This window comes from Sinomicrobium endophyticum, assembly GCF_052983315.1.
In genome coordinates, this window is sequence record NZ_JBRKIS010000027.1 from 1 (window position 1) to 41,341 (window position 41,341).

At 45.7% G+C, this 41,341-nt stretch carries 29 protein-coding genes; 21 read left to right on the top strand and 8 right to left on the bottom strand.

Annotated features, from left to right (window positions below; translation table 11 throughout):
• Positions 1 to 156: 156 nt before the first annotated feature.
• Complete coding sequence (locus ACVBDU_RS11250; protein ID WP_447178497.1) at positions 157 to 1,167, bottom strand: IS110 family RNA-guided transposase; 1,011 nt, start codon at positions 1,165 to 1,167, stop codon at positions 157 to 159.
• 644 nt (positions 1,168 to 1,811) lie between these two features.
• Between ACVBDU_RS11250 and ACVBDU_RS11255 the strand changes: the two genes are divergently transcribed.
• The 17 genes from ACVBDU_RS11255 (at position 1,812) to ACVBDU_RS11335 (ending at position 23,732) form a co-directional block, all read left to right on the top strand.
• Positions 1,812 to 2,525, top strand: coding sequence for a FadR/GntR family transcriptional regulator (locus ACVBDU_RS11255; protein ID WP_447179852.1), 714 nt, complete (start codon positions 1,812 to 1,814; stop codon positions 2,523 to 2,525).
• A 229-nt stretch (positions 2,526 to 2,754) separates the two neighbouring features.
• The gene (locus ACVBDU_RS11260; protein ID WP_447179853.1) at positions 2,755 to 5,889 is read left to right on the top strand and encodes a SusC/RagA family TonB-linked outer membrane protein; all 3,135 of its coding nucleotides are present in this window, start codon (positions 2,755 to 2,757) and stop codon (positions 5,887 to 5,889) included.
• A gap of 11 nt (positions 5,890 to 5,900) precedes the next feature.
• The gene (locus tag ACVBDU_RS11265) at positions 5,901 to 7,397 is read left to right on the top strand and encodes a RagB/SusD family nutrient uptake outer membrane protein (protein WP_447179854.1); all 1,497 of its coding nucleotides are present in this window, start codon (positions 5,901 to 5,903) and stop codon (positions 7,395 to 7,397) included.
• Position 7,398: 1 nt separating this feature from the next.
• On the top strand, positions 7,399 to 9,795 hold the full coding sequence (locus ACVBDU_RS11270; RefSeq protein ID WP_447179855.1) for a chondroitinase-B domain-containing protein: 2,397 nt from the start codon (positions 7,399 to 7,401) through the stop codon (positions 9,793 to 9,795).
• A gap of 226 nt (positions 9,796 to 10,021) precedes the next feature.
• Entirely contained in the window at positions 10,022 to 11,470 is a 1,449-nt protein-coding gene (locus ACVBDU_RS11275) for an IPT/TIG domain-containing protein (RefSeq protein WP_447179856.1), read from the top strand.
• Between the two features lie 28 nt (positions 11,471 to 11,498).
• Complete coding sequence (locus ACVBDU_RS11280) at positions 11,499 to 13,706, top strand: heparinase II/III domain-containing protein (protein ID WP_447179857.1); 2,208 nt, start codon at positions 11,499 to 11,501, stop codon at positions 13,704 to 13,706.
• 11 nt (positions 13,707 to 13,717) lie between these two features.
• Positions 13,718 to 14,086 carry a cupin domain-containing protein gene (locus tag ACVBDU_RS11285; protein ID WP_447179858.1) on the top strand — a complete coding sequence of 123 codons (369 nt, stop codon included), beginning with the start codon at positions 13,718 to 13,720 and terminating at the stop codon, positions 14,084 to 14,086.
• A gap of 3 nt (positions 14,087 to 14,089) precedes the next feature.
• A complete protein-coding gene (locus tag ACVBDU_RS11290; protein WP_447179859.1) occupies positions 14,090 to 15,361 on the top strand; it encodes an MFS transporter in 1,272 nt (423 codons plus the stop codon).
• Between the two features lie 21 nt (positions 15,362 to 15,382).
• Entirely contained in the window at positions 15,383 to 16,135 is a 753-nt protein-coding gene (locus ACVBDU_RS11295; RefSeq protein ID WP_447179860.1) for an SDR family NAD(P)-dependent oxidoreductase, read from the top strand.
• A complete protein-coding gene (locus tag ACVBDU_RS11300; protein WP_447179861.1) occupies positions 16,122 to 17,156 on the top strand; it encodes a PfkB family carbohydrate kinase in 1,035 nt (344 codons plus the stop codon). The genes ACVBDU_RS11295 and ACVBDU_RS11300 overlap by 14 nt, the downstream gene beginning before the upstream one ends.
• The gene (locus ACVBDU_RS11305) at positions 17,153 to 17,818 is read left to right on the top strand and encodes a beta/alpha barrel domain-containing protein (protein WP_447179862.1); all 666 of its coding nucleotides are present in this window, start codon (positions 17,153 to 17,155) and stop codon (positions 17,816 to 17,818) included. Before ACVBDU_RS11300 ends, ACVBDU_RS11305 begins: the two co-directional genes overlap by 4 nt.
• Before the next feature lie 68 nt (positions 17,819 to 17,886).
• A complete protein-coding gene (locus ACVBDU_RS11310; RefSeq protein ID WP_447179863.1) occupies positions 17,887 to 18,822 on the top strand; it encodes a polysaccharide lyase family 7 protein in 936 nt (311 codons plus the stop codon).
• A 22-nt stretch (positions 18,823 to 18,844) separates the two neighbouring features.
• Entirely contained in the window at positions 18,845 to 19,717 is an 873-nt protein-coding gene (locus ACVBDU_RS11315) for a prolyl oligopeptidase family serine peptidase (RefSeq protein ID WP_447179864.1), read from the top strand.
• Positions 19,718 to 19,993: 276 nt separating this feature from the next.
• Entirely contained in the window at positions 19,994 to 20,884 is an 891-nt protein-coding gene (locus ACVBDU_RS11320) for an endonuclease/exonuclease/phosphatase family protein (RefSeq protein ID WP_447179865.1), read from the top strand.
• A gap of 511 nt (positions 20,885 to 21,395) precedes the next feature.
• Entirely contained in the window at positions 21,396 to 22,088 is a 693-nt protein-coding gene (gene prfH / locus ACVBDU_RS11325) for a peptide chain release factor H (protein WP_447179866.1), read from the top strand.
• Entirely contained in the window at positions 22,072 to 22,605 is a 534-nt protein-coding gene (locus ACVBDU_RS11330; protein ID WP_447179867.1) for a hypothetical protein, read from the top strand. Before prfH ends, ACVBDU_RS11330 begins: the two co-directional genes overlap by 17 nt.
• Entirely contained in the window at positions 22,602 to 23,732 is a 1,131-nt protein-coding gene (locus ACVBDU_RS11335) for an MBL fold metallo-hydrolase (RefSeq protein WP_447179868.1), read from the top strand. The genes ACVBDU_RS11330 and ACVBDU_RS11335 overlap by 4 nt, the downstream gene beginning before the upstream one ends.
• A gap of 3 nt (positions 23,733 to 23,735) precedes the next feature.
• Here ACVBDU_RS11335 and ACVBDU_RS11340 read toward each other — a convergent pair whose 3' ends face one another.
• The 3 genes from ACVBDU_RS11340 to ACVBDU_RS11350 all read right to left on the bottom strand — a co-directional run bounded on the left by ACVBDU_RS11340 (position 23,736) and on the right by ACVBDU_RS11350 (position 29,819).
• Positions 23,736 to 26,864: a glycoside hydrolase family 92 protein gene (locus ACVBDU_RS11340; protein ID WP_447179869.1), complete on the bottom strand. Its 3,129-nt coding sequence runs from the start codon at positions 26,862 to 26,864 to the stop codon at positions 23,736 to 23,738.
• Between the two features lie 265 nt (positions 26,865 to 27,129).
• Entirely contained in the window at positions 27,130 to 28,824 is a 1,695-nt protein-coding gene (locus ACVBDU_RS11345) for a ribonucleoside-diphosphate reductase subunit alpha (protein ID WP_447179870.1), read from the bottom strand.
• A 20-nt stretch (positions 28,825 to 28,844) separates the two neighbouring features.
• The gene (locus ACVBDU_RS11350; RefSeq protein ID WP_447179871.1) at positions 28,845 to 29,819 is read right to left on the bottom strand and encodes a ribonucleotide-diphosphate reductase subunit beta; all 975 of its coding nucleotides are present in this window, start codon (positions 29,817 to 29,819) and stop codon (positions 28,845 to 28,847) included.
• A 398-nt stretch (positions 29,820 to 30,217) separates the two neighbouring features.
• On the opposite strand from ACVBDU_RS11350, the gene ACVBDU_RS11355 reads away from it, so the two are divergent.
• On the top strand, positions 30,218 to 31,129 hold the full coding sequence (locus ACVBDU_RS11355; RefSeq protein WP_447179872.1) for an NAD(P)/FAD-dependent oxidoreductase: 912 nt from the start codon (positions 30,218 to 30,220) through the stop codon (positions 31,127 to 31,129).
• A gap of 271 nt (positions 31,130 to 31,400) precedes the next feature.
• Here the strand turns inward: ACVBDU_RS11355 and ACVBDU_RS11360 are convergent, their stop codons facing one another.
• From ACVBDU_RS11360 to ACVBDU_RS11375, 4 genes are all read right to left on the bottom strand, one after another.
• Positions 31,401 to 31,874 (bottom strand): hypothetical protein, encoded by a 474-nt coding sequence (locus ACVBDU_RS11360; RefSeq protein WP_447179873.1) that lies wholly within the window; start codon positions 31,872 to 31,874, stop codon positions 31,401 to 31,403.
• 8 nt (positions 31,875 to 31,882) lie between these two features.
• Positions 31,883 to 32,854 (bottom strand): cytochrome P460 family protein, encoded by a 972-nt coding sequence (locus ACVBDU_RS11365; protein WP_447179874.1) that lies wholly within the window; start codon positions 32,852 to 32,854, stop codon positions 31,883 to 31,885.
• Between the two features lie 218 nt (positions 32,855 to 33,072).
• Positions 33,073 to 34,122, bottom strand: coding sequence for an alpha/beta hydrolase (locus tag ACVBDU_RS11370; RefSeq protein ID WP_447179875.1), 1,050 nt, complete (start codon positions 34,120 to 34,122; stop codon positions 33,073 to 33,075).
• Between the two features lie 18 nt (positions 34,123 to 34,140).
• Positions 34,141 to 34,554, bottom strand: coding sequence for an OsmC family protein (locus ACVBDU_RS11375; RefSeq protein ID WP_447179876.1), 414 nt, complete (start codon positions 34,552 to 34,554; stop codon positions 34,141 to 34,143).
• Between the two features lie 288 nt (positions 34,555 to 34,842).
• Here ACVBDU_RS11375 and ACVBDU_RS11380 point away from each other — a divergent pair, with 288 nt between their 5' ends.
• From ACVBDU_RS11380 to ACVBDU_RS11390, 3 genes are all read left to right on the top strand, one after another.
• The gene (locus ACVBDU_RS11380; RefSeq protein WP_447179877.1) at positions 34,843 to 35,952 is read left to right on the top strand and encodes a LytR/AlgR family response regulator transcription factor; all 1,110 of its coding nucleotides are present in this window, start codon (positions 34,843 to 34,845) and stop codon (positions 35,950 to 35,952) included.
• A gap of 612 nt (positions 35,953 to 36,564) precedes the next feature.
• Positions 36,565 to 37,086 (top strand): phage tail protein, encoded by a 522-nt coding sequence (locus tag ACVBDU_RS11385; RefSeq protein ID WP_447179878.1) that lies wholly within the window; start codon positions 36,565 to 36,567, stop codon positions 37,084 to 37,086.
• A gap of 32 nt (positions 37,087 to 37,118) precedes the next feature.
• The coding region (locus ACVBDU_RS11390) for an MBG domain-containing protein (protein WP_447179879.1) at positions 37,119 to 41,341 on the top strand (4,223 nt) is incomplete at its 3' end.

Genomic DNA, 41,341 nt, shown 5'->3' on the forward strand with positions numbered 1-41,341 from the left:
CCCTTTAGATACTATGGTAAAAACCTAATGAATTTGTCGTTATCTTGATTTTATTTTACTTTTACCATCCTACAAAGAAGACTTTTTTCCAATTGTGGATTTGAAGTCTATCTAGCGCGGAGTGTAATGCTCCGCTTTTTTTATTTTATGGACTAATTACCTCCATTGATAATCTTTATCGTATTCTTGCTCTTTTTTCCAAAGGGTATAAGCAAGAATCAATAATTTACGCATTCCTGCCACAATCCCTTTACGTTTTATTGCTGGATTTCTTTCGCAAACTCTTTCATATAAATTTCTAATCGATTCATTAACTCTTGTCGCTGTCATAGAAGGCATATATAAAGTCTGTCGTATTCTCGAATTGCCGTGTTTTGATATTCGGGATTTCCCTTTGTATTTTCCGGATTCATGTAATGTAACATCAAGTCCTGCATAGCTTATTAACTGGCGAATGTTTTGGATTAATGCAAACCCATTAGTTTCAGCGATTAAAATTACAATGGTTTCAAAACCCAAACCAGGAGCTGTCTCTACTTTCTCAATTTTTTTCTTTAATTCCTTATCCTGGTCCACCGTGTTTTTGATTTCTTTTTTGATGGTTTGAATAGCTTTTTCATAAAATTCCATTTGTTCGATCTTTAACCCTATAATGCTTTCGAGCTTCTCATGCGACTTATACATGGCGTGTAATTGGCACTTCGATCGTTGAAGCTCTTTTTTAAAGGAGAGTAACTCCCTGCAAAGGTCTCTTAACTTTTTATACATGGGAGACATGGGGTGCCAACGATCTAATACTCTTTCTATTCCATATCCGGCTATATGTTTGGAATCCATGGAGTCTGTTTTTGTCTTTATATGAAGACTTTTTATATAGTTCTTTATTTTATTGGCCAATACAACAGATACTTCCTGATCCTTTTTATAAAGGAAATAGGCTAAGTCTTCATAATAAACACCGGTTGCTTCCATGACAAACCTTATGGGGCAACTATGGCCAGGTCCCTTTGTTTTTAAAACCCATTCCAAGAACTCTTCATGTCCTTTCCTGTTATTTTTAAAAGATCGCGTCCCTTTAATTTTCACAGAACCATCTTCTAATCGGATTTTTATACATCCATGAAAATCATCCATGGAGATATCGATTCCAGCACATATTTTTCTCATAGTTATTTAAATCAATAAAGGACTTCTTCTCTTTGTCTTTCCTCGTTTTTATACGGAATACAGGCAATATGGCCAATTTCCTAGATACTATTCAGACTATAAGAAGAAAAGAAACAGGTGCAAGATCTAAAGGGCGATATACTTATAAAAGTTATCTGGGCAGGGATGCTATTACCTGTTTCTTCCTTGTATTTAAGTTTTCAAATAACCATAAATCTCATATTTTTTAAAACCTATTCTATAAAAATATTTAAGAACAAACATACGAGGCTGGGGGTAAACTGATTTTCCGAGAAACCTGGTAAAAACAATTTTTGTCATAATACTCTAATTAATTGAACCTATTTTATATTTATGGAAAGCTAAGAGAGGTTAAATTATAAACCTGCCGTTTTCCCTGTTTTATCACTTCCACGCTGTTTTTCTGCAAAAAACTCCGCTGCAAAAGCTAACCATATATCCGTTTTTGTTCAATAGGTAATAATGATGAGCTCTTATAAATGCTTATTCCGTAGTTATGTAACATGATAATTATGAAATATGTAAAATTTTAAATTTTTATTCTTGCACATTTAAAAAATATGATTACATTTGGTCAACCAATCTGGTTAACCAATCTGGTCAACCACATTACTTAATCGAAGATGCTGGATTTAAAAAAGGAAAATTTAATAGAAGCGCAGGAGGAGTTTCAAACGGATGAAGAACTTATTATCAATAAGATAAAAGATCTCATTACCTCCCGGCAACTGGAGTCCGGGGAGCGTTTGCCTTCGGAGCGTAAATTGTCGGAAAAGTTTAACGTGAGCCGTGGCCAGGTAAGGTCGGCCATACAGAAACTGGAATTTTACGGGTTGTTGAAAACCCTGCCCAAAAGCGGAACCGTGGTATCCAACCTGGGAGTTACGGCATTAAACGGAATGATGCGGGATATTCTTAAACTGCAAAGACCCGATTTTAAGTCGTTGGTGGAAACGAGGATAATGCTCGAAAAAAATGCGATATGGCTGGCAGCACAACGCAGAAGCGAAGAAGATCTGCAACATATGGAAGAGGCTTTAAAAGCATTTGAGAACAAACTTCTCACCGGGGAAAGCGCCGTGGAAGAAGATATGATGTTTCATCTGAAACTAGTGGAAGCCAGTAACAATACTGTGATGCACTCCCTGGTACTGATCATCGTCCCGGAGATAATCACCTATTTTATGAGTAACAAAATATGTAGTCATGTAGAAGCGAAAAAACTGATAAAAGAACACCAGGATATTTTTAACGCCATCAAAGAAAAGGATCCTGAAAAAGCGGAGAAAGCCATTGATATGCACTTCGCCGATCTGAAAAACTATTGCTATAGCTAAGTAATATGAAGTGCGAAATTAAAAAGGATGAGCCGCCTACTCACCCTTTTTAGATAAAACTTCTTGTGTAAGAAGAATAATAATAGTGCTGATATTAAGTACTACTACTATTTGCAAAATTAAGGAAAAGATTATTTTAACAAAAATATCTGTTTCATAATTATATGTTTTGCGGTAGTGGGGGTGTTCGATATGCGGCAAACCGAAACTATTCAAAACTAACCAAATTATGAAAACCAGATTTTATGTACTCTTCTTTTTTCTGAGTATCGTCTCCGTGCATGCCCAGGATTCCTTTACGCTTACCGGGAAAGTTATCTCCGCGGCAGACCAGTTGCCTGTTATCGGGGCCAATATTATTGTGGTCAATGTGTCAAGAGGGACTACTTCCGACTTTGACGGTAATTTTTCTATCCCGGTTTCCGAAAACGATGTAGTTAGCGTTTCCTATATAGGATATGTTACCGAAAGTATAATAATTACTAACCAGAACAACATTACCGTAAGTCTCAAAGAGGACACGGAGCAATTGGATGAGGTGGTGGTGATCGCCTACGGAACGCAAAAGAAATCGAGTTTGACCGGGTCCGTAGCCAGCCTGGAAAACAAAAACCTCGACGAACTGCCTTACAGCAGGGTAGACCAGGCATTGCAGGGAAAAATTGCAGGGGTGCAGATCCAGAACGTGTCGTCCGAAGTAGGTACCGCGCCACAGATCAATATCCGGGGTCTCAGTTCCATCAGTGCCAATACCTCTCCGCTGATTGTCGTGGACGGTTTTCCCATTGCGGATGCCCTGGAGTTTATAAACCCGAGCAGCATTAAATCCATAGAAGTATTAAAAGATGCCAGTTCTACGGCTTTGTACGGTTCCAGGGGAGCAAACGGAGTCATTCTTATCACCACCAAAAACGGGAGTTTACAGCCAAAATATGTTTTCAAAACCTTTACCGGCTTTAAAAAAGCCTATGAGCAGATAGACGTTCTCGATGCTTATGAATATACGGATATGTTGCTCAGGGAACGGCAGATGATCGAAGATTACACGGCCATGCAAAATGGTACAACACCGACGGTACTAAGGCATTCCGACCGGGAAATGGCACAACGGATCATTGCAGACAGGACCGGGGGGACGGACTGGGCGGACGAATCGCAGCGGGGAGTGGCCCATATAAAGAACTATCAGTTTGATGTATCCGGAGGAAACAGTAACACCCGTTATTATATCTCTTCCCAGTGGATCGAAGACGAAGGACTTTTAAAGGATAATTTTAACAATAGGCTGAACCTGCAGGGGAGATTGAGTACCAAACTCTCGGAAGACCTGGAGATAGGCTTTAATTTCCGTCCTTCGTATTCCAGGACGAGACGATCTACCGTTCCTTTTTCGGATTTTTCCCGGGCTTTGCAGTGGGGCCCCGTAAAACACAATGAATATACGGCCGGACTCACCGGGCAGCGACTTGGGGCCTATGCACATCCCCGTCACTTTAACAATACCTCCTATACCTATACCGATGAGAATGGGGACGAAAGGACATTTACCGTTCCGTCGCTCTGGGGTTCCAGCAATAATAATCCCATGGCCCGTATGGAAAACGAAGAACGGATGCAGTACGATTATCGTATGGTCGCCGATGGTTTTACAAATTGGAATATTACCGACGATCTCAGGTACCGCGGCTCCGTAGGGATGTATTTTCAGTACCGTGATTACGAACGGTTTCGCAAATCCATAGCGAACAGGACAGGACAGTCCCTCGGAATCAACACCACCTATATGCGCAACCGGGTAATCACCGAGCATACCCTGAACTATAAGAAAAAACTAGGGAATCACAGATTAGACGGCCTTGTGGGAACGACCTATGAATACACCGGAATTAAAAGAAGCGGAATAAGCGGCACACAATTTCCTACAGACCTTATAGAAACCATCAACGCGGCCACCGTAATTGATGCCAACGATACGTATACGAGTAAGGAAGAGATCTCCCTGGTTTCCTTCCTGGCGCGTATCAACTACGAGTATAAAGGAAAATACCTGGCTTCCGTTGCTGCACGTTATGACGGTTCGTCCCTTTTCGGACCGGAAAATAAATACGGATTTTTCCCATCTGCTTCCGTGGGATGGAATATACACAAGGAAAATTTCTGGAAAGAGAAGATCGGTTTTATCAACGAATTCAAGATAAGGTCCAGTTTTGGTATGACCGGGAATAACAACATAGAGAATTACGCTTTCGCCAACCTTCTGTATCCCGCCAATTACTCTTTCGGAGAAGGTAGCGGATCGGTAACCTCCGGCCTGGGAGAGACTTATCCTACCCTGGGTAACCGTGCAATAAGCTGGGAGCAGACCTATCAGTACGATACGGGATGGGATATCAGTTTGTTTAACAATAAACTGTCCCTCACCGGGGATTATTATTATTCCATAACAGACAAACTGTTATTACAACAAAATGTATCCTTTACCACAGGGCGTGACAATTACTGGAACAATGTCGGTAAAATACAAAACCAGGGACTGGAACTGGCCTTGTCTGCCAACCTTGCTTCCGATAGTTTTTCCTGGAACGGGAATATCAATTTTTCTACCAATAAAAACAAACTGATCTCTCTCGGAGGAGAAGAACAGTTCATCAACCAGGGAGAACGGAACGAACAGTACATTTCCCGTGTGGGAGAAGAGGCCATACAGTTCTACGGGTACAAGATGGTAGGCATATGGCAGAATGCAGAAGAACTGAATTCACTGCCCAGTTCGTCCGAAGATGCCGTGGGAGGTATCCGGGTGGCGGATATGAACGGAGACGGAGTGATCACGGCAGATGACAGGACAACACTCGGAAGCCCCTTTCCGGATTTCACCTGGGGTTTTAGTAATACGTTTACATTCAAAGGATTTGACCTGTATTTTCTTTTACAGGGGTCTCACGGCGCCAAAGTCTTCTACGGTGACGGGTATTATACCGAGCCCAGGTATCTGCACAAAAATTTTGTGGAAGGGCGATGGTTTAACGAAAATTTCGCGGCAACCAAACCCAGGGAAAAACTCGGAAGGGATTGGATACTCACCGATTATCTCATCCAGGATGCCTCATACATATCGCTTCGGGAGGTGATACTGGGATACTCTTTACCACAATCGGTAGTCAACAAGATCCGGCTGGATAAAGTAAGATTTTTTGTCTCCGGACAAAACTTACTGTACCTCATGGCCGATGATTTCTTCGGGATTAACCCGGAAGCCATTTCCACCGGCGGGGTCTACAATTCTCCGCTTATTTCAGGGTATCAGCGCGGAGCATATCCCATACAGAGACAAATAACCCTGGGACTGGATATTAATTTTTAAAATAGAGGGACATGAAAAGATACAGCATATATACAAAAGCATTAAGCCTGATAAGCCTGACCCTGATTTTCTGGTTTGTTTCCTGTGATAAAGAACTGAACCTGCAACCGATCTCCGAAATAAGCGCCGACGAATTTTATAATAATGCGGAAGATATCAACCTGGCTATCGTGGGAATATACAGTGGAATGCACGATGTTCTGGACAAAGAATGGATAATGACGGAGCTCCGTTCGGACAATACCTATATGAGCCCGCGCAACAGTGAGACTGCCAATGTACCCTTTCGCCAGGTGGATCGTTTTGTACTGACCTCCCAGAATATTCACGTGGAAGATTACTGGAGAGCCTGTTACCGGGTTATTTCCCTGGCAAACAATGTGATCAACCAGATCGATGTGGTAGAAGATCCCGAACTCGCCGGCCGATATGAAGGAGAAGCCCGCTTTTTCCGGGCGCACATGTATTTTAACCTGGTTCGTCTCTGGGGAGGGGTTTTTCTTGTAGACCGCCCTATTTCCGGGGCGGAAGCCAAAACTATGGATAGGAGTACCACGGAGGAAGTATATGATTTCCTTTTGGAAGACCTGGAATTTGCCGCCGAAAACCTGCCCGGTACCGCCGATGGTTCCGAATTGGGAAGGCTGACCAGGTGGGCAGCGAAAACCGAACTCGGTAAAGCCCTGCTCACCCGCGGAGGTACGGAAAATATAAACAGGGCAGCGACAGCACTGTCCGATGTGGTATATAACAGCCCCTTTGCTTATCTCGACGATTACGCCGGTGTTTTTGATATATCCAACGAATACAACAGTGAAATCCTCTATGCCGTAAGGTACCAGACCGGAAGTGTTGGCCTGGGGGCGCCCTTTGCCAATTATTTTGCTCCCATGCAAAGCGATGATTTCGTGGTGAGAGGAAACGGTGATGAACTCAATGTACCTTCCACCAGCCTGTCACAGACCTATGAAGCCGGCGACGAGCGAAAAACGGTTTCTATGGTCGATACGTGGATAGGTTATAACGGCATAGTAAACGAGAGCAAACACATCATCAAATACAATTCCGATTTCGCTACGGTAGACGATGCCGGGAACGACTGGCCGGTAATTCGCTTTACGGATGCCATGCTCCTGCTCGCCGAAGCCATAAACGAGGTAAGCGGGCCTACATCCGAAGCCATCGACCTGCTTAACAAGGTACATGAACGTGCCGGACTGGTAGCTTACGATAATTCGGAAGTGGGAAGCTATTTTGATTTCAAACTCGCCCTCGAAAAAGAAAGGAAACTGGAATTCGCCTTCGAAAACCAAAGATGGTTTGACCTGGTACGTACGGGAAGAGCCATTACCGTAATGAACACCCATTTTGCCACGGAAGACCAGTATAACGATCCGGACAGGCCGCAGTTCAACACCAATCCCATAGAAGAATACCAGTTGCTGCTTCCCATACCGCAATACGAAATAGACCTGAACCCGGGCATAGCCCAAAATATCGGATACTGAGATGAAGAATATATATACATGTTTGTTCTGTATACTGATTTTTCAGGGTCTGCACGCGACCAGCATCAAAGTTAGCACGGAAGAAGAACTGAATAAGGCGATAAAACAATCCGTTCCCGGAGATACCATTGTCATGGCGAACAAAACGTGGACCAATACCGAGATCCGTTTTTTCGCCGAGGGGGAACCCGGAAAACAGATCGTACTGAAAGCGGAAACCCCGGGGGAAGTCATTCTGAACGGAAAATCGAGGCTTATGATAGTCGGAAAATACCTCGTGGTAAACGGATTGTGGTTCCGGGACGGAAATACGATGGGAAAACCGGTCATATCGTTCCGGAAGAGCAAAGAAGAACCCTCTTTTTATTCCAGGGTAACCAATTGTGCCGTGACCGGTTATAACCCGGACGATCGTTCGTTGCAATACCAGTGGGTGGAGCTTTGGGGGCAGCATAACCGGGTGGATCACTGTACGTTTCAGGGAAAAACAAACCAGGGCCCCGTACTTATCGTGGGACTGAAGGATAACAAGATCAACCTGGAAAACCATCACCGGATAGATAACAATCTCTTCGGCCATCGCCCGCCCCTGGGATCTAATGGCGGGGAAACCATCCGGATAGGGACCAGCCATACCTCGTTGGAATCTTCCGGGACCGTAGTGGAAGAAAACCTCTTCGAACGTTGCAACGGGGAAGTGGAGATCATTTCCAGCAAGTCCTGTGATAATATTTACCGGAATAATCTTTTTATAGAAAGTGAAGGTGGACTGGTCCTGCGGCATGGCAACCGTTGTCTTGTGGAAGGAAATATCTTTTTCGGGAACAATAAACCCCATACCGGTGGTGTCCGTGTTATCAACGAAGGACATATCGTACAGAACAACCTGATGATGGGACTGACGGGAGATGGTTTTCGCTCGCCCCTGGTCATTATGAACGGGGTACCCGATGGCCCGCTGAACCGGTATAACCAGGTAAAGGATGCCGTAATACAGAATAACACTTTTGTCAACTGTGCACCGCTTGAACTATGTGCAGGGAGTGATGAAGAACGTACACTGACCCCGGTAAATACCGTTTTTGCCAATAACCTGTTCTACACGGAAAAGCAAGGTGATATATTTCGGGTTTTGGATGACATATCCGGGATCACATTTTCCGGAAACAAAGTTCAGGGACCGGTGAGCACTAAGGTGAAAGGGGTAGACCGCGTAGAATTGCAATGGAAAAACCTGGAGATATATCCCATTCCGGTAAGTGATTCCCTTCTGACAACAACACCTTCCGTAAGACCCGTACGAACCGACCTTACCGGAACCGTACGAACCGGGGTAAGGGCAGGAGCCGTAATTCCGGGGAACGAGAGAGTTCCGGTGGCATTGCGCATAAAACCGGGAGTGGACTGGCATGTGGAAAAGACTGCTGTACAAACAGCTTCCGAAATCCCCGGGGAATATAAAGTTATTGAAGTTGCTCCCGGAAGGAATACCCTGGAGAAAGCGGTAAAAAAGGCTACAGATCACACGGTATTGCAATTATCCGAAGGCCTCTACGAAATAGATAAAGGTATGTCCGTTACGAGTAGGCTTGTAATCAAGGGAAAAGGAAGTTCCAAAACCTCGATCCGGATCAGCAAAGATGGGAATGTCCCCAATTACTTCTTCCGGGTACAGCAAGGAAAATCCCTGACCCTGGATGGTGTGGAGATAGATGCCGGCAGGGAGAACCCCGTGAAATACGGGATCATTTCACCCGTGGAGCCGAGTTCCGAAGCATACCGGCTGAAACTTAACGATGTTTACCTTCACGGTTTTACACAGGAAACCGGGGCGGTATTCAAGGCATACAAAGGCACTTTTGCCGATACCATACGTATCACGAACAGCCGGATAGAGGACAGCCACAGGGGCCTGAACCTGAGTTATGAAAAAGAGGATAAAGGAAAGTACAATGCCGAAGTCATCGATATACAAAACACTTTGTTTAAAGACCTGGGACAGTTTGCACTCTATTATTACCGGGGCGGAAATGACGAATCTACCGTAGGAGGTCAGTTGCGTATAGATCATTCCGTGTTCTATAATGTGGATAACAATGAAAAGGGAAGGATACTGCGAACCAGGGGCATCGTGTATGTAACCATATCCAATTCTGTTTTTTCCGGAAGCCCGAAAGCGAAGCAGGCCGTGGTTTTACAGGGAAGTAAAAACAGTATAATCAATACGGTTATTTACAATTCCGGGGAGCTTAAGCTTTCGGGTGGAGCAGGTTCCACAGGTATTCTCCGGACCGATCCCAAGTGGACCGACACCAAGGTTTTTAAGCCGGGGGAAAAGTCTCCGCTGAAAAATGCGGCGACGGATAAAAGAGATATTGGATTACTTCAAACTAACTAAAACTTTTCAATACATGACAAAAATTTAATTTCGATAACCTTTCGATTTGTTACCCCAGCCCTCTAAAGGGAGCATCCCGATAAATATCGGGACGAGGAAAATCAGGCTCCCTTTAGTCCCGATAATTATCGGGAGGGGGTAAACTGATTTTCCGAGAAACCTGATGAAAACAATTTTGTCTTGTATTAAACTAAAACAGATAAAACTAACTAAAACACCGACAGTTATGAAAATAAAATCAGCAACCTTTATCGCAGCAGTTTACGCGCTTGCCGTTATGATCTGTGTTGCCGGATGCGATGCCGATACGGAGGTGGACCAGACGGTCGAAGAAATACTTTCCGCACAGCCCACCATAGTTTCGTTCAGTCCCGCTTCCGCGGATATTCAGTCCAAAGTGATTATTAAAGGGACCTATCTGAATTTTGCCAATAAGGCTTATATCGGAGATACCGAATGTAAGATCACCCAGAGAATTAACGGGGAAACCCTGGAAATAGAAGTAGCCCCGCAGGCGAAGAGCGGTATTCTGAGGATTACCACCTCTGCCGAAAAGGAAGCCTCTTCTTCAGAACAACTTTCCGTAACCTATCCGCAGCCGGAAGTTACTTCGGAATTTCCGGAAGAGGGAATGGTCAATGAAAATATTGTTGTTGAAGGAACAAACCTTCAGACCGTAACCAGGATTACCTTTGGAGGGACCGAAGCCATCATTCAGTTTAAGGAAGCCCAGGCCCTGGTGGTTTCCATTCCCAATAACGAGGGGGACGGGCAGGAGGTGAAGATGTATTACAACACCTCTTCGGGAGAAACGTCGGCAGTCCTGAGCAATGATTTTAAAATTACAATTCCCACCCCGGTAATAAACAACTGGCCGCAACTGATGAGCCGGGACAATGAGGTCTTTATCACCGGGGAAGACCTGAACCTGATCACTTCCGTTGACATAGGCGGCGAAGAAGCTGTAATAAATACTTCTTCCGCCACTGCACTGAGTTTTAATGTACCGGAAAGCGTACAGACCGGGTACAGGGATATAGAAGTTAACTACGGTACGGACAAACAGGTGATACGTGAAGCAGTGCCGTATATCAACGGGCAGTACGAAAACTATATAGAATTCGATTCTGATCCTGAAAGTGTTTTCGTCATAGACCTGAGCAAGGACCCCCTGGCTATTCAACAGCTTAACGGAAATGTGGAACAACCGCCTTTCCCCGGGGAATCCTACTATAATCTTCAAATGAATACCGGTACCGGAAGTACCGTCGCCAGGATGCGGCTGCACAACGAAACGGCAAACGATACCTGGCAGAATATACTGGATTCCGGGAATTTCGGAGATAATCCCGTATTGCACTTCTGGATAAATACCGAAGGAACATCTCCCATACTGAAACTTTATATCGGTGGCACCTCCAATGCAAACCGGAGGGAACTTTCCGGCGATAATACCAATACGGACGGAACATGGAAGCTGTTTGCCGTCAGGCTTAAGGACTTTATTCCGGACCTGACTTCCGTAGGTTCGGCTTTCGAATTCCGCCTGAACACCGGTTCCGGAGCAACTACCTTCCCGGTAATTGTCAATCTCGACTGGATTATAGTCACCGACCAGGTTCTCACGGAATTCGGAGCGGAAGATGTGACCGACCTGTTCAAACCCGCAGGATAATGATGCAAAACCAAATAAAAATCGCGATTTGAAAAATACAGTTATTCAATTTATAGGATTGTTGGGGATGATGTTCTTCGCCCTTGTCCTCAGTGCACAGTCTGACAGCAAAAACAATCCCCGGCTTCTATTGTCCGGGGACGCTGCCGGGGCGATCGGCAGGGAAACAGATAACAATCCCCTGCTGGAAAGATCATTCCGGTACGCGGAACGAAAAGCGGATGCGGCGCTCCGGCATCCGGTTGAGGTCCCTGTCCCGGCAGATCCCGGAGGTGGGTATACCCATGAAAAGCATAAAAAGAATTACACGGACATGTACAATGCCGCCCTGGTTTTTGCTATAACCAAAAAGCCGGAATATGCGGAGTTCGTCAAAAATATGCTGCTGCGGTATGCCGAACTCTATCCCGGATTGCCATTACATCCCAAACGGAAGGAAAACCACCCGGCAGGGAAATTGTTCTGGCAGGGACTCAACGAAGCGGTATGGTTGTTTTACAGCATCCAGGCCTACGACCTCGTAAAGACCGAAATAAAGACAAAAGATCGGGAAATAATAGAAAAGAAACTTTTCCGGAGTATAGCGCGCTTTATCAGTGTGGATTCTTATGACACTTTTAATAAAATACACAACCACGGTACCTGGGCGGTAGCATCGGTAGGAATGACAGGATATGTGCTGGGAGACAGGGATATGACTGAAAGAGCAGTAAAAGGGAGTAACAAAGACGGTAAAACAGGTTTCCTGAAGCAACTGGACGAATTATTCTCTCCCGACGGGTACTATTCCGAAGGCCCGTATTACCAGCGTTATGCCATACTGCCTTTTATGGTCTTTGCCGAAGCCATAGAAGAAAACCAGCCCGAACTGAAAATATTCGGATACAGGGACGGCGTATTGCATAAAGCGGTGGCTACATTATTACAACTGACCAATCAGAAGAATGAATTCTATCCCATCAACGACGCCATAAAGGACAAGACCTATTTCAGTGAAGAACTTGTTTTCGCTACCAATATAGCTTATGAAAGATATAGGGATAAAAGCCTGCTGCCCGTAATCCTTCAGTACGGAAAAGTAAGTCTTTCCAATGCGGGGTTAATCACCGCAAAGGCTGCTTCCGGGGTGGAGAATATCCCGTATGAGAGATCCTCCCGGTTTATAAAGGACGGCCCGGAAGGGGATGAAGGAGGTGTAGCCCTGCTTCGTATGCCTAATACATCCGGCACACAACTGGACGCTGTTTTTAAGTTCGCTTCGCAGGGTATGGGGCACGGTCATTTCGACAGGCTGGGGCTGCTGCTTTACGACGGACCGAATGAGGTCTTACAGGATTACGGTGCGGCCCGGTTTCTGAATGTAGAAGCCAAAGATGGCGGAAGGTATCTCAAAGAGAATAAAACCTACGCCAGACAAAGCATTGCGCACAATACGCTCATAGCCGACGAAACATCGCATTACCAGGCAAAAGTAAGCGAAGGTTCCAAAAATGTCCCGGAATTGTTGTTTTACGATCTTCAAAAGGATATACATATTGTTTCCGCAAGAGAAGATCATGCTTATAAGGATATAAAACTGATACGTACAGTCGCCATGCTTACTACGAACGAAGCACCGGAGCACCCTTTTATCATAGATGTTTTTCAGGCCGTATCGGATACCCCGCATCAGTACGATCTCAATTTTCAGTACTCCGGACAGTTAATGCGTACAAGTTTTGATTATAGCAGGGATAATAGCCTTACCGCTTTAGGTACTAAAAACGGTTACCAGCACCTGTACAAAACAGCACAGGGAAAACCGGGAAAAGGCCGGGCCGTATTTACCTGGCTCAAGGACAAAAAGTTCTATTCCATAACCACCCTTACAGATACCGATACAGAGGTGTTTTTCACGCAGACGGGTGCCAATGACCCCGATTTCAACCTGAGAAGTGAAAAAGGTTACCTCGTTCGTCAGCCTGGTGCGGGGGAACATGTGTTTGTAAGTATCATAGAACCTCACGGAAATTTCGATCCGCAACTGGAGACCGTACAGAATCCCGATTCGGGTATTGAAAAACTGGAACTGGCATACAAAGACAAAAAATATCTGGCCGTAACATTCCGGTTTAAGAAACAAGAGGAATATACCCTGGTCCTGTGCCGGGAAAAAACAGAAGATAATTCGGAACATCAATTGACAATCGGCAACAAAACCATACGCTGGAAAGGCGCATATACCATAACCAAATAAAAACAAGCTTCATGAAAAATCAAAAGATCATCAGTGATGTTTTCTTTCAGACCGACAGTAAGGAATGGGAAAATGTAGACCAAGGAGTCTCCCGCCAGTTCGTCGGATACGACACGCAGATAATGATGGTAAAAGTAAAATTCGAAACAGGTGCGGTAGGCTATGAACATCAGCATTTTCATGCCCAGACCACCTATGTGGCTTCCGGAAGGTTCCGGGTGACCATTGACGGAGAAGAAAGAGTATTATCCGAAGGAGATGGCTTTTATATTCCGCCTAATGCACTGCACGGTGCCGTATGCCTGGAAGCCGGTATGCTTATCGATGTATTCAGTCCCGTACGGGAAGACTTCCTCGATATTAACTTTTTAAAGAAATAGATTTTGAAGATCAAAGGACTACGATGGTGGATCATTGCCCTTATCGGCCTGGCTACCATTATCAATTATATAGACCGTTCCGCCCTGTCCATTATGTGGCCTGCTATGGGAAAAGACCTGGGGATGGATGATGCGGATTACGCACTCATACTCAACCTTTTTATGATAGCTTACGCCATAGGACAATCCGTATCGGGAAAGATGTTTGACAAGCTGGGCACCCGTATGAGTTATGTTATTGTCATAGCCGTATGGTCGTTATCTTCTGTGTTCCACTTTGCAGTAAGAGGAATTTATTCCCTCGGTTTTGTCCGGATGATGCTGGGTATTTCTGAAGCGGGAAACTGGCCCGGGGCTGTGAAGAGCAATGCGGAATGGTTCCCGGTGAAGGAACGTGCCGTTGCCCAGGGAATTTTCAATGCCGGAGCCTCTCTTGGATCTGTCGTGGCGCCACCGCTTATTGCCCTGCTTTATGTGGGGTACGGATGGAAAGTTACTTTTATCCTGATCGGAGCAATGGGACTGTTATGGATAATTCCCTGGCTGATCGTCAATAAAAAACTACCGGAAAAACACCCGTGGATAACCGAAGAAGAACGCGCCTATATTACAGAGGGCAGAAACATGGAGGATACCGATAAACAGAATTCCAGGCCTTTGTCCCTCAAAGAAATTCTGTCCCATAAAGAATCCTGGAGCGTGGTGGTGTCGCGTTTTTTTCTGGAGCCCATCTGGTGGCTATTCGTAGGGTGGATGCCTATATACCTGCAAAACACCTACGGTTTCGATGTAAAACAGATCGGATTGTTTGCCTGGGTGCCATACGTAGGCGCAGCTTTCGGAAGTATCGCCGGGGGATGGTATGCGGGCAGGCTGATGACCAGGAAAAAATCGGTGGATATAGGTAGGAAACGAACGATAAACATTGCCGGGGTTATTATGTTTCTCGGCTTACTGGCCACCATTTTCCTGGCCGATACGCCGATGAAGTTCGTCATCATAGTAGCGTTTGTACTGTTTGGGTTTCAGTTCGGGATCAGTAACATACAAACCCTGCCCAGTGACCTGTTCGATGGAAAATCCGTCGGCACGCTGGCAGGTTTCGGGGGGATGTCCGGTGTGCTGTCCGTGATCGTCATGAATTTTCTGATCCCGGTAATTACAAGGGAATCTTACATCCCGGCCTTTGTGATCATTGCCGTTTTTGTTCCTCTCGGAATCCTGGCAGTACACGTTTTTTGCAAAAAGATCAAACCAGTAAACATCATTAAATAATTAAAAAAATCAAAATTCGAAATGAAATTAAAAGGAAAAGTTGCGGTAGTCACCGGAGGAGCGCGGGACATAGGAAGAGCAGTCTCGGTAAAACTGGCCAAAGAAGGGGCTAAAGTAGTGGTGAATTATTTTGAGAGTGAATCGCATGCCGAGGCCACACTGGAAGAAGTCCGGAAAGTCGGCGGAGAGGCCATTGCCGTATACGGGGATATGACCAAACAACAGGATATAGACCAAATGGTAGCCAAAACCAAAGAAGCTTTTGGCCATAAGGTGGATGTTCTCGTCAATGTTGCTGGCGGACTCTTTGCCCGTAAGACCATTGAGGAGATGGATGAAGCTTTTTATGATTTATTGATGAATGTCAACCTGAAGACCGTATTCCTGGTTACCAAGGCATTCAAACCCTTGATGGAGACCGGGGCATCTGTCGTGAACTTTTCTTCACAGGCGGCCAGGGACGGAGGTGGGCCCGGTGCCAGTATGTATGCCACTTCCAAAGGAGCAGTAATGACCTATACCCGTGCCCTGGCCAAAGAATTCGGGCCGGAGGGAATCCGGGTAAATGCCTTGTGCCCCGGAATGATCGCCACCAAATTTCACGATGATTTCACCAATGTAGAGGTAAGGACCAAAGTTGCTGGGGGAACACCATTGCGGAGAGAAGGAAGAGCAGAGGAAGTAGCCGACCTGGTAACCTACCTGGCATCTGAAGAATCTTCGTTCCTGACCGGGAATAATATAGATATAAACGGAGGACTTGCCTTTAGCTAGGGATGATATGAAACCGGAGAAAAAGCATAAGATCGTAACCTTCGGGGAGATATTGATGCGCCTGTCGCCACAGGATTACAACTGTTTTGTACAGGCGCAGCAAGCCGATATTTTCTATGGGGGTACAGAAGCCAATGTTGCCGTTGCCCTTGCCCGCATGGGGTGTGAAACCTCACACGTAACGACCCTTCCCGATGACTTTACGGGAGCTTCGGCCAAAGGACATCTGAATAGGTATGGGGTAGATACTTCCTTTGTAGCCTGCAACAATGCTCCCCTGGGCATATATTTCCTGGAACAGGGTGTGGTACACCGGCCGGGAAGGATTGTATATAACCGTAGTCATTCCTCTTTTGCCAAAACGGACCCGGATGAATTCGATTGGGAAAAGATTTTGGACAATGCTTCCTGGTTTCACTGGACGGGGATCACTCCTGCCATATCTTCCGGTGCTTCCCGCGCTTTGGAAGATGCTTTGCAGGTAGCGCATAACAAAGGAATAACCGTAAGTACCGACCCGGTTTACCGGAGTAATTTATGGCAGTACGATGCCGATCCGTCCGCGACTTTACGGGAAATGGTTGCCCTGTCTGCGGTTTTTATGGGTGGGCCCGAAGAGATTAACATGTTGTTCGGTACGTATTTCGAAGAAGAAGAATTTGAAGATGCCGCAAAATTTTTGATGGTGGAATGTCCTGCTATACGAAATGTGGTGCAAAAGACCAGGAGTTCCGTCAATGCGTCACGTCACGAAATAGCTTCCAGGTGCTGGGATGGAAAAAGGTTGTATGTATCCGATCCCATTGAAATTACCCCGGTGGTCGACCGGATAGGGACCGGGGATGCCTTTGCAGCCGGGCTTATTTATGGCATGCTGCACTATAATTGGGACGAAGCACTACAATTTGCCAATGCTACATCCGCATTAAAACATACTATTCCCGGGGATGCCTGTCTGCTTTCGGCAGATGATATAACAGGTGTAATCCGCTCCGGGTTTAACGGAAGGATCATACGATGACAAAAACAAAATTTAAAAAGGAGACGGTATTACAGACATTCGGAGCATATCCTTTGATACCACTCTTTTACGAGGAAGATATCCGGATTTGTAAACAATGGATCAAAGCCTGTTATGACGGGGGTGTCCGGGCAGTAGAGTTTACCAACAGGGGAGAACGGGCCCTTGCTGTGTTTACGGAGTTGGTAGCATGGACGGGGGAGGAGTGCCCCGGACTGGTCCTGGGGATAGGAACGATAAAAGACAGGGAAACTGCGGAAAAGTTCATTGCTGCCGGGGCCGGTTTTGTGGTAGCTCCAGTTCTGGATACGGAAGTAGGAGAGTATTGCATACAAAAGGAAATAGCCTGGATTCCCGGATGCGGAACGCTCACCGAAATGTATAACGCACACAAGTACGGTGCCGATATAGTGAAGGCTTTTCCGGCCCGGGCGCTGGGAGGGGCCGGTTATATCAAAGCCGTACTGGCTCCGTGCCCTGAACTGAAGATCATGCCCAGCGGCGGGATAGATGCAGATCCCGGAACCTATCAAAAATACAGGACTGCAGGCGCTTTTTGCGTTGGTGTGGGATCTTCCCTTTTTTCCGGTGACGGAACTGTTGTGTTGAAACCGGAAGTGATCCGCAAAAGATGTCAAGAAATTCTGAAGGTGAAGATTTAAAAAAGGAGAAATATGCACCAAACTTAAAATAACCAATAAACCAATCCAATACTTTAAAAAGCAGATTTATGAGAACTAAAACACCTACGTTAAAGGCGGCTGTCCCGCTAAAAGGAACCCTGGTGATGGCAGCTTCATTATGCCTGGCATGCTCCGGGGATATGGAGGACAAATTTACCGAGGAAAACATACTTCATGTTGCAGAAGAGACGGCCACCCTTTATGCCGATATTGATTTCAGCCACTGGAAAATAACCTTACCCGTAGACCTGGATGATAATGGCAAACCGGACGAATACCAACCGTCCGACCTGATAGACTACGGTTACCGGGATATTGCAGAACTGGCTCCCTTTATGTATGATGATACTACGGATACCTCTATAGTGTTTTATACCTATCCGGCAGGGGCGACGACACCAAACAGCAGTTACCCGAGAACAGAACTGCGCGAGCAGATGACTCCCGGTAACAACTATAACAACTGGTCACTGACAGAAGGAGGGACTATGAGAGGAACTTTAAAAATAGACAGTATCTCTACCGATACCGTGAATACCAAGTACGATTATCACCGGGTTATCGTGATGCAGATCCACGGGATCATTTCACAGGAAGATATGGCCACTTATGGTTTCAGCAGTAATCACGCGCCACCTTTACTCAAAATGACCTGGATAGACGGGCACCTTTTTGCCTATAAGAAAACCCTGGTGGACGAATCCACTTCCGGTATTGATCTGTATGACGACAGCAACCAAACCTGGACAGACGTTAAGCACGATTTCGGAGAAGTGGGGCACGATACTTTTACCGTGGAAATAGAAGCTTCATACGGAGAACTGTCGGTAACCGTAGATGATGAAACCTATGTTTTTGACGATGTAAGTATGGAAAAATGGCCTTTCGAAAACTATTTTAAAGCCGGAAATTACCTGGTAACTACCGATACATCCGGTTTTGCAAAAGTTAAATATTACGATCTGGAGGTCACACATCCCTGATAAAAATCAATAATAGCAGAAAATGAGAAAATTAGTTGTTTGTTTAGCGATCATTGTATCCGCGATTTATAATGCGTCCGGGCAGAACACGGAGTATCTGCCTGTAGATTATCCGGAAAATTACACCGCAAAAATAGATGTGGTATATACAGTAGTTGATGGTTGGGAAGGCAGAATGGATATTTATTACCCTACCGATGTTAAGACCCCTGTTCCGCTGGTGATCAATATTCACGGGGGTGGATGGAATCACGGGGTTAAGGAATCCCAGCGTGGTTACGGCTCGTTTTTCAAGAATGGTTATGCCGTTGCCAATGTGGAGTATCGTCTTGTAGACGTAGCCACTGCTCCCGGCGCCATAGAAGATATTCGCTGTGCCCTGGTATATTTGCACAAACATGCGGAAGAAATAAATATCGACACGGACAACATCGTATTGATGGGCGGATCCGCCGGCGGTCACCTGGCCCTTATGGCCGGATTGCTGGCAGATGACAAAAGGTTTGATACGAATTGCAGTTACGATAAATCCCTGAAAGTTGCCGCGATCATCGACAAATACGGCGTTATGGACCTTACGCCGCTTTCCGGTTGGAAATCGGCCAGGAACTGGTTGGGAGATGGTCATAATGATGAGGAATTCGTAAAATCTGTTTCTCCCTTGTTTTATGTGGACAGGAACAGTCCGCCTGTATTCATCGTTCACGGGGATGCCGACCCGATCGTACCATACGATCAGTCCGTCGTTTTACACCAAAAACTGACGGATAACGGGGTAAAAACCCGCTTTATAACCATACCCGGAGGGCAACACGGCAAATTTACCAAAGAAGAAAAGAAAAAGGTCAGTAATGAAATGTGGGCATTTCTCCATAGTGTCATTCCCGTGGAATAAAATATATCCTGTTTCGGATAAAGAGGAATAAAGATCACCACCAACCGGACTTTTTTTAATAGCGGAAATCCCGGATGTCTCAAGGGAATGAGATAGACCGGGTTTTCCATTTTTGAGACATGTTGCCTGAAAAACATAGTTGTTATAATTCCGTTGGGAATTAAGAAATCTTAAATTATAGTTAGATAATGGATATTAATACTACAGAGGCCTATCTTTGTGGGAAAACAAAATTTAGTATAAATGATTGGATTCAGAAAAAGCTTGATCTTTACTATGTTCTTACTAACCGGTCTGGGGTTATCCGCCCAGAGTTTAAGAGTAGCCAGTTATAACCTCAGGTACGATAACCCCGGAGATTCTCTGGATAACTGGAAATACAGGGAAGAAACCATAGCCGACTTAATAAAATTTCACGATTTTGATGTCTTCGGAACACAGGAAGGCCTGAAGCACCAGTTGGAACAGTTAAAAGGAGACCTGTCCGGATATGATTTTATCGGGGTGGGACGTGATGACGGAAAAGAAGCGGGCGAACATTCTGCCATATTTTATAATACGGAAAAATTTGAACTGGAAGACAAAGGAGACTTCTGGCTTTCCGAAGATACCACCAGACCAAATAAGGGTTGGGATGCCGTATTGCCACGTATATGTTCATGGGGCAAATTTAAGGTAAAGGAAACCGGTTTTGAATTCTACTTTTTTAATGTACATTTTGACCACGTAGGGACAGAAGCACGGAAAGAAAGCGCAAAACTTATCATGCAAAAGATGAAAGAATTTGACGATACCGTCCCTGCCATTCTTACCGGGGACTTTAACGTGGACCAGAACAGTGCAAGCTACAAGGTTTTAAATGGTTCGGATAAATTGGCCGATGCCTTTGAAAAAGCGACATTACATTACGGTGCACAAGGCACTTTTAACGGTTTTAAACCGGATTCGCGTTCCGATAGCAGGATAGACCATATTTTTATAACCGATGATTTCCGGGTTGAAAAGCACGGTGTGCTGACCGATTCGTATAAAACAGATGAAAAGGAATTACAGGAACTGGTCAATACCGGCAATTATCCGAAGGAAATATCCCTGTACGCAACACAGACAAGGTTGCCTTCCGACCATTATCCGGTACTGGTAGTATTGCATTATAATGCTAATTGATTATACTTAAACAGATGACGCTGTTTGTCTCCCTGAAAACCTTGATTTTCAGACTTGTTTCTGCCAGGGTATTGCACAATTCAAATAAATGATGCAATTTTGTGCCCGCAAATGAATTATTAACCCGATAAAAAAACGAAGAGAATGCTCATGATCCGAAAATACTTCACAGCAAAACCTTCCGTACGCACGGATGTGTTTCTTCGTGGTTTTTATCTGTTATAGTCCGATCCAGAAATACAGCAGATATATGAAAAGCCCGAAGAGAAATCCTCGGGTTTTTTTGTTCCCGGTATTTTCCCGCAACCTTTAAGACTCCCGACGATTTCAGAACTATGGTTTGCCCGAGGGCAAAACAAGATACCGGTTTACGGAAAAAACCGGTTTGTTATCGAATATTTTAAAGAAGAGATAGGGAAGTAAATTATCCGGGAAAGACCTGATTAAAGCAGGAAGAACTTGTACAGGTATTGGGAAGTTTTCAGCCCCGGATCGCAAGAATGGATAAGTGATGAAAACAATGATACTGATCACCGCCGGCGACGGACCGGCGGAATGTACGAAGGTGGTGGCCCAGGTGCTGAAAAAATTCCTGGACGAAGCGCGAAATGAGGGGATAGAAGTAACCGTTATCGAAAAAGAAAACGGGGAAGAGAACGGCACTGTAGCCTCAGTACTCCTTTTTTTGGAAGGTAAAGATGTACGGCATTTTTGCAAAAGCTGGGTTGGTACGGTGCAGTGGACAGGAAAAAGTCAGTACCGGAAGCACCATAAGCGAAAAAACTGGTATATTGGTATCTTTGAAATCGAAAAAACAGACACTGAAGAAGTGTCCGAAAAGGATATAAAGTACCAGGCATGCAGGAGTTCGGGCGCCGGAGGACAACACGTAAACAAGGTGAGTTCTGCCGTAAGGGCCACACATATTCCTACCGGGATAAGTGTTCAGGCCATGGATTCCCGATCGCAGCACCGCAATAAGGAACTTGCCCGTATGCGTTTGTTCCGTAAACTGGAAGAAGAAAAACAAGAACAGTACCGGAAACAGTTTGCGCAATTAAGAGATAAAGGGTTCCGGATAGAAAGAGGCTCTCCTGTCCGGATATTTACCGGTTCGGATTTTAAAGAACAGAAGACTGATAAGAGCTATAAAAAACAAAGACAACAATTAAAAAATAAACTGAGAAATGACATCGATTCATAAATATCTGCTCCAGGCCATGGATAATTATCCGTATAACCTGGAAGACACCCTGGAGTCCCTGGACTTTGCGTTGTCTTACGATGAAAACAACACCATGGTATTGTGCCTGTATGGTCGTATGTATGCCGAACAACTGCAGCAGTATGAAGAGGCCAAAGCCTGTTTTCAGAAAGCATTGAGCATAAATGTCAATGCCGTTGAAATTTATCCGTATTACATCGAAACCCTCTTGTCAAATGAAGACTTCGGGGAAGCTGAAAAACTTATCGCTTTTGCACTTACCGTAAAAGGGATCCGCAAAATAGATATCAAATGGCGGGAAGTATTGCTTTATGAAATGAAAATGGAACTGAAAACCGCATTCGATCTGGCAAAACAATTGAAACTGTATACATTTGATTCCGGCTGGAACGGGACTATCCGTGAAACCGTAAAAAGACTGAAGCAGAAAATAAAGATTGTTTACGGGGAAGAGGATGCGGAAAAGTCGGATAAGAATACGGTTAAGAAAAAGTGAAACGACTATTCAAGATATTCCGACGTGTTATGCTCATATTAATTTCTATTGTTATCCTGTTTGTAGTCTCCGTCTTTATATATATGCAGCACCCTAAATTCGGCAAAGCTCCTTCGGGGGAACGGCTGGAACGAATAAAGCGATCATCGAATTACAGGGACGGGTCTTTTGTAAATCATACCTTTACCCCCTCATTGACCGAGGGATACTCGTTTGCAGGTATATTGTTCGACTTCCTGTTCAGGAAAAAACCGGGCCTGGTACCGGATGTCAGGATACCTTCCGTACGCACCGATCTGAAAGCATTACCGGCTGAGGACAATGTGCTGGTGTGGTTCGGGCATTCGTCGTATTTTATGCAGGTGGACGGATTGAAGATACTGGTAGACCCGGTATTCAGCGGGAATGCCTCTCCCGTGCCGGGATCGACCAAAGCCTTTAAGGGGACTGATGTTTATACGGTTTCCGACCTCCCGGAAATAGACTATCTTTTAATAACGCACGATCACTACGATCATCTCGATTACGAAACGGTGAGCGCTTTGAAAGACAAGGTGAAAAAGGTGGTCTGCGGACTCGGAGTAGGTTCACACCTGGAACATTGGGGCTATACCGCTGAAATACTGGAGGAAAAGGATTGGGACGAAACGGTGGAACTTTCATCGGGAGCTAAACTTCATATACTTACTGCAAGGCATTTTTCGGGACGTACTTTTAAAAGAAATAATACGCTATGGCTTTCCTACCTGCTCGAAACACCGAAAAGAAAGATATTCCTGGGAGGGGACAGTGGTTATGACGGACATTTTGCCGAAATAGGAGAGCAGTTTGGTACCATAGACCTTGCTATATTGGAAAACGGACAGTACAATAAGGCCTGGCATGCCATTCACTGCCTTCCCGGGGAAACCCTCAAGGCGGCAAAAGACCTGAATGCCAAAAGGCTGATGCCCGTGCATTCCTCCAAATTCGCCCTGGGAATGCATCGTTGGGAGGAACCCTTAAACGAGGTCTCGGCGGGGAATAAAGCCTATGGTTTTCCGCTCGTAACCCCATGGATAGGGGAGACGGTAAACCTGGATGACGATAGCCAGGAATTCCGCGAATGGTGGAAAGCGATCAAATAGCTTTTACGGTTTATTCCGAATAGAGACTGTTCCCCATGTTTTATCAGGCTCAGGGCCCATTTCCAGGAGGAGTTCTCCGCCCTTCAAAAGTTCTTTTGCAGGGAACCAGGGCTGGTTCAGGGGCTTACCGTTGAGTGTGGCTTTCTGAATATATTTGTTCTTATGACTGGCATTTTGCGCCCTGATGACAAATGTCTTTCCACGGCCGTAGCGTTCACCAAGATCGATGGTAATTTCGGAAAACAGGGGACTTCCCAGTTCGTAAACAGGGTCAACCCTGCTTCCGCCATCCGTCTGAAAAAGCCCTATGGAATTCATAACGAACCAGGCGCTCATCTGGCCCTGGTCTTCGTCTCCCAAATAAGCATTTTCCTTGCCATATCCGTAATAACGCTCCAGGATACGCCTGCTCCATTTCTGGGTGAGCCACGGTTTTCCGGCCTGGTTAAACAGAAAAGCAAAGTGCATGGATTGCTGGTTGCCCTGCACTACAGGATAATCCCAGTACTGGTCGTTAGGCCCGTTAAACCTCCATGTATCACTTTCCTCAAAACCCCATTCCAGCCGTTCCAGGAATTTTTCTTTACCGATCTTACTGATGAGCCCGGGAATATCCTGGGGAACAAAGAAGGTAAGCTGCCAGGCATTGCCTTCCACATAATGTTTGTTGGCCCCGCTTTTAAAAGGATCAAAATCCTGCATCCAGTTCCCTTTTGCATCTTTCAGCCTTGCAAAACCGGTTTCCGGATCAATGACGTTTTGCCACCATGTACCACGCTCGTTAAATGCGTGGTATATATCCTTTTTTCCGAGGGCTTTGGCGAACTGACCTACCGTCCAGTCATCAAAACTGTATTCCAGGGAATTGGAAAAACGCCCCTGGTCATAAGGCACATAGTGATGTTCCAGATAGGTTTTCAGGTCCCGGTTACCGGCATATCCGCCACCTACCTCCGCAGGCATGGCGGTTTGCATTTTTTGCATGGCTTCCAACGCTTTGTCCGAATCAAAATCACGGATTCCCATTTGATAGGCGCCTACGATCAGGGGTATTTCGTGTTCTGCCACCATTACGGGAATATATTCCATCCCGGCGGGGCCTTTGGCTAGCCAGCCGTTATTATCGTACATGGCCAGTTGCGATTTTACCCATTGCGAGGACCATTCCGGGGTAACCAGGTTCCAGAACTGGTTCAGGTTCCAGAAGGTATTCCAGAAAGCATCGCATCCCAGGGCAAGTTGGGCGGGATCGTCGAATCGTATGATCTCCTCGTCGGCATTTCGCCAGCGACCGTCCACATCACTGTAAATATTCCTTCCGGCGAGGCTTCGGTACATATTGGTATAAAACCTTTCGTACTCCCTTTTGTCATCACTTTGAATTTGTATTCGCGACAGCAATTCGTTCCATGCGGCCCGGTTGGCATTTACCACAGCATTAAAATCCCAATCAAAAGGAGTGGTTATTTCGGTACGGAGGTTCAGGGCTGCGTTGTCTATACTTACATACGAGATACCGGTACGTAACTGTACCTGTTTCTTTGTCCGGGTATCGAATTCGACATACATCCCGGCTTTTTCCGGATTTTCCGTTTTGAGGTCCGTGTCCTTCGCTGTAGCATTGTTAATCCAGGAACCGTAATTGGCTATCGGCCGGTCGAATTCCATAACGAAATGAACGATATATTCCTGGTTTACACCGCCGGCCCAGACATCACGGGAGACCTGGTGGCTGTATCCTTCCAGTTTGAAATCATCCACTTTTTTGATTTCGGCCTTGACTACTTCATAACCGTATTCGGCGGGAATGGTAAGGTCTATCATAATCCTGCCTTCCGGGCTGTTGTTATAGGTATATTGCTGAAAACTGCCCCTGGTGGTTGCCGTTATGGCTGTGGTAATATCGGTATCCGTCAGATGTACTTTGTAGTACCCGAGGGGGGCTTCCTCACTGGTAAGGTCAAACCTGGAGCGGTAACCGCTTTCCGGATTGCTTTCGTCCCCGATGGTGGTCTGTAATGTGCCGGTAGTAGGGAAGGTACCCAGCCCTGCCATGGTCCATTCGTGGATATGGCTGAATGTGCCGATGGACTCGAAAGTAGGGTTATATCCTGCCTGCCAGCCGGAATTCTGATTATCCGGGCTTAGCTTTACCATTCCAAACGGCATCCACGGGCCGGGAGCGATCATCCAACGGGAGTGTCCCGTACCTAAAAGTGTATTGACTGCATCGGCCGGAGTGGCCTGTTTCTGTGGGCTACGATTAACAGTCCCTTTTTGTAACAGCCGGTTCCCTGACCATATTTCGTAATCGCTTTGTACCATATTTTTCACCGAAGGCATAGGAATTTCGAGTTCGTAAGTGTCTTTGGTGATCGTCTTGGAAAAAACAGGTTTTCTATCCAGTTTAAACTCCAGTTCCGGTTCTCCTTCCAGGCGAAGGAGGCGGACCAGTAATGGCTGATAAGACTTACTGTCTTTTAAACGTTCGTAAGCGGCGGGTTTTACACTTTTGATTATTAAGGACCCCGGCTTTTGTAATTCCACGGGTTTTGTTGCAATGAGTTTCACCTGGTCAAAAGCTATCCAGCCACCTTCGGTTACGGAGAAGGATATTTCATTATTTCCTTCCCGCAGTATATCTTCGGGAATATCGATATCCAGGGATTGTTCGGAGGAAGGGGGTGTTTGTCCTTTTGTCAGAGCCATTCCCGTTCCTTTTTTCAGGATAAATGATTGCGGATTACCGTTGATAATAATTCGCAGCCTGGGAGCTCGTAGGGAATCTGTGTCCAGCAGGTCTATATGTAAAGTAAAGTTGGTATCCGCTTTTGGTTTTTGTAACTCAAATTCGGCATTCAGTACATGAGAACGTATCCCCGCGGTGTTACTCGTGCCTCCCCAGGAGTTTTCCGGTCCGGGGATCACGAACGGCCAGTCTTCTTCCGGTTTGTGGTGACCAATGACAAAAAAACGGTCTTCAAAGCCAAAATCCTTCTCCACAAACTTACGGTACTGGTCCGGGTACAGCGCAAAGCCCCGGGCGGAATTGTCCGGTTGCCCTATTTCCCATACCACATTTTGCTGCGCAAATAACAATAAAGAGTTCAGAATTAAAAAAGGAAGAATCATTTTTCTAAATGAAGATACTTGGGGTGAGGGTACAGGGCAGGAGATAGTCATTTTAAAGTAATATTATGTTGGAAAATACTTCATTTAAAAGTTCATATGTTTGAACATGTTGCAAGTTAGAAAAAATGTTGCTTTCGAAATAGTTTTTTCTTCTTTTTTCATAACCGGGATGTAAAGTATTGATGAACAGTTTACTTCAAAAAAAACGCATCCGAACATTTTCTACAAATATTCGGATGCGTTTTAATGATATCAGGAAAAACGATCAGGATTCGCAGCTACTGCAATTCACCAGGTTGTTTACCATTTCTTTGGAAACGCTCTGGCTTCTCTGGTAATAAAGTGTTTTAACCCCCAGTTTCCATGCTTCGATAAGAAGATTGTTAACTTCCTTGATAGGCACGGCAGAAGGAATATTTATGTTCAGGCTCTGGGATTGGTCTACATATTTTTGCCGGATAGATGCCTGTTGGATGATCTCCAGCTGGCTGATTTCCTTAAATGTTTTAAAGACGGCTTTTTCCCTTTCGTCCAGACCTTCCAGTTTCTGAACGCTTCCGCTGTCGAGCATAATGTTCCGCCAGGTATCTTCGTTATCGAGACCTTTTTCCTGCAACAGCTTTTTCAGGTATTTGTTTTTGCGGATGAAATTCCCTTTGGAAAGTCCCGCTTTATAATAGTTACTGCTAAAAGGCTCTATTCCGGGAGAGGTCTGTCCGAGAATGGCGGAAGAAGACGTTGTAGGCGCAATGGCCAGGGTAGTGGTGTTCCTCCGTCCGTATCCCTTGAGTACTTCCGGTTCGCCGTATATCCTTGCTAATTCTTCAGTGGCCTTGTCTGCTTTGTCCCTGATATGCTTGAAGATCTCCGTAGTCTTCATTTTGGCTTCCATGCCTTCAAACGGGATCATGCTCTTTTGCAGGTAGGAATGCCAACCGAGTACTCCGAGCCCAAGGGCCCTGTGCCGTTTTGCAAAACGGTTTGCCGAAGCCAGGTAATAATTTCCTTCCGTTTTTACTATAAATTCCTGGAGTACGGCATCCAGGAAGAATATTGCGAGTTTTACCGCTTCGGTATTCTTCCATTCGTCATACAGTTCCAGGTTCATGGAAGACAGGCAGCAGATAAAAGATTCGTCCTGGGAGGAAGGCAGCATGATCTCGGAGCAGAGGTTGCTGGCGTTGATCCGCATATCGTGGTCTTTGTATACCTGTGGCTTGTTACGGTTTACGTTATCGCTGAAAAAGATATATGGCAAACCTTTTTGCTGTCTGCTCTCCAGTACTTTGGCCCAGGTTTTTCTCTTGTCCATGTCCCCGTCTATCATTTCCTGCATCCAGTAATCGGGCACACAAACGCCGAAGAACAGGTTCTGGATGGGGTTTCCTATATCCTTTATCTTCAGGAATTCTTCTACATCCGGATGGTCTATATCCAGGTAAGTGGCAAAGGCACCGCGGCGTACACCTCCCTGGGAAATCGTATCCATTGCCGTATCGAACAGTTTCATAAAGCTAACGGCACCACTGCTTTTTCCGTTGTCGGTAACCGCACTTCCCCGGGCACGGAGCGAACCGAAATAACCGGAAGTACCTCCCCCGATCTTGGTTTGCATGATAACCTCGCCGAGTTTATGGGTTATTCCTTCTATATGGTCGGGTATATGTACGTTAAAACATGAAATAGGCAATCCTCTTTCCGTACCCATGTTGGCCCATATGGGAGAGCTGAGGCTCATCCAGCCGCGTTCTATCATTTCCTGGAAAGATTCTTTTAATTCCGGTTTATACAGTCTTTTGGCCGCGGCGGTAGTGATCCGGTCAATAGCGCCCTCAACCGTTTCTCCTTTCAGTAAATATCCCCGGTTGAGTATTTGTTCACTTTCTTCGTTTTTCCACCAAAGCTTTTCTCTCAGCGTAATATCGTTCTCACTGGTCAGCGGTAATTCTTTTGTGATCATGCGTACATTCGTTATAGTGTTTAAAATAAATCGTCTGCAGTAATGCTTTTGTCGTGTTTGGTATAATCTACCGGTCTCTTGGCAAAGAAGTCGTCCAGGCTGTTGGCAAAAACTTCTTCTTCGAACCAGCGCATGGGAGCATATTCCGCAGCCGTGATATTGTATATTCTGCCCAACCCTATCTTTTCCATACTGTCGTCAATACGGAATTTCATAAAGTTGATCAGGTCTTCCTTTCGGATGGTTTCCAATTCACCGTCCTCAAAGATCCAGTCGAGTATTTTTCCTTCGATATCCAGGGAGTGTTTTACGGTAGCCCTGATATGCGAAACGGTTTCCTCATCAAAGAAATCCGGGTATTCTTCCCGGATCTTGTTTACGATATAGATCCCTGCATTAGCATGTATCTGCTCGTCAACAGATGTCCAGGCAATAATATTGCTGACGTTTTTCATCAGTCCCTTAAAACGGGGAAAGGAGAGGATTATGGCAAACTGGCTGAAGAGCGATACATTTTCTATAAGGATAGAAAACAGGATTAGGGATACCACATATTGTTTATCGTCCTGCGAATTGGCATTTTTCAACGCCCCGGAAAGATATTCCACGCGGTCACGGATCACCGGGACTTCCAGCAGGTTCCGGAATTCGTTGTTATACCCCAGTACTTCCAGCAAGCGGGAATAGGCTTCGGAATGCCGGAATTCACATTCGGCAAAGGTACTTCCCAGTCCGTTGAACTCGGGTTTGGGGAAATGCAGATAGATATTTCCCCAAAACGTTTTCACGGCAACTTCTATCTGGGCAATAGCCAGCAAACTGTTTTTTATCGCGGTTCTTTCCGCCTGGTTCAGGTACGAATGAAAGTCCTGCGTGTCCGCAGTAAAATCTACTTCACTATGTACCCAGAAAGACTTGTTAATAGCCTCGGTAAATTTTAACACATCGGGGTATTCAAACGGTTTATAGTTCACTCTTCTGTCAAAAATTCCCATAATACTCGTGTTTAGTATTTCTTAGATTTAAGTAATAAGTTTGAAATCAGATTCCTGGAAAAACAAAGGAGAATTCCTTTATCTTTTTCTATGAGAGAACTAAATTAAGTCAAGATCAGGCTGGTTTCTCTTAAAGTACGAAAAAGATTTGAAAAGGTTATTAACACTTAGTTAATGTTCTGTTATTTAAGTTTTTATATCTTTATGCATTTTGCCTTTTTCGTTGTTTAAATAACGGAATAATAGCCGTATATATCATGTTTTCAATATACAAACCGGGGGTACTTATCCAACCCTTTTTAATAAATGCGATGTAGTTGCATTTATTAAAAACGTTTATCTTTGTAATAAAGAAGAAGAGAATGAACGCCAATATCATTTGCGCAAAAAATTAATATATGAAAAACAGGAATCAGTTTGAAGTTATTGTTATCGGGGGAAGTTATGCCGGTCTGTCGGCAGCGATGGCCCTGGGGAGATCACTGCGTAAAACTCTTATTATAGACAGCGGTAAACCATGTAACAGGCAGACACCTTATTCACATAATTTTATAACCCTGGACGGAATACCTCCTGCTGTTATCGCGAAAAAGGCGAAAGATCAGGTTATGCAATACGATACGGTTACTTATCAGGAAGGGCTGGTAACACAGGTAGAAAAGGAGGACACCGGATTTATAGTGAAACTGGACAACGGGGAGTTTCACAGTGCCAAAAAAATACTTTTTAGCACCGGTGTCCGCGATATTATGCCTCCCATTCCGGGGTTTAAGGAGTGCTGGGGCATTACTGTGATCCATTGCCCTTATTGTCACGGTTATGAAGTACGGAATGCCAGAACGGGAATACTGGCTCATGGAGAAAAGGCGTTTGATTTTAGTAAAATGATCCGGCACTGGACGGATGATCTTACCCTGTTTACCAATGGTGAAGCCGGGTTGACACAGGAACAAAGAGAACTGTTGAAAAAACTGGATGTCGAGGTCGTGGAAAAGAAGATCTCCGGGTTGACACACGACAACGGTACGTTAAAACATGTTGATTTTACAGACGGGACTGATTTTGTGCTGGATGCCTTATATCACCATGCGGATTACGAACAGCATTGCAAAGCCCCGGAACAGTTGGGATGCCAGTTAACCGAACAGGGCCATATTGAAGTGGATTTCTTCGGAAAGACTACGATAGATGGTGTTTTTGCTGCAGGAGATAACACCACTCCCATGCGGGCGGTTTCCGTGGCTGTGGCGGGCGGGACAAAGGCAGGCGCCTTTATAAATAAGGAACTTATAGACGAGGCATATAAATAAACCATTCCTGGACTACAAGTCCGGAGGCTAGGAAGCGGTAATCCTGCCCGTCCGGCGGGGAAATTACCATAGTTATCAGGTTACTGGGTTATTTAGTCAACACGCAATAACTGAGTCACTCAGTAACCTAATAACCACAGGATAGCTCCTAAAGTCTCTGCAATAAATTGCAGGCCTGCCGAAGGCAGGCAGGGTTTTAAACCTAAAACTGAGACCAATAAGCAGGTCGGAAATATGCTCCCGACGCTACCTTGCTTTCCGGATACCGGTACTAGGGTGACGGGGCCATGTTTTCGGAAAGTATAAATGCAAGCCTTTCTTCGGATTGTACCGGTTCTGCCTTTTTTCTCAGGGGATTACCAATATACAACTCGTAGACAGGCTTTCCTTTTTCGGGGAAAAGCACCCGTTCTACGGAAAGTATTTCCCGGGGAATATTGGCTCCGAACCATAGTGAGTCCGCTTTCTGTTTCCAGGTGACTTCGAAAAGGATGCTGCCTTTCCGGTATTGTTTATCCCTGTTTGCCCCGGCGTAAACATATGCGGTTTGGTTACCGTATAAAGTAGACATGGTACCTTTAGCCGGGTTGATGGATGAGGTAATGGCTTTTTCCGCCAGCGGATTTTCCGGTAGCCGGTCTTCTGTGCTTACAGAGGCGTCGGTATTGATATTGGAAGGAGGGAAGCTGCAACCGGTCAGCCAGGTTATGCTTAGCAGGAATATCAATTTTGATGTTTTCATCATTCTAAAATTTATTTGGGTTTTGTAAAGATTGCCGGGTTTAGCGGGGTGGTAAATACGTAGTCGCTGTTTTTTACCGGTCTGTGGCAGGTAATACATTCCTCTGCGAAATTTTTGTTCTCACCATAAGGAGCCAGGTTATCGCCACGCCATCTAGCCCAGCCCCAGCCTTTCGTATCCCTGTATTTCCGGGAGTCTTTGATCATAAACTCCACCTGGATGAAGTCCCCGGTGCGCACAACACCATCTTTTACCGGTTGTTGTTTCCAGGCGGTTTTGGCAAAAATGCTCCCATCCGGCCAGGGGTTTGTATGCCCGGAGCGTATGGCTTCTACAGCTATGTCATTAGCGTAAATGATGCGCATACTGCCATTGTCAAAACGGTCGGTTGTACTGATTACTTTCCAGTCCCTGTACCCCGGAACATAGTTTATACCATTCGGTGACGGGGCTATACCCGTATCTTTTTTCCCCGGAGGAAGCATTTCCGAGGGTTTGTTTTCCATTGTTTTCGTTTCCCTTTCGGCATATTTTCTGGGGGTGAGTGAATTTATGTAGGTTTTTAACGTACGTATATCTTCAGTGGTCAATTCGGCATCCCGATGTAGCAGCGTGTAGGAGGGAAGCGGCATTTCACCGGCAAGGACCTTGTTCAGTGCATAATATAACTTAGCGTTCTGTTGTGGGGTAGGCAGGCTGTCCCATTTCGAAAAGTCGAGGGCTTCCCGTCCTTCCCGTATATGAGAAGCTACCAGGTAATTAGCCGGGGTGATCCGGTCGAACCAGCTGAGGTCCGGTTGGGAAGAGTGGCAGTCATAGCAGGAATTCCGCAAGATGTTTTCTACGTGGTCCGGTACATTGGTCAGCAGTTTGGAGCGGGAGTGACTTTTCTCCCCGGAAATATTTTCCGGATCAGGCCCGAAAAACTGGGCGACCGTAAAGCATGCCAGTAAAATGAGAAGTACAAAACCGAATTTTTTCATAGTTCCTTATGTTTATTTGAAGAACAAAATTATGTAGGGAAGATCACAGGGCAGCGTACAAAACCATGAGAGGGGAATTATTGTCCCCGAAGCCGAATATTGGAGCCTTAACAAAACAGTGTTTTTTACCGGACTCCGGGAGAACTTCCAAAAATAAAAGACCGTTCTTTCGGAACAGCCTTTTATGATTTCACGGAGCGGGGAGGGGAATGATAAATCTATTGCAATGTAGCTTTGATCACGGCAGCAGCCTGAAGGATTGCAGTCTGTACCGCAGGAACATCGGCAATAGGGTTAAGCAGGCCATAGTCGTGTATAAGTCCGTTATATCTCGTTAAGGTTACGGGAACACCGGCTTCATTGAGTTTCCTGGCATAAGCCTCGCCTTCGTCTCTCAGTACATCGTTCTCGGCAGTTTGTACCAGTGCAGGAGGTAATCCTTTCAGTTCATTGAGACCGGCCTGCAAAGGAGATGCGTAGATCTCTTTGCGTTTTTTGGTGTCGGGCAGGTAATTGTCCCAGAACCATTTCATCATATTTTTTGTAAGGAACCTTCCTTCGGCATAGAGGTTGTAGGACGCGGTTTCAAAATTGGCATCGGTCACCGGCCACAGGAGTACCTGTAATTTGATTTTCGGCCCGTTGTTATTTTTTGCCATCAGGGCAGTAACGGCAGCCATATTTCCACCAACACTGTTTCCTGCTACGGCCATATTTTGACCATCCACACCTATTTCCTTTCCGTTTTCAGCTACCCATTGAGTTGCAGCGTAAATTTCGTTAATAGCTGTAGGATATTGTGCTTCCGGAGAAGGCGTATAGTCCGGGAAGACTGCAACGGCGCCGCTGTTTACCACCAGGTCGCGAACCAACCGGCGGTGTGTGGGATAGTCTCCCAGCACCCATCCGCCACCGTGGACAAAAATAAACACCGGTGCATCTTTCTTAACTCCCTTGGGTTTGGTAATGTGAATATTTACTTTATACCCGTTTTGCGAGATTACACGCTCGGATTCTTCTATACCGGAATAATCTACAGATACGGATTTTTGTGCACCGACCAGTACCTGACGTGCATCTTCTGCACTAAGGGTCTCCAGGGGCTTTCCGTCTCCCGAGTTTAATGCTTCCAGAAAAGAACGTACTTCAGTGAAAATTTCGGGGTCTTTTTGTCCTTCATAAGGACGTTTTTCCTGTGCCATGGCTGCTGTTGTTAAGGTTAAAGTAAGTAAGATAAGGCTTTGTTTGATCTTAATGAACGTTTTCATCATTTTTGTTTTTAGTGATTAAGAAATTAGTTGCGCTTGTAATTCAATCTCAAAATTAAAGGCCTGGCCTACGGGGCAGGTTTCTTCGGCTTTTCTGGCGATGTCCTGAAAAGTATCGTTGCCAATACCCGGAACTTTGGCCTGAAGTTGAAGTAAGGATTTTGTAATTTTTCCGTTGTCGAGGGTTACGGTAGAAGAAGTGCTCAGTTCTTCCACTTCATATCCTGCTTCAGTGAGATCCAGGCTCAGTTTCATGGTGAAACATCCTGCATGGGCAGCGGCGAGAAGTTCTTCGGGATTGGTACCTTTACCTTCGGCAAAACGGCTGTTAAATGAATACTGGGTTTTGTCCAGGACAGTACTGCCGGTGGTGAGATGTCCTTTTCCTTCTTTGATGCTACCGTTCCATACGGCTTGTGCTTTACGTTTCATAGTTTGTTTCATTAATAGTTAAACATTCTTTTAATTTGATGAAACAAAGGTATGTTCGCAGAGCGCCTCAAAAAATACACAAATGGCTATTATTAGTGTACTTTTTTCCCTTGCATGGTATTTATTTAGGAAAAGAAGAAGTTTTAACCGTTTTCCATAGCTGTGGAGCGATGTATCGGGAAGAATTTAATCTTTTCAGCAGCGTGGAGTTTTGGGTAAATTTGTATAATTTTCGTTTCTGCAGGTAATCCGGATACGTTTACCTGAATAACAAATACCGGTGTTTGAATGAAAAAAACGCGTTTATATGTTTTCATTTTTTTGGGAATAAGTGTTGTCGTCCTGCTGGCGGGCTTTGTTTCGCTACAATATTTTTATCGATCGGCGGAGAGAAGCCTGTGGGACACTCAGCTGCAATCCGGGCAAAGGGAAACCAGGGAAATAGCGGTGCTCCTGGAACAGCAATTGCGGGCGGGATTACCGGAAGAACAGGTAATACGTAATCTGCAACAAAGTATTCTGAATACCGATATCAGGAGTGAGTTTATCTGTATGTACAATACGCAAGGCATAGAATTGTGCCACCCCGATCCTGCTTTGGTGGGACAAAAGATAGGCGAAAACAATTCCCGTTTCTATCTATCTGAAAGTGAAAAGGAAATTGCCTTCAGTGAAGTATTGCGATCGGGAGAACAGTATGAGGGCATACGATCGTTTTCCGACCCTGCCCGTTCTTCGGAGATCGTCAGTATATATCCGGTAGGCGGAACGGACTGGATGGTGGCATTTCACGCGAATATTTCTGTTTTGCAAACCCAGTTGTCCGGTTTGTATAACCGCTTCATGCTGGGAGCTTTCCTGGGGGCGCTTGCTGTTATTTTGTGTTGTTTCGGGATAGTGCGGTGGATATACAGAAAATATGAGAAAGCCACGGAGGCGGAAAAAAAAGAACTTACCGAAAAGGTGAACCAACTGACCGCCTTCAATGAAAGTCTCAGGGCTTCGAGAGAAAAATCAAAAGAACAGTCCGTTACTGCATTGATAGAAGAAGAAACGGCATCCCGGAAGCGGATAGTGACGTACCATAAGGACGAAATGGTGGCCATACAAGTAGAAGAGATCGCTTTCTTTAACCTGGTAAACGGTATGACCTATATACATACTTTTTTCGGACAGAAATTTCAGAGCAATAACAGCCTGGACGAATTGATAAAACAAGTAGGGCCGGATAGTTTTTATCGTGCCAACAGGCAGTTTCTTATTAATGTACAGGCGATAAAAAACATATGGGTGTATGGAAAAAACCAATTACGGCTTACTGTAGAGCCGGATACAGGTGAAGCTGTAGTGATAAGTAAAAATAAGGTGGCAGAGTTCAAACAATGGCTGGACAGGTAGGAAGAATTGGTTGCAGGTTACAAGTTACAGGTTCCGGTTATAATTTTCTGTTATTACAGGCGTAGTGCAACCTATAACCTGCAACCTCTCCTCAATATCGCAATTTGTCAGAATATCGCCAAAAATCTTACGTATAAATACCTATTCTTAAAAAAAACACCTGTTTTTGAGACTTATTGTCTAATTTTTTTGTAATTTTTCACACCATTATATGGCAGTTCACACCCAATTTATTTTTCTTTGATATATAAAATCCAACCAACAACATGAAACACCTTTACTTTTTTAAGTACTCTGATACCCCATCTTCGTCAGCAGTTTACACAAAACAGAACATTGGGTACAAACCTGTTAAATTTCATAATCCGAAAAACACGTATTAACCTCCCTAAGGGGGGAGTATACCCTTGTGTCTGTAACACCATTGGTCCTTACGATTATAAGTACTGTTTTTTTAGCAGGTTATCTTTCATTACCGTGGTTTGTTACGCCCCGTACCTATCCTGATCCGGGATAATTTGTCAAATCCGGGAACGTAAACAACAAGGGAAAAAACGCCACTACAAAAACAACATACAGAAAACCAATAATAAACTTTAAAAACAAATCACAATGGACGAATTTATCGGTACAATTAAATTATTCGCAGGAAACTTTGCACCCAAAGACTGGGCTTTCTGCAACGGACAATTACTTGCTATTGCACAAAATCAGGCCCTGTTCAGCATACTGGGAACTACCTACGGAGGCGACGGGCGGACCACCTTTGCCTTACCGGACCTGAGAGGCAGAGTGCCTGTGCATGCAGGCGCGAGCCAGGGGCCGGGTGTGAAAGATATACGGCTTGGTGAAGCAGGAGGCACAAATAACAATACCCTGTTAATAACCAATATACCACGTCATAACCACTCTGTTATGGCGAGTAATCAGCCCGGGACATCCGGAGACCCTACCAACAACTATCCTGCCAATACCGGTGCTACCGACAAGGAATATACCGAGAATGCCAACACGGCCATGAACCCGCAAATGACAGGTGCCACAGGAGGAGGACAGCCGGTAAACAATATGCAGCCCTATCTGGGATTGAATTATATCATTGCCCTGTACGGGATTTATCCACCCCACAATTAATACAGGTTCCGTCAGACGCTAACAGATCACTTATGAAAAAATTTTTACTGTATTCTTTCTTATTCGGCTTAAGCTCGTTTTCACAGGTGTTTGGTCAGAATATTACCTATCACGGATGCCTGAATGCGGGCTTTAGTTCCGAATATACCCTGAATGCCAGTGGAAATATCACGGACGATGGTATTAACCGGACGATATATAAAAGCGACCCTAATCAGGGAGATTTCGGAGAACTTATTATTATCAAATGGAATGCAGCATCAGACAGGTGGGAGATCTATTTCAATGCCGTAGACGGAGACGATGGACCGAATAACGAACTGTTATATTCCAGTACCGTTGCCACCCATCCCAATCCGCCCAATATAGCCATTGGCAACTGGACAAACCAGGATGGCTATAATTGCGATCCATTGGATGCTGTACATGGCGAATTAAGCGGTGCTGTAGAAGACACGGCGCCCAACTTTCCGCCGGTGATTACCACTTCCGGGGGTACGACAGTTTTTCAGGAAGGTGATGATCCTGTAGTTATAGACGGTGGATTAACACTCTCGGATGCAGATCACGCCACATTAGCTGGTGCAACCGTAAGTATAACAGCTAACCTTAGTTCGGGAGAAGATATCCTTAGCTTCAGCAATACCGGTTCTGGCATGGGCAATATTTCTGCCGGCTATAACACAGCTTCGGGCGTGTTGACACTCACGTCTGCCGGAGCCACAGCTACGCTGGCGCAATGGCAGTCCGCACTGCGTGCCGTTACCTATAATAACACTTCGTCAAATCCGGATACCGCAAACCGAACAGTAAGTTTTGTGATAAATGACGGAACAGCCAACAGCAGCCCGGCGACAAAAGTTGCCGAGGTGCTGGCAGTCAACAATGATCCTACCATATCCGGATTGCCCACAAATGTCTCTGTACTGGAAGATGCTACAGAAGACGAATTCGATATTTCTTCTGCCACAATAAGCGATGTCGATGCCGGATCAGGAGCCCTTACATTAACCCTGGATGCAACAGGAGGAAAATTCGATGTAGCCTCAGGAACCGGAATTACACTTACCGGCCATCTTACCGGTCACCTGACACTTACCGGTAATTTAACAGACTTAAACCATTATATCAGTATTCCCAGTAACATGTATTTTATACCCGATCCGGATAGCAATGGTAATGACGCTGCCGTAGTGCAAATATCCATTAATGATAACGGAAACACCGGAGCAGGAGGAGGGAATAATGTTTTTCTCGGCACGGTCAATATAGATATCACTGCCGTAAACGATGCACCCGTTGTAGTGGCGCCATCAACCATTGCGGTCAATGAAGATACACCCACAGCGCTCACCGGTATCAGCTTCAGTGACGTAGATGCAGGCAATGCCGATGTCACGGCCACACTTTCCGTAGACAGCGGTACGTTTTCCGCTACATCCGGCGGAGGCGTAACCGTTACCGGATCCGGAACAGGAGGCATGATACTTTTGGGGTCTATTGCAGACCTCAATACGTTCATCGCCTCGGGAGGGGTCAGTTTCACTACGGCACCCGATGCCACAGCAAATGTAACCCTCACCGTGGTTATTAATGACGGCGGTAACACCGGGTTGGGCGGGGCCAAACAAGATATTACAACAGTTACGCTGATGGTAACAGCCGTAAACGATGCACCGGTAAATACCGTGCCGGGCAGTCAAACGGTCGATCAGGACCATGCACTGATATTCAGCACCGGTAACGGTAATGCCATATCCGTTGCAGATGCCGACGCCGGCAACGGCACGATAAGAGTAACATTGGTGGCGGTCAATGGCCTTATCACCTTGTCCGGGAGCACCGGGCTGTCATTTATCGAGGGTAGTGACACCGCCAGCGCTACTACGATCTTCGAGGGTACTATAGCTGCTATCAATTCAGCCTTCGACGGAATGTTCTTCATGCCCTCCGGAGGCTTTAGCGGGGCGGCCAGCCTGCAGATCATAACCAATGACCTGGGATTGACCGGGTCCGGCGGTGCGCAGGAAGACGACGATATTATTGCCATTACCGTAAACTCCGTAAACCCGGTAATTTCCGGGGTGCAGGCCAACAACCCGGATGGGACATATAAAATCGGCGATGTGATCACAGTAACGGTGGCGTTCGACCAGGCCGTCACTGTCCATACCGCCGGGGGTACACCGGGCTTGCTGCTGGAAACCGGAAGTGTAGACCGGCAGGCCATATACGTTTCCGGTTCCGGTTCCAATACACTGACATTCCATTATACCGTTCAGGCAGGAGATATAAGCCCCGACCTGGATTACACATCCACAGCAGCGCTGGCGTTGAATGGCGCTACCATACAGAATGCTTCCGGTGATGATGCGGTACTGACACTACCCGCTGTTGGCGGCGCCAACTCCATAGCCGGGCAACACGATATTGCGATTGACGGAGTGGCCCCGGCAGTAACATCCGTTCATGTACCCGCCAATGGTTATTATCAACACAACGATGTATTAACATTTACGTTGAATTTAAACGAAAATGTAATCGTGAATACCGGTAGCGGTATCCCTTATCTGGAACTTACCATAGGTGCCGTAATCCATCAGGCAGCCTATGTTTCGGGTAGCGGTACCCAGGCCCTGACGTTTACCTATACCGTACAGCCCGATGACAAGGATCTTGATGGTATCGCCCTGGGGAGCACACTGGTATTAAACGGTGGTAGTATAAACGATGCCGCCGGAAATAATGCGGAACCCACCCTGAACAATATAGCGCCAACCAACAATATATTTGTATACAGTACGGTACCTTCCGTTATCCTTTCGGGAACACCCGGTACAAACACTCCTTTTACATTGACAATAACGTTCAGTGAGGCAGTTACCGGTTTTATCGTTGCGGATATCAGCGCAGGTAATGCCATGTTGAGCAACTTACAGACAGCAGATAATACAGTGTATACCGCACTGGTTACACCCACGGTTGACGGGGAGGTAAGCCTCCAGGTGCCGGCCGATGTAGCGGTAAACATTGCAGGAAACGGCAATACGGCATCCAATGTTTTCCGTTATGATTACGATACAACAGCTCCTGTAGTTCCGGAAGGACTGGAAGCCGTACCCGGAGATAGTGAAGTAATACTGAACTGGACAGCCAACCCGGAGAGCGACCTGGCGCATTATAAAATCTATGGCGGCACAACAGCCGATCCGACTACCTTACTCGAAACAGTCAATACTCCGCTAACCACCTATACACATGGCGGACTGACTAACGGTACGAGGTATTATTACCGGATATCGGCGGTGGATAATGCCGGAAATGAAAGCGAAGAGACTGCCGGTGTAAATGCCCTGCCAAAGGGCAACCAGGCCATTAGCTTTGATGCTTTAACCGATCAGACCTATGGCGACGCACCTTTCGCCTTAACCGCTACAGCCTCTTCCGGCTTAACAGTCAGTTATACGAGCAGCGACCCTTCGGTGGCATCCGTTTCGGGTGATATACTAACTGTACACCAGGTGGGAACAGTAGAAATAACCGCAAGCCAGGCAGGTAATGATATGTATAATGCGGCCACAACCGTAGCCCGGTCCCTTATTATTCATCCCAAAGCCATTACAATAACCGCCGGGGACCAGACTAAGGTCTACGGGGAGGATGACCCTGAATGGACATACACCTATAGTCCGGAGTTAGTTTCGGGTGACAATTTTAGCGGGACATTGGAACGTGTGCCGGGTGAGGACATCGGCGTTTATGCTATAGAACAGGGCACACTGGCCCTGAATCTGAACTATGAGCTGACTTTTGAAGGTGCCAATCTGACCATCACCCCGGCCGTTATAACAGGTATTACCTTTAACGACGGTAGTTTCGTATACGACGGCACCGCCCGGTCACTGTCTTTGGAAGGAACCCTCCCGGAAGGCACATCGGTAAGTTATGGCAACAACAGTCGTACAGACGTTGGTACACAAGAAGTAACCGCTACGCTTACCGGCACCAATTACGAAACGCTGGAACTGACCGCCAATCTGACGATCACCCCGGCCGTTATAACAGGTATTACCTTTAACGACGGTAGTTTCGTGTACAACGGCACTGCCCGGTCACTGTCTTTGGAAGGAACCCTCCCGGAAGGCACATCGGTAAGTTATGTCAACAACAGCCGAACGGATGTTGGTACACAGGAAGTAACCGCTACGCTTACCGGCACCAATTACGAAACGCTGGAACTGACCGCCAATCTGAC

Excerpts from the sequence above, each read along its gene's own strand:
- ACVBDU_RS11310 (WP_447179863.1), top strand. The coding sequence starts at position 17,887 with ATGAGAACTAAAACACCTACGTTAAAGGCGGCTGTCCCGCTAAAAGGA.
- ACVBDU_RS11315 (WP_447179864.1), top strand. The coding sequence starts at position 18,845 with ATGAGAAAATTAGTTGTTTGTTTAGCGATCATTGTATCCGCGATTTAT.
- ACVBDU_RS11380 (WP_447179877.1), top strand. The coding sequence starts at position 34,843 with ATGAAAAAAACGCGTTTATATGTTTTCATTTTTTTGGGAATAAGTGTT.
- ACVBDU_RS11385 (WP_447179878.1), top strand. The coding sequence starts at position 36,565 with ATGGACGAATTTATCGGTACAATTAAATTATTCGCAGGAAACTTTGCA.
- ACVBDU_RS11350 (WP_447179871.1), bottom strand. The coding sequence starts at position 29,819 with ATGGGAATTTTTGACAGAAGAGTGAACTATAAACCGTTTGAATACCCC.
- ACVBDU_RS11275 (WP_447179856.1), top strand. The coding sequence starts at position 10,022 with ATGAAAATAAAATCAGCAACCTTTATCGCAGCAGTTTACGCGCTTGCC.
- ACVBDU_RS11345 (WP_447179870.1), bottom strand. The coding sequence starts at position 28,824 with ATGATCACAAAAGAATTACCGCTGACCAGTGAGAACGATATTACGCTG.
- ACVBDU_RS11305 (WP_447179862.1), top strand. The coding sequence starts at position 17,153 with ATGACAAAAACAAAATTTAAAAAGGAGACGGTATTACAGACATTCGGA.
- ACVBDU_RS11370 (WP_447179875.1), bottom strand. The coding sequence starts at position 34,122 with ATGAAAACGTTCATTAAGATCAAACAAAGCCTTATCTTACTTACTTTA.
- ACVBDU_RS11320 (WP_447179865.1), top strand. The coding sequence starts at position 19,994 with ATGTTCTTACTAACCGGTCTGGGGTTATCCGCCCAGAGTTTAAGAGTA.
- ACVBDU_RS11255 (WP_447179852.1), top strand. The coding sequence starts at position 1,812 with ATGCTGGATTTAAAAAAGGAAAATTTAATAGAAGCGCAGGAGGAGTTT.
- ACVBDU_RS11365 (WP_447179874.1), bottom strand. The coding sequence starts at position 32,854 with ATGAAAAAATTCGGTTTTGTACTTCTCATTTTACTGGCATGCTTTACG.
- ACVBDU_RS11270 (WP_447179855.1), top strand. The coding sequence starts at position 7,399 with ATGAAGAATATATATACATGTTTGTTCTGTATACTGATTTTTCAGGGT.
- ACVBDU_RS11285 (WP_447179858.1), top strand. The coding sequence starts at position 13,718 with ATGAAAAATCAAAAGATCATCAGTGATGTTTTCTTTCAGACCGACAGT.
- ACVBDU_RS11340 (WP_447179869.1), bottom strand. The coding sequence starts at position 26,864 with ATGATTCTTCCTTTTTTAATTCTGAACTCTTTATTGTTATTTGCGCAG.
- ACVBDU_RS11250 (WP_447178497.1), bottom strand. The coding sequence starts at position 1,167 with ATGAGAAAAATATGTGCTGGAATCGATATCTCCATGGATGATTTTCAT.
- ACVBDU_RS11375 (WP_447179876.1), bottom strand. The coding sequence starts at position 34,554 with ATGAAACGTAAAGCACAAGCCGTATGGAACGGTAGCATCAAAGAAGGA.
- ACVBDU_RS11330 (WP_447179867.1), top strand. The coding sequence starts at position 22,072 with ATGACATCGATTCATAAATATCTGCTCCAGGCCATGGATAATTATCCG.
- ACVBDU_RS11355 (WP_447179872.1), top strand. The coding sequence starts at position 30,218 with ATGAAAAACAGGAATCAGTTTGAAGTTATTGTTATCGGGGGAAGTTAT.
- prfH (WP_447179866.1), top strand. The coding sequence starts at position 21,396 with ATGAAAACAATGATACTGATCACCGCCGGCGACGGACCGGCGGAATGT.
- ACVBDU_RS11260 (WP_447179853.1), top strand. The coding sequence starts at position 2,755 with ATGAAAACCAGATTTTATGTACTCTTCTTTTTTCTGAGTATCGTCTCC.
- ACVBDU_RS11295 (WP_447179860.1), top strand. The coding sequence starts at position 15,383 with ATGAAATTAAAAGGAAAAGTTGCGGTAGTCACCGGAGGAGCGCGGGAC.
- ACVBDU_RS11360 (WP_447179873.1), bottom strand. The coding sequence starts at position 31,874 with ATGATGAAAACATCAAAATTGATATTCCTGCTAAGCATAACCTGGCTG.
- ACVBDU_RS11265 (WP_447179854.1), top strand. The coding sequence starts at position 5,901 with ATGAAAAGATACAGCATATATACAAAAGCATTAAGCCTGATAAGCCTG.